We start from the raw sequence: 57,671 nt of genomic DNA on the forward strand, positions 1-57,671 counted from the left end.
ACTGGGCCTACCGGGAACACCGGACCTACTGGGGATACCGGACCTACTGGAAACACCGGGTCTACTGGAGACACTGGTTCTACTGGAAATACCGGACCTACGGCAACAGCCACTACAAATGCTATCCTTTTTGGTGGTACTAATTCAGGATTTCAACGTACAGCAGGATCACCCGGTGCAGATTCATTAACGCTTCCTTATGTAACAGCAGGGGCTGGTAGTATTGTCGGTTTTTCTGCTTCTTTTAATGTAAATAACTTAGCTACAGGTGTATATATACTACAAATATGTGCTAATGTACCTATTAATCTAACTTCACCTGGAGTTGGTCAAATCATATCGACAATTGCCCTTACCCTTACAGCAAATATTACTGGAACGATAGTATTTTCAATCAAACCTACTGATATTGGACCACAGCCTGTAATCGTATTCAATCCTAATCCAGTAGTTGCACCCGCAACTGTTACATGGACTAGTACAATACCTGGTAATCCAGTTACAAGAACCGATGCTATATCACTTTTTATTACACCAGGGATTACCCAAAGTGCTGTATATTCTGTATTTATATCTTCTACAATTTGAGGAACAATACTACACTCGTAGTATTGTTCTGTTCAAAAAACATCTAAAATTGAAGCATGCCTTACAGAGGCGAACCATGATTTAAACCTCCACATTCTCCAAAGTAAACTTTTTAATATTCTAATGCATTTTCTTTATTCTTTCTTGTATTCATTTCCTGAGAAAGCCCGGTACATTCATGAAAAGCGAAATGCTTACACCCTATACATTTTTTTACATTCAAATGTCTTAAAGCACAATCAATGGCTTCTCCTGTATGATCAAAGAAGTTTTCTTCCCCAATCTCAGCATACAATCCGTTCTTATCTAGAGCTACTTTTAGCTCTGATTGAATTCCTGAAATAAGAAGTACGCCACCTTGTTTTTGGAAATGCTGAACAATATTCCTAAAGTACGATTCTCCTGTCGTATCAATAAAAGGAACTTTTCCCATACGTAAAATTAAAACTTTAGGTTTATAATGAATAGTTGCTAAAATATTTTGTTCAAATGTTTGAGCAGCCCCAAAGAATAATGGCCCTTCTATTGTATAAATACTAATTTGTGGGCAGTCATGGGCTTTATTTACCACATGCGATAACAATTTTTCATTCTTCTTTGTATGATCAGGAAGCACTTTAGATATAACAAGCATATTACTCATACGTTTTGTAAACAAAATAACAGCTAAAATAAGACCGATCTCCACAGCTGTTGTTAAACTAGTAAATACAGTAAGTAAAAATGTTACTAGTAATACAAGGGAATCTCCTGTCTTCATTTTGAGTATGTGATAAAAATGTTTTTGTTCGCTCATATTCCAAGCTACCACCATTAAAATGGGAGCCATACTAGCAAGAGGAATATGTGAAGCATATGGTGCTAACAGTAGAAGTGTAAATAACACAAATCCCCCATGAATAATACCCGACATCGGAGATACAGCCCCACTCTTAATATTAGTCGCTGTACGAGCAATTGCTCCAGTCGCTGGAATCCCGCCAAATAACGGGGTAACAATATTGGCAATTCCCTGACCGACAAGCTCTTTGTTACTGTTATGTTTACTATTTGTCATACCATCTGCTACAACAGCCGATAAAAGAGATTCAATCCCGCCGAGCATCGCAATTACAAATGCAGGACCAATTAACTGTTCTATACGTTCTAGTGTGATTTCTGGTATATTAAACTGCGGAAGTGTATTTGGAATCGTACCGTATGCTGTACCGATAGTAGGTACATGGCCCGAGAAAAATACAGTTGCAATCATAGTTGAAACAACAACACCTACTAATGAACCTGGCACTTTCGGCAAAATCTTTGGTGTTGTGATTATAACGAAAAAACAAATCAAAGCAGTTATAACACTATAAAAATTGGTAGTATTAATATGAGTGAAGAGTTCCTTCAGATTCGCTAAAAATTCCTCATGCTTTTTTATACCTGTTAAACCTAAAAAACTAGCAATTTGTCCCGTAAATATAATAACAGCAATACCTGAAGTAAAACCAATTGTTACAGGGCGTGGAATAAACTTAATTAAAGAGCCTAGCTTGAAGATTCCCATAAGACATAAAATAATTCCAGCTAACAAACCCGCGAGTAGTAAATTTTCGTATCCATAGGTAATTACAACTCCTAAAAGAATCGGAACAAAAGCACCTGTAGGTCCTCCAATTTGATACTTCGAACCACCAAACAGTGAAATGAGTATCCCGGCAATACAAGTTGTATAAATTCCATACTCCGGCTTAACGCCAGAAGCTATAGCAAAAGACATAGCAAGTGGAATCGCAACAACTCCAACAATCATTCCCGAAAGAAGATCCTTTTGAAAATGCCCTAATGAATATCCTTCAAACCTTCCCGTAAATAAACCTCTCATTACAAACCCTTCTTTTCTATTTTTAATCAATCTGGATTACAAATGCATTTCTCGTTCCTTACACATGAAATCTCCATTTTTATAAAAGCTTAATATTCACTATACGTTTTGCTTAAATGGCGCTCTAATTTACTTATATCGCCACCTTCTTGTACATAGGATTCCAATCTTCTCGCTAGCTGTTCTCCATCTCGGCTATCTAGCTTCTTCGTATCAATAAACGATGTAATCTTTACCGTATCTGGAGTAATATCTCTACGAAACATTTGTCCTGGAATTTCACTCCAAAAACGATTCCAATCATCTAGTAATCCTATTTGGTCAAATAAAAAACCTTGAATCCCACACAACCACGCTGTACAAGCTGTATTTCTTTGTTGACATCCAACTCCATCTTGTAAATGCTGGCATGAAAAGCAACAAGAATTCCCACTGTTAATACAAACTTTACAAACGTGATAGGCTCCTGATAAGCGAAATATTTCAATCCCATGTTGGATGATTTCCACTTTCTTTACTTCAATACTCAACCTATCCCTCCTTGCCTATCAGTTCACCTTCTGCTTCATCATCTAGCTCTTCTAACATTGAAATCGTATCGATTAAATGATTGTTAAAAATCTTTCGTGCAACAACCAATAAATCCACAATGATAGGATCTCGTAAAGAATATAAAACTCTTTTCCCATCTTTAGTACCAACAACAATATTTTTTGAGCGTAGTACACTTAATTGCTGAGAAACAGCTGATCCTTCCTTATTTAAAATAGCTTGAATTTCATTTACGCTTTTTTCACCTTCTGACAATAATTCTAAAATACCTATTCGCAAAGGATGTGCTAATGCTTTAAAGAAATCTGCTTTAAATTGTTGCATTTCGTTTCCCATTCAAATCCCTCCATAACTTACCCTCAATTTGAAAAAAGTATCATATACATCTTCAAATGTTTGAATATGTATATGATACTTTTAAAACTTCAGATTTTCAATATACATTTTGAAATATTAAATAAGGCCCAGATAGAGACATATGCTATTCAATTACCAAAGATAAAAGCGCCTACCATATTGGTCATACATAATATGGTAGGCGCTTAGTAATTTAATTTTTTTAGTTTTAGATCTTGATAATATTGAATGAGTAAACTTATTTATATAAATTTAATTCATTACAATAGTGAATTAGAATAATGACTTAATACTTGCTAAAACAGTAAGTACACCTACAATAATAACAAATACGTTGCTCATTTTCCCTTTGTATTTAGCTAGTACCGGTACTTTATTGATTGCATACATCGGTAATAAACATAAGATAGCAGCAACTAATGGACCGCTTAGAGAATCAATAAGTCCAAGAATACTTGGATTTGTATAAGCAACAAACCAGCATGATAATACAACAAAAGTAAGGACGATTGTCTTAATCGTTTTTTCTTCTATATCTTTTCCACGTGATTTTCCGAACTTAATAATCATGTCACGCATTACTTCAAATGCTCCGATATAATGACCAAGGAAAGACTTTGTAATAGCCACAAAAGCAATGATTGGAGCTGCAATAGTGATTACAGGTGAATTAAGCTCATTAGCAAGATATGAAAGAATTGATAAGTTTTGCTCTTTCGCCATTTTTAAATCCTCTGGAGTCAGACTCAGTGCACTACTCCAAACAAAGAACATAACTACAACGAATGTCATAATATAACAAACTTTTTGTATTTGCGCACATTTCGCATCAGTGGCTTCGATTCCATACGTAGCTCTCTGTTTCACAACAAATGATGAAATCATAGGTGAATGATTAAATGAGAATACGATGATTGGTAGAATCATCAATATTGTTCCAAAATATCCTGTTCCTGATGAAGCAGTAGAAACAGCTGAAAAACTAAGCATTGACGTATTCCACTGTGGAATTAAAGATATTGCGATAAAAAGTAGAGACACTATGAAAGGATACACTAGCATACTCATTACCTTTACAGTAATATCTTGACCAAAATTCAGTATAGCAATAAGACCAAGAACTAATACAAGTGATAAAATAGCTCTTGGAGGCTCTGGCATGTGCAATTGATGCACGATAAAACTACTTGCAGTATTTGTAAGCGCAACCGAATACATTAGTACGATTGTATAAATTGAACCGAAATATACGATGTTAAAAATGATACTTGCTTTATTTCCGAAATACTCTCTAATTGTACCTGTGATCCCCTCATCAGCAGAATTAGAAGCGTATATCATTTTAGCAAGTGCCCTATGTGAGTAGTACATAACTGGATATGCAAGTAATGTAATTAGTAGTAAAGATAATAAACCACCTGAACCTGCATTAATCGGTAAAAAGAGCACCCCTGCTCCAATTGCAGTTCCAAATAGACTGAGTGCCCATGTAGTATCCTGCTTATGCCACTTTTTCGGATCTGCATATTGCTCATTTTTTAGTGCGGTATTTTCAGCTTGAACTTCTATTTTCTTTGCAGTATTCCCGTTCATATAATAACTCCCCCTTGTATCTATTCCTGCATCTCTCTTTATAGCTAACGAATATTTTCCTTTTTTGGAAAATGAATTCCTTACAAGTTGCCCCACATTGTATGTCTTTCATCATAATGAATCCAAATTGAAACATTCGTTAGTTAGCGTCCTAATATAATTGTTAGCGTTCACAAAAAAGTTTACTCGTAATATCCGCTCTTTATATAAAGACCCCTTAAGAGAACAATATAGAATAGACTTCATAAATACGTTGCAACATTTCTAATAACAGTGTATTACTTTAATGGTTTCTCTTTTTTACTTTTAACAGTAATTTTAGCTAAACCGGCCTCTCTTAATTTACGAGGCATTTCTTTCTCAATTCTATACATTACTTTAATAACTTCGGCAGCACTGATGATATTGCTTACACAAGCCACTGAAGCACTTTACATACATTTCGCCTCTAATCACACACCTTTCTTACTAGTAATCGCATTTTTTATATTTTCTCTAGAGATAATAAAATTTCTCTCGACGCCCTCATTATAACGTGTATATTTATAAAATTAATATTTTTATATTTTCAGAAATATTAAAGAGGAATAATTTTATATGGATAATATTTTACAGTTAGCACGTAGCCATTGTTTTTATCGCTTAAAGCTGAATTGGTTCGTAAAAAATACAATAATACATTGTCTCTCTAGATGACTCATTATAAAGATACTTATATCCCCTTTTATTAAAAAATTTTATTTTAAACATAAAAGATATTCTAATAAATAATTAATGTAGGTAAACAGAAAAGATTCACAAAAAACAAAAACCAAATTTTAGGATATATATTACCGATATTGAATTCATATACAATTTTAAAAAACTACACGGAGCAAAAAACAAAAAGCTGCCCCATATGGACAGCTCATTTACATAATTATCGTTATTAGGGATTCACAAACGAATCACTTCAATGTCACCTTAATTGTAGTTTTTTCAACTCTTCTTCAGGAATCTCTCTATGTTTGTAATGAATCGTTTTTAGATCATTTCCTTTTATACGAAAAGTAATTGTGTCCTCTCCATAAGGCGGATTGTGCGCACCCTCAAAAGTTTGGATTTGAACAGTTACATAAAAAATATAGTTTGCTGTATCTTTTTTTATTTCAAGTATTTTTTCAGAACCCCGATACCAAAGTTTTGGTTCCTTATAATAGTTTTCAACCTCTTTGCTTATCGGCTCTAATAAGAGATCAATTACTACTTCTTTTAAAAGCTTTTTTGGTACAGGTATTCTGTTGATTTTTTTTCTTTTTACATCTATAATTCTCCAAAAATCACCGCTCTTTTCAACGATATAAAGAACATTCGTACCATCTGCTTTCAAAAGATGAAAGTAACCTTTATTTCCCTTAATATATAATCGTGGTTCATCAATCCACTCACCTTCTGTTTGAACTATACCTAAAAACAACTGAGTAAGTGGCGTTATCTTATAATCTAATTGATTAAAGTCGCCAAACGAATAAAGTTCATAATCGGTTAAATCTACGCCAAAGTTTTCGTTTATATCATTTGCCTTTTTTACAATTGCTTGAGCAGGAATACAGGGTAATAAAAAACTCAACAGACATATGATACTAACCATTGTTAGTCTTATTTTCATAACATCAATCCTCTCTTTTATTAAGATGCAACAAAAGAAAGGATATTATTGATTATGTCCTAAGTTAAAAAATTAAAATCCCTCATTAACTAGCTCTTTTATCGAATTTAATTTTGAAGACAGCTCGATAAACCATTCTTCATCCCCTGTTAATAATGCAAGATCTATAAGATAAAGGATTTGTTCTTTATTTATTGCCTTTGATTCAGGGAGTTTGTTAACGTGTTTACTAAAAAGTGAAATCGCTTCGTTTATTGTGTACTGGTTGTCACGTTTCACAATAATAACTGTAACTACATCTTCTACATCATCAAGTGATGCAATGTAACCAACTATTAATTCACCTTCATTTGATATTCCACGAACCCAATCTCCTACTTTTAAAACATGATTATTATTTGACATCATACTGTTTCACCTTCCTATAAATATTTTTTAGTGACGTTAAAAAAGATATAAAAACTAAATTAAACTGTAATCTTTTTTATTACATTTATGTGTTAAGAACTCACGGCTATATAACAATTACGCCGCTTAATGTTCTTGATTGATAAGGTCAACAACTTCTTTCATTGTATAGTTCTTTAAATATTCACCTAGATGTTCTTCAGCACCTAAGAAAATAGTGAAAAGGACTTTTTGCATATTCAAACCTACAATACACTGATCATTTGATTCCGGACACTTAGGTTGTAAAGCACCTTCTGAAGTTATTTGATAAATATGCCAAAGATTAACTTCACTTAAGTCACGAGCGAAAATAAATCCTCCACCAGTCCCCTCTTTTGATTGTATAAATTTATGTTTTTTTAACAAACTTAGCACTTTGCGAATGCGTACTGGGTGAACACCTGCACTTTCTGAAATAGCATTACTTGTTGACATCCGGTCTGGCTGTAAAGCTAAATAAGTTAAACTGTGAATGGCCAAGGTAAAGTCGCTGTTCATCGTTTTCCTCCTACGATCAGAAATATTGTTTCTCATATATTAACATACTGTAGCCATAAATGTTACAGATAGGTTAAAACGTTAAAATATATAGAATACTTCTTGCCATAAAAAATGTATTCCTTTATATTCTATCTGGTCTCACCTATATCCGATAACTTCATTTAGCTTTTTAAGTTGAAAATCAAGTTAAAGACTCCATTGTTTTTTGACTTGTTCTTCTGCCAGTTGTTTAATTTTTGTCCAAATCGTATCTTTACTCACAATAACATTTGTTTGATAATTTCTATCATTATAATTAACTGTAACACATACTTCTATCATCTTCTGCTTCCTCCTTTCAAGGAAATTTCTTATTTATTTTTGAATTTAGTTATAATCTCTAACCTATAACTTCATTTTTTTAATAATCAAATTTAAAAACTCCACTGTTTCTTCACTTGTTCTTCTGCTAGTTGTTTAATTTTTGTCCAAATCGTATCCTTGCTCACAATAACATTTGTTTGATAGTTTCTATTTTTATAATTAACTGTGACACATACTTCAATCATTACTTGTTTCCTCCTTTCAAAAAAATTTTCCGTAAGAAATATTATTTATTAATTAGCCAACTTTTGTAATTCAACGTTTAAAAATGTTCGTACGCTACGTGGTAAAAATTTGCGAATTTCTTCCTCATTAAAACCGATCTGTAATCTTTTTTCATCCAACATAATTGGGCGACGTAACATTAGTGGATGCTCAATTATTAATGTATAAAATTCATTAAGCGAGAGCTCCTCAATATTTATATTTAAGTCCTGAAAGGTTTTGGATCTAGTTGAAATAATTTCAGTAGCTCCCTCTTCAGTTAAACGAAGAATCGATTTAAGCTCATCAACTGTCATAGAATTTGATACGATGTTTTTTTCAATATAATCAATTTGATGCTCCTCTAGCCATGCTTTCGCTTTTCGGCATGAACCACAACTTGCTGTTGTATACAAAATTACCATATTTAGCTCACTCCTTTAATGTTCTTTATGAAACGTACATTTTAAATGTCGGTTATTGAAATGTATTAAAAAAAATTACAGTTTAGAATCAAATTCACGTAATATTATTTATTAGGGCAATGTTTCGTTCATCTCTACTAGTCACTTCTTTTTAAACTGCTTCTACTGGAACTACATTTTACAGCCGATAACAACTCACTTCAAAAATCATACTGTAATTTTAAACTTTACAGTTCTATTAATCAAATGTTAAGTCTTGGATTCATTCTATTAACATACAAATCGTTTTCTTTTGCGTGAATGTCCCGTATTGTTACGGCTAACCAATTCCAGATATACTTTAAAGTACATTATACTCATTTCTTGCTTACATGTGCTATTATGGAATATATTTAGCTTAATAAAAAGTACGCACTTTAAAGTATTATAGGCACTAAAAAGTAACATATGAATTTTCTAGTACAGTTCTATTTACTTCTCTCTTCCATCGGTTATTATGAACTATATGTAGCACAATAAAGTGAAACTTTAATCAGTGGGGTTTTTGTTTATCCCCCACTTATTATTAGTTGAACCAATCGGGCTTTTACGGGCAGTTGATCCCCTACCTAACTTCTTTGCTTTTACTGAATTTTGAGGTGAGGGTCTTACTGCCTGTTAATGCGGGATAAATAGTACGCACTTTAAAGTGTTATAGGCACTAAAAAGTAAAAATTTTAGTATGAAAACGTATGTAACCCCAAAACGGAAATCTAAACTCATCAAAGGAGGTTTTTTATGAAGACATACAATATTCCTGTAGAGGCGACTTTAGAAGTTATTGGCGGAAAGTGGAAAGTTGTTATCCTTTGTCATTTGAAAAAAGGAACAAAAAGAACGAGTGAATTAAAACGATTAATGTCTGGTATTACGCAAAAAATGTTAACACAACAATTACGGGAACTAGAAGAAGATGGTGTAATCCAAAGGAAAGTATATGATCAAGTACCACCGAAAGTAGAGTACTCTTTAACGGATTACGGTTCGTCTTTAGGAGCTATACTCGATTCCCTCTGTTCCTGGGGAGAAGTTCATCTTGAAAAAACCGGGAACACATCCATGCTTATTACAGCCGATGAATAATAACTGTACGTGTAAATTATATGGAAGACATAAAACAGGCTGAGACAATATTTGTCCCAACCTGTTTTTTTATGTCTCTTTATAAATTTTTTGCCGTAATGACTGTTTCAAATTCAAAGGTTTCTGGCAGATGATCGGCATAAGAGTATTCGAAGGTCCGTCCATCCGTTAAGTAGGCTACTTGTTCGACTCTCATTAAGAAATCCTGATTTGTTAAATTCATAAATTGCTTTTCCCTATCATCTGGACGAATTCCTTTGACCCTGACAACCGATGTCCCTACCTCAAGACCAAGTTTATTTTGAATATGTGAGTATATCGACTCCTCTAAAACAGAAGCCTCAACACCTGGGATAACCGAAATCGGCATCCATGTATGCTCCATAATCGTCGGAATGCTGTGAATGATGCGGAGGCGAATGATTTTATAGACAAAATCACCGATTGAAACTCCCAATTTCTCAGCAACTATTTCATCAGCGCCAACAATTGCAAACTCGATAATTTTACTTTCTACCTCACTGCCGTAAACAGCTTTCGTTCCCGTTAAAGTTTGAATCATTCGTGCCTTTTCCTGCTGACGCCAATCTTGCACTACTGTTCCGCTTCCGCGCCGGCGAATGATGTAGCCGTCTCTTACTAACAGATCCAGCGCTTTTTTAATAGTAAGCGCTGAAACATCGAATTCTTCAGCAAGGACGGGACTACTTGGAATTTTTTCGTTGATTTTATATTCACCGTCTAAAATTTGTTGTTTAATTTTTTGATAAATGCCGAGGTATTTTACTTGTGTTGATCCGCTTGCCATTTCCATACCTCCTTTACACTGTATATCCTCTTCTATTCATTCAAATTTAAAGCCTCAAGTTTGTAAACTGAAGGTGATGGGGTAGCAAATCCGTTTTCCAAGATTTCAATATTCGTTACCGCTTCTTCGTCTTTCACAAGTTTTGGTGCACCATTTACAATTGTTTCATACGCTGCATCATAGAAACGACCGTAATCGCCAAGAGGCGTTTTAATTTGTTTTTCAATCCAGTCACCATTTGCATTACGATATTTAGCAACTCCATAATACATCGGTGAATCTTCACCAAATCCTGCACTCTCAGGCATAATACCCGCTTTCAAATCATTTTCCTGCTGATCTTCACCATATTTAATAAATGAACCATTTGTTCCATGAACGATAAAACGTGGATAATCTTTCGCTACAATATGGTTGGTTTTCAGTTTAATTTTCAACTGATTTCCGTAATGTAGACCAACATCGAAATAGTTATCAACCGCACCTTCCACTTCATTATTACGAATATCGTATGTCACCGTATCTGGTCGACCAAATAGTGCAATCATGCGGTCCATCGTATGAATACCTAAACTGTAAAATGAGCCTTCTTCTTTTGGACCTTCGTGAGTGATTGAACCTGGACGGAAGTAATCAATATGTGATTCAACCTCAACAATATTACCAAGGAACCCTTGCTCAACAACTTGCTTAACTGCTAAGAAATCACCATCAAAACGACGATTTTGATAAGGCATAACTACTACACCTTTCTCTCGTCCTAAAGCTAATAATTCTTTAGCATGCTCAACTGTATCGCAAAATGGTTTCTCAACAATAACTGATTTCCCAGCAAGGATAACTTTTTTCGCCAATTCGTAATGCGTATGTGCTGGCGTACAGATCGTCACTACTTGAATTTCTTTGTCATTCAACAATTCGTCCAACTCAGTAGTGAAGTAAACACCTTTTTCCTCATATGGAGCCGTTAATTTTTCATCAAATTTCCTTGCAAAAATTGTTTTTACTTTTATATTTTCACGTGTGTTTACATAAGGTAAGTGATAGCGGTTAGCTGATTTTCCAAATCCGATAAAGCCCATTGTTAATGTCATGTTCTTCAACTTCCTTGCTCATAAATTTTCGTTTCTACATTTATTATATATATTTAAAACAAAAAGTATATAGTTTTATATTTAAAATTATATATCAAATAAAAAACCGAGATAGAAATCATTTTCGATTTTCATCCCGGCTTTTTACTTTACGTTATAGACCTGTTAATTTATATATTAATTTTGCACGATTAGATTGTTTGATCTTATTCATACATATATGAACGTGTCATAGGAATTGTATCATTTACGCCTTTTGTAAATACAAATTGATGTAAATCAATATTACCTGTAAAGAATGAAGCCGCACATGCATTTAAATATAAGCGCCACATACGAATGAATCGCTCGTCTTTCGTTTTGCGAACTTCCTCTAGTACATTTTCAAAATTTCGAGCCCAATGTTGTAATGTTTTTCCGTAATGTCTACGTAAGCTTTCCACATCAACAATGAAAAATTGTTCGTTCGTCATGTTCGTGATTAATTCGTTAACAGCAGGAACATATCCACCAGGGAATATATATTTTTCAATCCAACCATTCGTAGCACCACCATTGGCCGGAGAAGTAATGCAATGAAGCAGAGAAATCCCGCCATCATTTAGTAGTCTATTCACTGTCTCAAAGTATTGCGTAATGTTATCTTTCCCTACATGTTCAATCATACCTACACTAACAATTTTATCGAATTTACGATTCTTAATATCACGGTAATCGAGTAAGGATACTTCAACTAAGTCTGTAAGCCCCTCTTGCTTAATTCGCTCAGAAGTCTTTGCATATTGTTCCTCGCTTAACGTTACTCCCATTGCTTTCACACCATATTGCTTAGCTGCAGCTGTAATTAGCTCACCCCACCCGCAACCAATATCTAAAAGCGTATCACCTTTTTGAAGGTTCAACTTTTTCAAAATATGATCCACTTTATTATGTTGAGCTGTCGTTAAAGAATCTTGCTCGCTTTGGAAATACGCACAAGAATATGTCATTGTCTCATCAAGCCACAATTTATAGAAATCGTTCCCAATATCATAATGGTGAGCAATATCGTCTTTATTTTTTTGTTTTGAGAAATTCCATTTACTTTTGAAATATTGCAACTTGCTATCACCTAAAAAGCTATCCTGCCTTTTATAAATAGATTGAATAGCTTTTTCAAGGTTACCCTCTATTTCAAGATCCCCATTCATATATGCTTCACCGAATGCGATAGAAGGCTCCTTAGCAAGCTCCTTCTTTGAAAGCGGCTTATGGAATGTTACATGAAATTGAGGTTCCCCTTCGCCATATTGTATCGTCTCTCCATTCCAAAGTGTAATTTGAACTGGGTCTGAAAAAAGATTTTTGAGTATTTTTTTATAAAAAAGTTCTTCAACCATATAAACATCTCCTACTAAAAAAATTCAACAAAAAAACTAGATTAATTAACAAGTCTTTTTGAAAATAGCTTGAAACCATTATGACTTCTTGCTACGAGTGTCATTATAAAACGGTTATATTATGAAGCATAGTACGTACTTTAAAGTGATGAAGGCACTTTTAAGTACCTATGACTGAAACAGACCCTCAAAAAAATCACTTTTCATCATAACAACTTTCTAAAGTTTTAAAACGAAAAACACCACCTCGTCATTAGGTGGTGTTTTCAATATAACGTATAGAGATTTCACTTAACTTCAGTGTTTTTTCTATCTATGCATCGTTCTCCCCATGCGGTTAATTGATTTAATACATTTTGTAAAGACCACCCATAATCGGTTAGGGAGTATTCTACTCGAGGGGGAATTTGTTTGTATATTTTACGTGTAATCACACCGTCTTCTTCCAGCTCACGTAGTTGCTGCGTCAACATTCTCACAGAAATTTCAGGAATTAGACGTTGCAACTCACTCGTTCGCTTCGTCCCTTTCGTTAAGTGACATAAAATGACGACCTTCCACTTTCCCCCGATAATTTCTAAGGTTGCTTCTATAGGTATATTATATTGTTTCACGCGATCTCCTCTCCTTTTTTATAAATTCCTTCTCTATTGTTACGTAAAAATAAATAATTTTCCATACGGCACATTTTAGTTCCTACAGCACAAAAAAGTACCTATATTACTAAAAAGTAATTATGTCGCTAAAAAATTTTCCTATATATACATGACAAAACAAAAAGAAAGAAACGAACGTATTTCCGTTCGTTTCTTTCTTTTTGTTATTCGGCTACTGTTAGGAGCATAGACGTGTTCCCATTCTTTTCGAGATGATTTTCTCCCCAGTTACAAAGAGAGTCTAGTATAGAATCTAAAGAATGACCGTAATCAGTTAAAGAATATTCTACTTTTGGTGGCACTTGGTTATACACTTTTCTTTCGATTACACCATCTTCTTCTAGTTCACGTAATTGTTGCGTTAACATTTTTTGTGTAATACCAGACATTAATTGTTTTAATTCGCACGTTCTCTTTTTGTCTTTCTTTAAATGACAAAGGATAACTACTTTCCACTTCCCACCGATAACCTCTAAAGTCGCCTCTACAGGAATATTGTATGTTTTCATATAAAAATCTCCTTTAATAATTTTATAAGGCAATTAAGCTAAAGATTTAAATATTACTTTTAAGTATCTATAGCACCTTAAAGTACGTACTTTTTATTGTGTTAAACATGTTTCATAATAGCATACGTAAACAGTAGATGAGTAGTACGGCACTTAAAAGTACCTGTATTACTTTTAAGTATCTATATCACTTTAAAGTACGTACTTTTCATTATGTAAAATACATTTCATAATAGCATTTGTAAGAGTTGAGTGAGTCATGCAGTATTAGAAATTACTTTTTATTACCCGTACTTTAAAGTGTGTATTTTTTAGCTGTTTCAATACTTTTTATCATACATTTTGTCAGGCGATGAAATGGCATGTTTTAATTTTCACATCCATTCACAATGATTAAATAATTTTCAAATATATTTTAGGAGGATATCTATAATGAGTAAATTACTAAAAGAAAAAATCGGTTTTGGTACAGCACCACTAGGGAATATGTATCGTAATATCCCAGAGGAAGAAGCAATCGCTACAGTGGATGCTGCTTGGGAGAATGGCGTTCGTTACTTTGATACAGCTCCACTTTATGGATCTGGATTAGCGGAAATTCGTCTTGGTGAAGCACTGTCAAAAAGAAATCGTGATGATTACTTTTTAAGTACGAAAGTAGGTCGAACTATTTCGGATGAACTAGAAGATCCATCTGCACGTGATTTAGGTGAAAAAGGCGGACTTTTCGAATTTGGTCGCAAAAATAAAATGATCAATGATTATAGCGCAGATGCAACACTTCGTTCTATCGAGCAAAGTTTGAAACGTTTAAAAACAGATCGTCTAGACTTTGTTTTCATTCATGATTTAGCACAAGACTTTTATGGTGATGAGTGGATTTCACAATTTGAAACAGCTCGAACAGGAGCATTCCGTGCGCTAACACGTTTACGTGAAGAAGGAGTTATTAAAGGCTGGGGGCTTGGAGTAAACAAAGTAGAATCAATTGAACTTATGCTTGATTTAGAAGAAGCGAAACCAAATATATCCTTATTAGCTGGTCGCTATTCATTATTAGACCACGAACGTGCATTGCAACGAGTAATGCCTGCAGCTGTAAAGCATAATATGGATATTGTTGTTGGTGGCCCATATAGCTCAGGTATTCTTGCTGGAGGCGCTCACTTCGAATATCAAAAAGCATCTCCAGAAATTATTGCAAAAGTTGAGAAAATGAAAGCTCTTGCAGATCGTCACGACATCAGCATCAAAGCTGCTGCACTACAATTTTCACTAGCTAATCCAGCAGTTGCTGCTGTTGTTCCTGGTGCAAGTAAACCGGAACGAATTGTAGAAGACCAAAATGCATTAAACACAGTAATTCCAGCAGCATTCTGGGAAGAAATGCGCGAACAAAAACTAGTAGCACCTAATGCACCACTACCAATCAACGTAAAATAAAGTGAAACTTTAATCAGTGGGGCGGTTTATTCCCTACTGATTATTAGTTGAACCAATCGGGCATTTACGGACAGTTGATCTCCCACCTAACTTCTTTGCCTCAGCCGAATTTTTGAGGTGGGCGTTTTACTGCCCGTTAATGCGGGATGAAAAGGAGCGTAATAAATATGGCACATACTACTACATCTATGACAGTTTTTGCTTCACCTGAACAAGTATGGCAATTAATCGGAGGTTTCAACTCCCTTCCAGACTGGTTACCTTATATACCTAGCAGTAAATTAACTGAAGGCGGTCGTGTACGTCATCTAGCTAATCCAGATGGTGATACAATTATAGAACGCTTAGAAGTATTCAATGATAAAGAGCGCTACTACACGTATTCAATTATGAATGCACCATTCCCAGTCACTAATTATCAATCCACAATCCAGGTTAAAGAAGGTACTGAAAGTAAAACATCATTAGTAGAATGGTCTGGTACTTTCACTCCTGTAGAGGTTAGTGATGAAGAGGCAATCAATTTGTTTCACGGCATATACAGCGATGGGCTAAAAGCATTGCAGCAAGCATTTCTAGATTGATTAATGTAGTTGCTTTAGACGAAAAGGTTAATAAACAGTCAAATATTCGATTCTGTGGTTAAATTCATTATGAAAAATAAACAAATACAAATTTCATGCACGATTATTAATTACAAGAAATAAAAAATACTACCTCCAAATTGAAGGTAGTATTTTTTATTAATCTGGAAAAACAATTAATCCCTCTTCTTTTTCTTCCTGTTTTAAATCTTCTTCTGGGAATGTTACAGTTGAATGTTTATCCCCTGTTCTTTTTGTTTCTTCACCTGGAAATACGAAAGTTGAGTTTTCTTTTCCTTCATTTTTTTCTACGTTATCTGGAAATACCATAGAATCTTGGGTAGTCAAATCACTATTAAATCCAAGATTAGACAAAATCGCTTTTAAATCTGGTAAAACCCCTATTTTATCAGATGATGGGTTATTAGACTTTGTGCCTGTATTTGGGTTACTTAAAATTGCTCTCAATTCTTTTGGTGTGTATGCCTTACCTAAATGTTCTTTAGCAATCCCTTGAATCGATACAGCGGCCCCAGCAATTATAGGCGAAGCACTAGAAGTACCACGGAAATTAGAAGTATAACGATTAATTATGTTCTGATCTGTAACCTTTTGTCCTTTACTATTTTGATATGTATCTAATGTATCAACATACTCTCCCCAACCATATACATCAATTCTACTACCATAGTTAGAGAAAGCTAAACGTTTATGAGGAACTCTTGCAGTAGATGCTCCAACTATAATAGCTCCTGAATCTTTAAAGTCTTGACTGTTTCGATTTAAAATCTGTTTACCATTACGGTCTTTAAATTCATCTAAATCAATCCCGCCATTACCAGCTGCTTCTACAATAATAATGCCTTTATCTGTACCTTTGCGAATTGCGTTAAATATACTCGGGTACACTTCTACTGGTAAAGGATTATCTCCATATCCATCATATTTAAAGGATTCTTCTATTAATAAAACATCTCCAGCCTGTAAAGAATCTACGGCACTTAAAATAGCATCTCTTACATCAATTCTCCCATTGTCTCGGATCACTGAAATTACTTTTGCCTTTGCTTTTGGTGCAATTCCAATATTCCCAATCCCATTGTCAGCTGCAGAAACAACACCTAGAACTGAAGTACCATGAGAAAGATCATTACTCATTTTTCCAGACATAAATTCAATATTTTGACCGACTAAATCTTCATGATTTAATAACCAGCCTTCTTCCAAATCTACAAAAGTTGCTCCTTGACCATCTCCCCCTCTAATCCCCCAAGCATAAGGGGCATTAATTCCTAAAGGTGCCTCTTCAAGATATCCCTGTCTTGAAAATCTAGGTTCATCATAAGGATTGACTGATAATACAGGCAATCTCGAGCCAGTTGTTGTGTTTATATTCTTATTAGAACGAACTTGTATTTTACTAGAATCGTCATTAGCAGCATGTACTGTATTTGTTACAAATGTTGTACCTACCCCAGCAAAAGTTGTAATTGCAAGTGATGATATCAACATACCTTTAAAATTTTTCATTTTTCCACCTCTAGTTTTCTATTAGAAATAACATATTTAATAATGTGTATGACTCGGAAAATATTTTATCTTATTATAAAAATTAATAGATTTTATACCTTTTTTGGTTTACATAAAAACTCCCTTCATTCTTGTAATTCAATGTGTATATTTCAAAATAACAAACTCACTGTAACTATTATAGTTACACCTTTACAGATTTTCAACTACGAAATATAAATTTTAAAAAATAAATTTATATTACTTTAAAACAGAACTCGCCTTTTGCGCATATAAAAAAGCAAAATGTCTGTCCAAATTGCAACGGTAAATAACTTTATAGACTACAAAAGAAACAAGAAAAAGCAAAGCACTGAGTGCTTTGCCTCTTATAAAATTCTTCTTAACTTTTCACCAATTAACTTCGCTACATACTCATAACCTTCTGGACCAAAGTGTAACCCATCTTTTTCATCATTTTCTACAAACCTTTTATAATCCCGTTCTTGAATCATTTCAGCATATACATTTAGAAAATAACTTCCTGTTTCTTTCGCCACTTCCTCTACTACGTCTGTATACTGACCGAGCACTTTATTGGTTCTATTGTACTGTCTTTCTTCATCAACTGGTGCTGGACTAATAAGTAGTATTTTATCTGAGGAAACTTGGTTCACAATCTTCTCTAAGTTTTCTTTATATGCTTGCAATGACACTTGAGAAAAAGAGACTGCATCATTCGTACCAAGAAAAACTGTTACGAAATCCGGCTTATATGATAATACATCTTCTTTAATCCTATTTAACGCATCGAATGTATTATCACCTGGAACACCTGCATTCGCTACTTTCCAATTCGGAAACATTGCTTGTAACCTTGGCGTTAATCTCGGTGTTCCATCAAAAAACGTCTCATCAGCTGTAATGCTATCGCCAAAACATACTAACGTTTTCATTAGGCTTGCTCTCCTTTTTACGTATGAAATAATTTACCTTCTAATGCTCCAATATATCTTTCAGCAGAACGTTCTACTGCTTCATTTGCATTTTCTTTTACTACTCGATGAAAGGCGTTGTATAAACGATTAAACTGTAACGGCTTCACTCGATTCGCCATTTCTTCAACTTTTCTGGCTGGTAATGGAATTAAGTTTGGATAGCTGTACATGAAGCTTACCCACCGCTCATCCGCTACAACTTGAATAATATCACCCGTTAATAATATTCCTTTTCCGCCATTACCTTCTTCCCAATGTAAGACCGATCCACCTTTAAAATGTCCCCCTAAACGATGAATGACTAATCCATCAGCCAAGTGTAAAGACTCACCAGACCAATAAATAATACGACTATTCGGGCGCATCACCCACTCTTTATCATCTTCGTGTATATAAATCGGTACATCAAATGTCTCTGCCCATTCTACTTGCGTCGAATAATAATGCGGGTGTGATAATGCAATTGCATCTAATCCACCAAGCTCTTTTATTTTCGCAATTGTCGTTTCATCTAAATACGTAATACAGTCCCACAGTAAACGGTATGACTCTGTTTTCACTACAAATGCCGTTTGACCGATCGCAAATCCTGGTTTTGTCGTAATACTATAAAGCCCATTTTCCTCTTCGATTATTTCATTTTTATATGTATCACCCGTTTGTAAGCTTTCTAGTGTCGTCCAAGATTGCCCTTTTGGATTAATATATTGCCTCTCTTCATCACAAATATGACAGCTCACCGGTTCTTCTACGCTCGCTGCATACTGCACGCCACACGTTGTACAAACAAAATTTTTCATAATAAATTCCCCCATCCCTAAATTTTTATTAAGCTGATTTTTGTTGATAATGATTTGCTTTTTTATTTTCAATTAATAAACTTATAAAAGTAAGTAAATAGACAGCGGTAACCGACAATGGAATTACAGTAAATCCTTTTTCTGCAAAAAGAATCCCACAAACTGACGTTACGAATACAGTCCCTACTGACAATAAACCATAACTTTTACTTTCATAAATCCATACGTACGGGATAAAATGAACACCTATTAACATCGCTACTACAAAAGGTAACCATTCTGGAAATTGAAAATAGGCAAGTAATACAAGCGGAATATTCAATACATTTATCCCACCAATTAATCCAGCTAAAATCCCTAACGGATTTCCTTTCGCAAACATATCAATTTTCAATATTGCAGCTATCATTAAGCCGAAAGGAAACACACATCCCATACCAATTAAATATACCCACACCACTTGTTTTTCAGAAAGAACAAATCCCGTTATACTTACTACTATCCAAAATAAAATGCCAGCTAATATAACTGGTAGTCCTCTCTTCGTTTTTATTGCTAAATCTTTTTTGGCTTCTGAAACATTCATCTCACTATCTCCCCAAAAAATATTTGTGCTATAAAGCCATCTCAACCTCGCCCATCCAATAACGCCAAGCCACTAAGTAATCTTCTAAATCTTTCGGGTGGTGTCTTAAACACGTATCTATACGTAAATATAAGCCTATGACTATTTCTTCATATAAATCACAATTTTTTTTATGAAATACACATTGTCTCATCGCATAGTCGATTGTTTCTTTCATTAAATCTTCCGGAGTTGAACAAAACGCGTAAATTAAATCGTATATAGGATCTCCTAACACTGGTAAAGGATCAATTACACCATGTAGCTCATTTCCTTGAAATATAAAATTATGGAACCCAAGATCACCATGCAATAAAAATGGCTGATTTATTCCAGTCCCCCTACTTGGACTATTTACTAACTTAAGAACCATTCTATACTCTTCCTCACTTATGTAACGTCTTACATTTTCATAAGCTTCTATCACATTTGTCGTTAAAAATTCATTCCAAGATTGAACCGGAATTTCTTTCCATCCCCAGCCATCGACCTCTGTAACTATTTCATACTTATTGATAACTTCCTTTACAAGTTTACAAAGAACACTCCGTTTATGGCTTAGTTTGCAAGAAGTTGTGCCCTCAAGGAATGAGTAAACAATATAGCGATTTAAAGGTTCCTTATACAAAAGCTTTGAAAATAAAATATTCCCCTCATAAAAAGAAAGAAAATTAGCTTCTTCACGTATGACATCCGATTCATTAAGTTTTACAACATATTGTTCATCTAACAAATATACAGTACTTGTCGTTCCCCCGTTTAACGCTTTTAAGCTATTTGGATAATGTGAAATAACTTTTTCCTTAACTAGTTGTGCAGCGATTATTGAAATTTCCATTCTCCCACCCTTTAACTCCAAATATTCCCTCAATTCAGAAGATAACTTTACTATTATTTGACAAACACAAGGGAATCCCTTCCAAAATCTTAATATAACAGAAATTCATTTTCATTTACTTTTATATTTCAAAAATAAGGAAATACTAAATAACAACGTTACATACATATAGGAGGAAAAATATGAAACCTGAATTTTTAAAAGCTGTACATGATGCCATCGGAAATGTTGAACATATTCATATAGAAGAAAGTGGTGCAGACAGTTTAATTATTCATCATGATGATGCCCAGCAATTACAACAAGTTGCTGAAACGTTAGAAAATAATAATTTCCGCTCCGCTTTAAGAACAACTGGAGATGCTTCGTATATCGAAGTGTTGAACAGATAAAGAGAAGCCTTGGCGAGATGCCAGGCTTCATTCTTTATATTGAAATTTCTAACTCTTCTACATACACTGCAGTTCCAGCAATATCTATTTGTAACTTCTCGGTTTCTATCTCTTTCGTTATATACACAATTACACGACCATCTTTGTTTATTTCCTGTCCTTGCTCAACGATTAAGTCCAATTCATATTCAAAATCTTTCTCTAAATACTCCGCATAATACGCTCCCATTACACCTGAAGCTGTTCCTGTCACTGGATCTTCAATCGTTCCAGCATAAGCTGATGAAAAATGACGCCCATGCATTTGTGCCCGTTCATCATAAGTTTCTAAACAAACTGGATGAATAGAAGCGTTAGGAATTTCTTTTAATACCGCTGGAAATGCATCATTATTAGGTTCCATTCTCTCACATGCATCTAGATTTTTAATCGGTACAATTACAGTCCAATTCCCCGTACTTCCATATACAATTGGTAAACTTACATCTAAATCACTTACGTTCAAACCAATACTATTGGCTAATTCTTCTTTTGAACCTGTAAATTCTTTAAACTGAGGTGCTGCCTGTCTCATTTTAATAAAGGTTTCTCCATTTTCATTTATATCTATTTGTATTGGTAAAATCCCAGCCTTCGTTTCAATCGTAATGTTTGTTTTCTCTTCTAATAAACCTCTTTCACGCAAAGCGTATATAGTCCCAACTGTCCCATGGCCACATAAATCCATTTCATAACCAGGTGTAAAATAGCGCATTCTTATATGTGCTACTTCTGAAGAAAGAACAAAAGTTGTTTCGTTAAACCCAACTTTTTCAGCAATACGTTGCATTTCCTCTTCCGTTAATCCATCTGCATCTAATACAATACCTGCTGGATTACCCATATTCGGCTTATTCGTAAATGCGTCGTAATGAAGTACGTTTATGTTTTTCATTTACCTAACTCCTAACCCTCATTAAATATTTTATAATAAAGCTCTATCTCCGTTTTCAATGAACAATTATTTCTCCAAAATACCCTCTGCATCTTTTCATTTGATGTATGCGTGCTCCCAATATAATGAGTAGCTCCCATTTCCTTTAACATATGTAAAGATTGAAGGTGAATTTGTGAACTCATTCCTCTCCCGCGATAATAGGGCATTACTCCAAAGTAAAATAACCGTCCTTCACTTTCTGTTCCAGTTTCTATATGCGGTATGGACATCCCAATCGGCTCATTTTTATCATAAAAAACAATGCATGACTTTTCCCATCCTTTACCTAACTCTGTTTGCACTGAATAAAAATGCTCATCGGTAGTTAAAATTGAAGTTTGATTCCCTGAATCCGCCATACATTGTTCCCAAATATATTTAAATTCTTTTTCTGATAACGTTCCTGCCTCTATTGATCGATATGTATATTGTTTTTCAACCATCTCTACATTATTTAACTCCCTACACACTTCTATCTTTGCTGCATGCGAAGAAAAATCCGCATCAAGTAACACTTTTGTACTTGAGTTATAACTACTAAACCTTTTGTTTAATACAATACTTGCTCTATTTAACTCCCATTTAAGGCAAACCTCTTCGAATTTACTTATCCTCTCTTTATAAGTTTGTACGCTATAAAAGACATCTTCTTCTATTTCTTCAATCGTTACTGCATTTGGTAAACCATTTAATATTTTTTTCGAAGGACCAAATAGATTCTGAATGATTGCAAGATCGTATATCACCACTTTATTTCACCTACACCTGGCTCAATAAACTTCCCTGAAACACCCTCGTTTGACTCTATTACCCAATCATATATATTTTGTGCTCCTTCAGCCGGAGTCATATTCGCATCAAAAGCGCCAATATCAGTCTTTAATTTTCCAGGGTGAATTGCCGTCACACGAATTCCTTTATTCTCAAACTCTTGTTGTAAGCAGAGTGTTAACATATTTTGTGCAGCTTTAGCAATTCGATATGAATATGAAAACTCCCCTTGTGGAAACTCTTTATTCGCCATTTTATGCAATGAACCTAATCGAGAGGATACATTTATTATTCTCGGATAATTCGATTTAGCTAAAACCGCATATGTTCCTTTTACAGCTCGAATTACACCTAAGCAATGAATATTAAATAAGTCCGTTAACTCTTCTGAATTCGTATGTAAAATCTCAGTCTCCTTCCCAGTAATTCCTGCGTTATTTATAACTAGATCCATATACTCTGTATATTCTGCAAGCTGGTTTTTAATTTGCACCGTACTCTCATCAAGCGATAAGTCTGCCAATATAGGAAAACATCTACAACTAAACATTTGCTTCAATTGCGTTACCGCAACCCTGGTTCTAACTAACGGATAAACAATATGCCCATTTTCATGAAATACTTTCACTAACTGCATACCCAATCCCCGATTTCCACCTGTAATTAGAACTCTCATATATTCATCTCCTTATTTTTAAAATAAATAAGAAAATCCACCCACTTACCCTTCTCCAAAGAAAACGCCTCTCTCTTGCATTCAAATGAAAAACCTGCTCTTTCCGCAAGACGAACCGATGGCTCATTATCAACGCGTATATGTAATTCAATTCTATGGAACTTCAGGCTATTAAAAAATAACTGTAACGCAGCTTTTACACTTTCTAATCCGTATCCATTTTTCCAATATTGATTATGTATTGAATATCCCATCATTGCCCATTGATAGTCCATACGTAAAATTTTAATCAGCTCTAGCTTTCCAATATTAGCCCCGTCTTCTTTACGGAAAATACCTAATACATACATCTCATCTCGATGCGCTGCTTCATCAAAACCTCTTATCCATTCCGTGAACCATTCTTTTGTTGATGATGCCATAACTTGATAGCCATCGTCGTATTTATACTGAGATGCCAGCCTCTTGTTAAATCCATCTAACCAACTTTCATAATCAGCTTTTTGAAATGGACGGATAATGAGTCTATCCGTCTCTACTTCTAATAACGGTAGCTTCATTTAATTTCATCCCTCGAATCATTAATTGAATATTCTTTATTATCTTACACAAAATACAAAATCTAGTAAATTATTATGTTTTTGATACATAAAAACCCAGTCATGCCTTATACATAACTGGGTTCTTCCTCATTTAAGAATTTTCTATTTTACAAGAACTACATCCCTTAATTCCCTCTTCAACACTTTCCCTAAAGCATTTTTCGGTAACTCTTCTATAAATACCACTTCTGGTATTTTATAACTTGCTAATTTCTCCTTACAATGCTGAACAATACTTTCTTCTGTTAATGATATTTCGGTATCCTTCACAAGATAAGCTCTTGGAACTTCTCCCCAAAAGTCATCCGGAACTCCAACTACTGCAACTTCTAAAACACCATGTATTTCATGAATGACATCTTCTACTTGATCTGGATATACGTTGTCACCACCGCGTATGATAACATCTTTATATCTTCCCATAATATACAAGAATCCATCGTCATCTATCATGCCAGCATCGCCCATGTTAAACCAATTATCCTTTACTACTTTCTTTGTCGCCTTTTCATTATTCCAATATCCTTTAAACATGTATGGACTTCTTACATGAATCTCTCCAACTTCATTTGTTGTTAGTTCATCCCCGGTTTCTGGATGAACAATTTTCAACTCTACATGTTTAAGCGTTTTTCCTACAGAAGACATCTTTTCTTTTCCCATCATTGGATGCCATGAGGTTACAACCCAACCTTCTGTACTACCATACCCTTGCACCATGTATATTCCTTTTTCCATATATTTTTGAATGAGTGTTTCTGGTACTTTTGTACCACCGCTTTGTGCTACTTTAAAAGTTGAAACGTTACGTTCTTTTTTATTTAGTTCATCAAGCATGTAGCTATAAACGGCTGGGAACGCAAGCATCGTCGTAATTTTCTCTTCTTCAATCTTATCCCAAATAAGAGTAGGATTTGAATCAGCTAAGAAGATCATCGTAACGCCATGATAAATACAATTTAAAATAGATAGCACACCACTCATATGAAACAATGGATGCACCGATAAAAAGCGTTCACCTGCCGGGATTTCTCTTTGTCCCGCAATCTCAGTGAAATAATGATGTAAATTTTCATGTCCAATTACACATGCTTTTGCCTGTCCGGTCGTTCCTGAAGTAAATAAGTAAATAGCATCATCATCTTCATGAACTTCTACGTTCGGTTCTGTAATTGGTTGTTCTTGTAATGTTAATTCAAATGAACCAAAGTCTTCTTTTGTCGTTTTAATTACATAAGGAATTTCTTTAACAGCATCAATCTTTAATAACACTTCACTAAATTCTTCATCAATAACTAACACTTTTAATTTCGCTTCTTTTACAATCGTTTCTAATTCATAAATAGTAAGCTGATGATTTAGCGGAATAAATACCGCTCCAATTTTTAAACTTGCCATCATAACGCTTGGAAACGGGTGATTATTTTTGCATAGTATTCCTATACGGTCCCCTCTTTGCACACCATTATGTAAAAAATAATGTGCAAGCTGATTTACTCGTTCATTATATTGCAGAAACGAATATCTTTTCTTTCCCCCTACAAGCGCTTCCAAATTTGGTGATTGCATTGCTCTCTTTTGTAATAATTGTCGCATCGTTCTCAAGTAAAACTCCCCTTTATATATGTTAGGGTTTTTATTTTATCAGATTAACTATTAATTTACTAAAGATTACACTTAGTGAATATAAAAAGAATATAAAATAGCCATTTACTTCACAAGTAAATGGCTATTTCTCCTTATATATTAGAATACTTCTTGTTCATTACATATTGCACATACTCAGGTGCACTTTTATTAATCTCTTCATTACTTAGTTTATACTCTGCACCATATAAATAAAAGGAAGGTATAAATTCCATGCCTGTATATAAGCATGTAGCTTGGAACGGTTTCGTCAACTCATCCATTGTAATTCCACTATTTTCATAGTCTTTTTCTAATCCACCTATAGAAATAGCTACACCAAACTCTTTCCCCTTTACTTTATCCCCTTTTGATCCGTACGCAAATCCATATGTTAATACATCATCGAACCATTTTTTTAATAATGGCGGTGTGCTGTACCAGTAAAGCGGAAATTGAAATATATATCTGTCATGTTCTACTAATAACTTTTGCTCTTCTTCAATATTAAACTCCCAATTCGGTGCCACTTTATACAATTCATGCACTGTAATTTCATCTGAATGTTTCTCAAGTTCTTCTATCCATCTTTTATTAATTTTTGATTTTTCAATATCAGGGTGTGCTACAATTACAAGTGTTCTCATCATTTTCCAGCCCCTTTATAAATTAATCAATCCTTTACGTATTAGTATGTATGAGTTACATATAATTGAAAAGTACGTACTTTCAGGTAATATAGGAACCTTGAAGTACCTGTGGAGGTGTTATATGAATCAAAATGATGACTGCCCAATTGCAACAACACTCGATGTAATCGGTGGAAAATGGAAAGTTCATATTTTATGTATTTTGGCGGATGGAAAAATGCGAACAAATGAAATTAAACGAGAAATTCCAAACATTACACAAAAAGTTCTTACACAACAACTTCGGCAACTTGAATCTGACGGGATTATCCATCGTACCGTATATCAAGAAGTACCACCGAAGGTTGAGTACACAATAAGTGAATACGGTAAATCTTTAATGCAAATTATGGATGAACTATTTGAATGGGGAAAAGATCATCAGATAAAAAAATTACATGACTAAAAAAATACTATCAACTTTGTTATATCTTCTATGGCAAGATTTTTTCCAAAGATTTTATTATAGGGGTATCATCATATCACTATTAAACTTGTAAAAAATACCCCTACACTGAAAAAATGTTACCTTTCAAAAGGAATGAATTATAGTGAAAGAAAATTATATATTCTTATAAATATACCTCTTGTATAAGAGTCTTAAAAAATTTATGGCTACTTACTTTTGAACTCAAAAAAGTCCGCATTTACGCCAAAGTGAATAATATCGCTTTTGTACGATCGTCCGTTACTTCATAATAAATTTCTAATCCTTTCCGAGTACCTGTAACCATTTTCATAGCCTTTAGTTTAGATAAGTGTTGACTAATTGTACTTTGAGGCATTTGCAAATCTCCATACATTGTCGTTACATTAGTAGGACCTTTTGCAATCATTATTTTTACTAAAGATAAACGAACAGGATGCGCCAATGCCTTTAATACTTCAGAGATTTCTTCATACTTTTTCATTTCTTCTTTCATAGTTCTCTCTCCCTTTTATATAAACATTAATGATATCCATATATATAATTCGAAAGGATATACGATTTTGTGTCCGTCATTTTAAAAAATGTTAAAAAAATCCTTCAGCTGAAACGAATACTCCTGTTCCATATTCTATAAAGTGAAACTTTAATCAGCCCAGCTCCCACCTAACTTCTTTGCTCCAGCCGAATTTTAAAGTGGGCGTCTTACTGCCAATTCTTCTTTCCATTTCCTTGATGTTGTGTGATAGGAACGTTTTTCCCTCATTTTTAGATTTGTTATTATCGTTTATATTACTGCTATTTTCTTACTGAGAACCTGTTCCGTTGTTCCCTTGTCCATCCCCATTATTCCCTTGCTGTGATCCTCTTCCGTTGTTTCCTTGTTCATTCCCATTATGCTCTTGCTGAGAACCCCTTCCGTTATTTCCTTGTTGATTTCCATTATTCCCTTGCTGTGATTCTCTTCCATTGTTTCCTTGTGAGTTTCCATTATTCCCTTGCTGTGATCCTCTTCCGTTGTTTCCTTGTTCATTCCCATTATTCCCTTGCTGTGATCCTTTTCCCTTGTTCCCTTGTTCATTCCCATTATTCCCTTGCTGTGATCCTCTTCCGTTGTTTCCTTGTTCATTCCCATCATTCCCTTGCTGTGATCCTTTTCCCTTGTTCCCTTGTTCATTCCCATTATTCCCTTGCTGTGATCCTTTTCCCTTGTTCCCTTGTGAGTTTCCATTATTGCTCTGATGGGATCCTCTATCAGTGTTTTCTTGTTCATTTCCTCTATTTTCTTTTATTTGCTTCGCTGGCTGTTCTTCGGCTTTCTTTTGTTCTTTATATTCTTGCTTCTCGTATATTTTTTCTTTTGCAGGAGACAAATCCGATGATGCATCAGGAGATAATTTTGGTTGCGAGTGTATCTCTTCCTGGTTTTCTACTTGATTAGACGGTGATGCAGGAGTAAGCATTTTTTTCTTCTCATTCTCTTGCTTTATATAGACACCTGTGCCAACTCCTTCTTCCCTAGCATTCTCTCGCACTTGCATCGTACTGCTTTGATATTCGACTGTAATATGTTTTAGCTCATATTCTTTCTTTAATTTTTTCATTACCTTTTCCAACTGCGGTTCTAGCGACTTATCTTTTGTAACAGCAGTTAACATAACTTGCTTATCATCCGTTAAGTACTTGTCCTCTTGACTCTGCCTTATAATAGTACGTATTACGTCTTGCAAATATTTATTTTCCCATTGCTTCAATTCTTTTAAAATACGCCTTCCATCATCATTACAAGCTCGTAAATCTATAACACGAAGATCTTTCGTTACGCTCGCCTCTAGACTTGGATTTATATCAACTGAGACATAAGCAAATACTTTTTCTTCCGGCTGATTGTAGAAAAACAGCAACGCACATAGAAAACAAGCAACAAGTAATGATGCCGGCTTTAAGAAAGGAAACATGGAAAAACGCGGTACTCTTTGCTCTTGTTTGTTAAACGGGATTTCCTCTCCAATCATGTAAGAATGCGCTTTTCTTTTAAACGTAATAAACTCTCCATTTGGAGTTAAAACAACTACGTTATGTTTCTTTATATCCATCACAATCCCTTTATTCATCATGTTTCTCCCCTCTTATGTAATCCAGAATATATGTATAGTTGTTTGCAAAAATAATACACATTGCAATAATGTATTTTCTATGTCGTTCCAACGTTTTACGACTTACCCTAACACGTGGTTCAATATGTTTAAGTGGTAACTTTTTCTTTCGGAACAGCTCTTCCATCATTTCCTCTTCTTTTATAATCATTTTCACAATTTCTATTAAGTGCTCACGCGTATCACGATGCTTAGGTGACTCTTTAGCCAGCTCTGAAAATGTGATTTTAAACTCAGCTAGTACACTTTGAAAATGTAGAATTTCCTCCTTACGGTTACTATTTTCTATCTCTTTCATATACTCCGTAAGCGATACTTGCATTTCTAATATTTCCTCTTGCTTATCTTCTTTTAAAAAGACAAGTTTATGTTTAGACTCCTTGCGTATATAGTCAATTACATCTCTTTTTATAAGAAGATCAGCAAACGCTAGAAAAGATTTTCCTTTTTTATATGAATACTGTCCAATTGCTTCATTAAACGCAAACAGTCCAATACTATATTCATCATCCTGTTCTGTAATATGTCGGCGGCAGACAGACGATATTGATTTTCTAATAAAAGGCTGATACTGTACGATAAACGCTTCCCTATCTCCTTCATTCTTTTGTATGTTATATACGATATCTTCTATTTTCGGTTTTCTTAAGATCTTCATTACTAAACTCAACACTAGTAATCTCCCAGCCTCCTTCAAATAGCAAAATGGCCACTAAACAAGTGACCACTTCACCACATTTTTTTAGTACTTTTCTTTGGGCTTGTCTTCTTGCTATTTCTTATATTTTTCGCGACCGACTTTTTTCACCATTTTCTTGATGATTATTCTTTTCTGTTCGCGCTAAAATTACGTCTGTCTTTTAATCTACTCTATTATTTTCTTCCGCTTGTTTTGCTTACTCTTTTTCTATTTTAGCTACAATCTTTGAATAACTCTTCTTTATATTATTGGTAATTTCATCCTCTTATTTCGGATTCCCAATTTAACCTAGCATTTTTATTTATTCTTCAATTTTTGATATGTACTTTACTTTCCTTACTATATATATTCGAAGGAGCAAATCATTTTATGGGGGTCAAAAAATATTTTTTACAAAATAAAAACGCTATTCTTTCTAAACAAGCTAAATCATTAGAAAGAATAACGTTTTTTATTAAGAGGATGGGTATGGGCTAGCGTCAGGAAAATGCGGATCTACACCGTTAAGGAAATCCCAATATTAAAAAGCCTAACTTCTCAATTTAATGTGAAGAAATTAGGCTTTTTCATTTAGTGATGAAACCCATTATCACATTTCGTATCATGTGGCATAGGCCCATCCAGGGAATCCAGAAAGGCAACGGCCTGTTTGAGGTTCCTCAAAAATAAATGCGCGAGATCCATGGAAAATCCGTTTCGAACCACAACGCGCATAATCGTCACCGCTTCCATATCTGGCGGCAATGGATAGGCGGGTACTTGCCAGCCGAATACACGCAATTGTCGAGATAAATCATAAAGATTCCAGTTTAATGTGTAATCCTTTTTCAGTTGCCAAGCGAAAACCGGAATATCCGAACCATCGGACAAAAGTTCGAACGGTTCCATCTCCTGAATCGCCTTGCTAAGAAAAAGAGCGACTTTCTGAGAAGCCCTTTGGACATCATAGTACCCACTTTTCCCCAAACGCAGGTAATTGTAATATTGTAGGAGTACTTGTGCGCCAGGACGTGAAAAATTCAGGGCAAAAGTCGGCATGTTACCGCCTAAATAGGAGACGCGGAAGATTAGATCCTCAGGAAGATCATCAGCTTCCCGCCAAATTATCCAACCCAACCCAGGGTAGACTAATCCATATTTATGTCCGGATACATTGATAGACTTCACCCTCGGCAATTGAAAATCCCAAACTAAATCTGGTTGAAGAAACGGTGCTATAAATCCGCCCGAAGCCGCATCTACATGCATAGGAATGTCGAGGCCCGTCCTCTCCTGTAAATCGTCCAACGCTTTCGCAATGGCGGCAACCGGTTCGTAAAGTCCAGTATAAGTCTCACCGAGAATCGGTACCACACCAATCGTATTTTCATCCACGGCTGCGAGGACCCCCTGAGGATCCAATCGAGGATGCTCTGAGCTAACCTTCACATAACGTGGTTCAACCTCCCAATAGTTCGCGAATTTTTCCCAAACGACTTGAACAGCAGAACTAAACACAATATTGGGCCGATCCACCGGCTTCCCCTCGTTTTTGCGTGCGTTTTGCCAGCGTCTCTTTAACGCAAGCCCCCCGAGCATACATGCTTCCGACGATCCAGTTGTTGAAACGCCCATAGTCGTAAGGGGGCTGGGCGAATGCCAGAGGTTGGCTAAAATACGGACACATCGATCCTCAATTTCGGCTGTCTGTGGATATTCATCCTTGTCAATCATGTTCTTGTCGAATGATTTAGCATATAAGTGCTCTGCGGTAGGCTCCATCCATGTACTAACGAATGTTGCAAGATTCAAGCGGGCATTGCCATCAAGAGTAATTTCATCATGGACGATTTGATACGCTGTTTCTGGTAACATGCCTTCATCGGGCATGTTAAAGCGCGGAACAACTGATTCTCCTTTGCGGGCAAACAGAGGATTTATAGAAAATTCGGGAGGCAACTCCATTTGCACGTGACGCGGTGGATATGGTGGAGTATCTGACATAATCTCTTTTCCTTCGTATGCATCGTTTTGAACTTCTACTTTTCGATCCTGTGGCATACAAGTCCCCCTTAATTAATTGTTTAACAAACATATTATTTACAAAAAATCATTTGCTAAACCAAGGGACAATTCTAATAAAAGGTGCTGCCACCATTCAAAATAAAGGAGTATAGTTTGTGATTATAAAATAGAAATCAATTTATATTTTAATGAAAATATTGAATGTTTGTAATATAATTATTGAGTTATGTATTTATAGAAACTTAAGGGGTATGATTATGGAGTTTATTACTTTTAAAGTAATTTGTATCTTTTTATTTTTAATGCTCATGACTTCTATAGAAGTTTTAGGATATGGAGTTCGACTTGTTGGGGCGAAATTAGCTTTAGTTGCATCGGCTTTTGCTATATACAATATTATGTCTTTAATTGCTCGATTTTCTAATATGTTTCAACAACCATTTACTGCTTCTTTGGTTGATAATGCAGCAAAAAATGGTGGATTAGAATTATTAATTAAACAATTTAGATTTTTGTTATTAGGTTCTACTATGGGGGTAATACTTGGAGGATTATTAGTACCCTTTTTTATGAAAGTTTTTTCTAAAGCGCTAGTACCTTTATCAAAAGATGGTTCGTTTTTAAACATGTTCAAATTAATAAATAGTACTAATTTGAAAAGAATAAAAAACTATTTTGTATTAATAAATAAAAATAATCTAGAAGGGGTACATTTTAAAAATATATCAGTTAAATTATTTGTTATTAATACAATTGTTTCTGCCGTATTTACAGTAGGTGTTATGTCTGCATTGTATGCAACCCTATTAATTCCTGATTATGGTAAAGCAGCGATGTCTTCATCTAATATTATTACTGGAGTAGCTACGATTCTATTAACACTACTTATTGACCCTAAATTGTCTTTTTTAACTGATAAAGTTGTACAAGACAATCGTAGTTATTGGGAACTTAAGAATTTCACATTTATGATATTAATTTCGAGATTATTAGGTACTTTAGTTGCTCAGATTATATTAGTTCCAGGTGCATATTATATAGCATGGTTTGCTAAATTTATTTCTTGAAAGGTTTATATGAGAATAAAGTGAAACTTTAATCAGTGGGGGTTTTGTTCATCCCCTACTGATTATCAGCTCTCACCAATCGGGATTTTACGGGCAACCCGGCAAATAGCTGGATAAAAATGGGAGACGAATTGTTATTATGTCAGTGCCATTTAAAAGAGATGTACGTTCGTTAAAATATCGTATTTTGAAATTTGCTAGGGCCTAAAACAATCTGAAGGAAAAAAAGAGGTACAAATCATTAATGAAGTAGAAGAAATAGAAAAACTTACACCAAGTATTAAAATCACTATTAGTAAAGGTAAGTTTTTAACCAATTTGAATCCCCTCCCTTCAATATAATATCTTTATATTATTATATTACACACTTTGTTATATAATTAATATAGTAATATACGGGAATTCAACATGTTTTTTCGTTTTAGGGGTGACCTATTTTTTAGCTTGATAGCGATGTGGCGATACCCGTTTAGAACGATATATTTTCCCTAAAAAAAATCGAACCATAAATTTGCCGGCAAGCTTATGGTTCGATTTAAATTATTTACTTTTAGTAACTATTCAGCCCCTCTATGAAAAAAGCCAGAAAAGCATCTTTTTAAATGGGCGTGAGGAACTGGCCATGCATAGAAGCGGTCAGGGCCTTTTCCTGCCACGCGCAGAGCTTTAAAACAAAGAAAGGGTATAGGTCCATTTTTATCTTCATACCTGGAATTAGACTCCTTACCAAACTTCTAAATGAAATGTATAACTGAGTAGTTACCTTATTTTTCAAAAAGACATTCTGATTATTTCTTTTTCACTTCTTCTACAAATTCCCATGTCTCTCCGTTATCTTTTGATTGATAAAGTGCACTACTATCGCCATTGTAGTCTCCATCTGCCCCTTGTCCAACTAACATATTAAAAACCCCATCTTTCTCATATGGCATACTAGGAGAATCAAAAGGACTTATTGTGGACTGTGTATAATCTAATTTCACTTCATGCGGCGGATATTCTACCTTTTTGAAAGATACCCCCCCATCATCTGTGCGATATAACTCTCCCTCATTACCAGAAGGTCTAACTGCTCCTAAAAACCCAAGTTTATCATTTATAAAAGTGATTCCTGATACACTACCAATCCCCCTATTAAATGGGTCTGGATTGATAACTTCCCATGTTTTCCCTTCATCACTAGTCTTGCTTAATGAATAAAAGGCGCTCCCTAATGCTTTATCTGTCATATTTAGTTTATAACCAACTTCTTTTGATAGGAAAAACTGTTCTTTTTCATTCTTTAAATCTTGTTGTTTCTTCTCTTTAAGCCTATCTTCATTTGGAGGCGTCTTTGATTTACTCCAACTTGCGTCACTTATTAAATTATATCTAGCAGGGACTAGCTCTTTTTCTTTTCCAGGGACAAATATAGATACGGTATATCCAATGATATCAGAAGCTGCTTCTTTAAGATTCTGCCCCTTACCATCCTCAGTAATATTAATAATTCCCTCTGTATTGGATCCCCAATTTCTTTTTCCATAATAAATCAACCCATACTTACTTTCATTCCATTTTTTGACCGTTTGCTTAACTGGAATCGCCTTAACCGTTTTAATTAAAGGTTCTACTAATTTATCATCATTATAATCAGGCTTTGCGTATCCGTCTCGTATTATAGTAATATTTTCTGATTTCTTCTCATTATAAGAGATTAAATAAGTTTCTTCTTTCCCATCAACATTTTTCCCATAAACAAATGTATCAAACGCTGTGATTGTTCCATCTGGATGAAATGTAAGATCAAAATCAGTTGCCATATACAATTTCTTTGGCAAAGGATATTTTTTATTTATATCTTCAAAAATACCTTCTACTCCAGATTTATATATATTATTATGTTTAAGTTTAACTGACCTTTCATGTTTTAACCTTTCTATAAACCATGCCAATTTGCCATTGTAATTTATTGCACTTTTATAAACCTGCATCCCATAAAATGATGTAATTGCAACAATAATGATAATAGAAATGGATCTCCATGCTATTGAGTTAGTTAATTTTTTAGATTCATATTCTCTATTTTTTATCACCCGCATTGTAGTAAATGTAGTTATGGATATAAAAAGCACAATACAGAATAACAAAATATAAATATTATAATTCATTCTTCCGTACTTACAGTATAAGGCTAACTCATAACAAAAAATCCCGTATACAATTATTAGTATTGGATTTGTTACTAATGACAGAAGTATCCTTTTTGTATTTTCTCTAAATATAGAAACCACCCCTAATTACATGAATTACTGATATTAAGTATACTTTATGAATATTCACCATTTTTATCATCGAATTTATACAGATTCAAATAATATTTTCCTTGTTTCGCTACGAATTTTCCCTTCATAGTATTTCCTTCATCTTTACCACAAGCTACGTAATTTTACATGTCTGATTCATGATAAAGTACCCATGTCATCCCAATATTTTGTTCATTTATCACAGACATATCTACTTCTTTCGGAACTGTAACATCAAACGTATAAACATCTGTCGGATCAGGAGTAATCAGATTCCCTTTTACAATCCTATTGGGAGTCCCTCTCCGCTTCGAGGGATCCACCTGTTTGCGGATCTTGTTTTACAGTAACTTTTGTTTGTTCTTTACTTTCTTTTCCTCTACTATCTTCCACTGTTAGTTCCACCATATATGTTCCTTTTTCTCCATATACGTGGGTAGGATTCGCTTCTGCACTTGTTGTACCATCACTATGCAATTTAATTTCTTCATAAAAAAAGATTTTCAAATTTTTTCAGATACTCTTACTGTCGACGTTCAAAAGCTAAACGTACCGCAAGACCTGTCAAGACACTTGCCATAAGCCAACGCTGCACTCGCAGCCACGTTGGACGTGTGCCAAACCATTTTGCAATTTTACTTGCTGTACATACAATTAGAAGGTTGACTATAAAACTAACAGTGATTTGCGTAAGGCCCAAAACTGCACCTTGAAAAAGCAACGAGCCTTTTTCAGGATCTTCAAATTGAGGCAAAAGTGATACATACAAAATAGCAATCTTTGGATTCAGAAGGTTGGTCATAAGTCCCATCAAAAATAATTTCCGTGGTGGCTCATTAGAAATTGTACGAGGTTCCATAATAGATGTAGCACCAGGTTTTATCGAATTCCAGGCAAGCCAGAGCAAGTAAGCGGCACCCGCCCACTTTACTGCTTCATAGACAGCGGGAACAGCAAGGAAAAGAACTGTAAGTCCAAACATTGTTGCGATTATATAAATTACAAATCCAAGCATGATACCCAATAAAGAAATAAATCCTGCCATACGTCCCTGCGTAATGGAACGGGAAATGAGATAAATCATATTAGGCCCAGGTGAACAAACCATACTAAGCGAAACAATTGCGAACGCTAACAAAGTACTCAAGCTGACCATAAACCTTCCCCCTTTATGTTACATAAAATTTCCTATTGTACATTTTAACATGATTGAGGAGAGAAAAGATTAACATAAACCGATGCAGCTAAGTAATATTATCGGATTGAATGTATTGTAATCATATACTTCTCATTCTCTTAAGTAAGGATTTAAAAGTACCCTATCCATAGAGCTACTAAAACCACTACTAATAAAGCAAAGCAAAATGTGATATTTCTAACCCACTTTTGTATATCACCAAAATACCGGTCTATAAATAAAGCATAAATATAAACCATAAGAAATAGAAAAATGTAAGTAAGAGCACCCAATTTATCGTTAAACTTCTCATTTGTAAATGTGCTTACATGAAGGAATAGAAAAACAAATGCTACTATGAATAGCTCAAATAGCCTTTTTTTATTCAACCCGCCACCACCTTACATTAATTTCCTTTCATTCCATTTTATCAGAACATACTGTGTAGCAGTATATGAATATTATATTCATTTCAAAAAGGCCAACAATCCAAGATCGTTAGCCTCTACTTTCCAGATTCACACCTTTTATCACTTTACTTCCTAACAACCGGAATCCACATTTCACCAAATACTAAGCCATTTCTCTGCCCCATCTCAACCGTTGTATTCGGTCCACCCACATAAGCAAAATCTTTTGCATCTCGTAAAGCTTGACCGAAGGCGATGCCAGTAAGCTTATTACTTAGCTCTTCAGCCGTTTTGTCTTCCCCTTTCACTACTAAGTATTCTCCCCTCGGAAACTGAATTACTCTAGATTCTTCTATTTGTGCTTCTGTCATGACACCCGCATAATACATCATTTTGTTATTCACCGCTTCGCTCACGGAAAAAATGTATTCATTTGTAGCTAAAGCTTTTAAAGTGTCCAGCCTTCCATCTTCTTTAACAGCCGACCAAAAGTCTTCCTTTTCTTTATTTATTCCAGCAAAGTCTGTGTATTCACTCTTGATTTCAGTTCCAATACCTAACACAATAAAGCTATCTTTTTCTTCTATAGTATAATTTTTCATATGCAAAACCTGCCTCTTGTTTTATTAATCAAACGATTTATCTTTTCATCTGATACGTTTATAATACCTTTAAACCATGTCAAAAAATGATACTGTTTAGGAGACCAAAATGAAAAAAGTTGAACGGATTAATACAATTATGCGGTATATCAACAACCGCTCCCACTTTACAATTTCTGAAATCATACGAGAATTTAACATATCACGGTCGACAGCTATTAGAGACATTAGAGAAATTGAAGCTATGGGAATGCCACTCGTCGCTGAAGTTGGGAGGACCGGGGGATATTTTGTTATGCATAATTCTATCCTGCCCGTTGTTCGCTTTACTGATAATGAAGTGAAAGCTCTTTTTATTGCCTTTATGGCTACGAGGAATCAACAACTTCCCTACCTAAAGAGTCGTCAATCTTTAGCCGAAAAACTACTAGGACTCATCTCAGAAACCCAGCAAGATGACCTTGTTCTTTTAAATCAACTCTTGCTGTTCCAAGGGACTAACCCTCATAATCCCGATTTACTTGAGCTTTCTGATCTCCCCCATCCTATGTTAGAAAAACTCATTCAAATCCTTCTTTTGGATAACCATTTATTGATTACCATCAAAGAAGAAGAAATCAGGTCTTATCCAATTTATCTATTACACCTTTATCAAGAAAAAAGCCATTGGATCATTGAAGGGTTTGACTTAAAAGAAGAAAAGAAGCTGATTTTTCCTGTCGATGACCTCACCAATATTGAACCGTACACGACGAAAAAAAGGTTAAGTAAGAAAAAGATTTTAGAAAAACTCAATAAAAAGGACGAAATAATCAATCTCGTACTTGAATTAGGACCGAAAGCGATTGCCCAGTTCAAAAAATATCACCCTTTCAAAATTTCAATATCTTACACAAGCCCTTACCAATCCACAGCCATTTTAAAGACATTTATCGATGTTCACAATTCCGATGAAGTGACAGAGATAGCAAATTGGCTGCTTTTCCTAGGGAAGGATATTACAATCAGAGAAATGCCTGAAGAAGTATTAAATGATTTACAAGAGCGACTATCCTTATATTGCCCTTGAGCGATAATTCGTTACCAATTGCCCATATTTTCTACCATGAGTATGCAACAAATAATAAAAGCACGGAAAATCTTCCGTGCTTTTTCAAAAACGTATATAATTTCGGATGACTACATTCACTTACCCTAACTGACGTTTAAATGCTTTACTAGCGAAAAAGTAAGAGATGATCATGATACCTACGCACCAAATGAGTGCAATCCATATATCGTTGCCAACAGTACCTTCATATAAAAGGGAACGAATCGCATTCACGATTGAAGTTACAGGCTGATTCTCTGCAAACGCACGAATAATTTTTGGCATCGTTTCGGTAGGTACGAAGGCTGAACTAATAAATGGAAGAAAAACGAGTGGGTACGAGTATGCTGTCGCCCCTTCCATAGACTTCGCTGTCAACCCTGGAATGATAGCTAGCCATGTTAGCGCTAACGTAAACATCCCCAGTATTCCAGCTACTGCAAGCCAATCTAGCATATTAGCACTAGAACGAAAGCCCATTAAGAGCGCAACAAGCATAACCACCACGATAGTAAGCATATTAGCAACAAGAGAGGTTAAAACGTGAGCCCATAATATCGATGAGCGCTTAATAGGCATCGTAATGAATCGTGCCATTAGCCCACTCTTTATATCTGTAAATAATCGTACAGAAGTGTAAGCCACACCGGATGCGATGGCCATTAGCAAAATTCCCGGCAATAAATAATTGACGTAGTTATCCGTTCCTGTCTTTATAGCTCCGCCAAATACGTAAACAAACAATAGCATCATCATAATCGGTGTAATCGCTACAGTAATAATTGTATCTGGACTACGCATAATGTTACGCATTAAGCGCCCTAGTAATACCCCTGTTTTGCTTTTCATTTACATCTCCTCCTTTTTACCGATAATCGCAAGGAAAATTTCTTCCAATGTCGGCTGCTTTTCGATATACTCCACTTTAGCTGGCGGGAACATCTCTTTCAGTTCAGTAAGGGTACCTGTCGTAATAATTTTTCCGTTATGCAAAATTGCGATACGATCTGCTAGTTGTTCGGCTTCCTCTAAGTACTGAGTCGTGAGCAAGATAGTTGTGCCGCTGCCAGCAAGTTCCTTAACTGTATTCCACACTTCGATCCGCGCTTCCGGATCAAGTCCAGTCGTTGGTTCGTCAAGAAAAATAACTGCTGGTGCCCCGATCAAACTCATCGCGATATCAAGTCGGCGCTTCATCCCGCCGGAATACTGATCTGCTCTTTGGTTGGCCGCATCTGTCAGGCTAAATCTTGCAAGTAGATTGTCAGCAACTTGGGCAGGACTAAAAACACCACGTAACTTGGCAATCATTATCAAGTTTTCCCTCCCAGTAAGCATGCCGTCTAAAGCTGCGAACTGCCCTGTCAAACTGATGCTTTGACGAACATGATCTGGTTGACGCTGAATATCAAACCCGCAAATACTTGCTTCACCATCATCTTGTTTCATTAGTGTCGAAAGGATATTGACCGTTGTCGTCTTTCCCGCTCCATTTGACCCTAGCAGCGCGAAAATTTCGCCACGTTGCACCTCAAAATCCACACCCTTTAAGACTTCTTTATCTTTAAAAGATTTTTTTAACCCTATTATAGAAATCGCTGCGTTGCTCATACTTTTTCCCCCTTATTAAAATAGGTTACCTATACCCCCTATTTAGTATCACTGATAATCTGTATTACTTAGTAGTGGTGTAAAAATATAACTGAATAGCGATGGCGGCAGTTCACGTTGGTAACCAGCTAATCAGTCGGTATGACTTATTCCACTTATTTTTTTCTCAATTTCTTCATAATGCTTTCATTCAAATCTTCACGATACTTGGAGACATACGTTTTAGCGTTTGCCACTAGCTCATCCGCAAAGGATGCTACGTCCTCTCCAGTAATATCAAGCACTTGTCTGCCTTCCGCTGCACCGGCTTCAAACAAATCGATTAATTCATACTGTATGTGCAGCATATCCATCCCGTTACCCGCTGAGAAATTCCACATGTAGTTTTGAATTTTCTTAAATACAAACTGGTAGTCCTCTGGCAGAGCCTCAACTCGTGCCATCATCATTTTGTACTCTTTTTTATCACCAATTAATTTTTTAAACATTTCTAACATCTTATTTTCCTCCTTTTTTATAAAGCCGAACAAGAAATTCCAAAAATATCGGCCGGAACGTTTTATCTTATGAACCTATTTTGACTTCAAGACGTTAATTTTTGATGATACAAAATCCCATTTTTCCCAAAACAATTCAAGCTCTTGGCGGCCTTCTTCATTTAATGAATAAAACTTACGAGGCGGTCCCATATCTGATGGTTTCTTTTCAATATTCACAAGCTTTTTCTTCTCTAATCGTACGAGGATAGTATACACCGTACCTTCCACAACTTCGGTAAACCCAAGATCATTCAGGTGGCGGGTAATCTCATAGCCATACGTTTCACGGCGACTAATGATTTCCAGTACACACCCTTCCAGTGAACCTTTCAGCATTTCAGTTAAATTTTCCATGTCCTGATCCTCCTTTACCCCCTATTCTGTCTGACTTATATTCAGTATCACAGAGTACTAAGGCGAATTTTTCACTGAATAGTTTTTGTGAATCTGAACTATTCAGTATCACTTATTACATCTACATTGTATGACTAAGTAGTTGTGAATGTCAACTTTATTTTCAAAAAAATTAAAAATCCGCTTTCCCCTAACCGAATACAACCTACTTTTTATGATGAACTATCCATATAGCTAGTAAACTGCAGAAAGATCTACAACAAAAACATGTACATTTTTTGTTGTAAGGGCCATCAAACTAGCAAAAAAGAGCTGATTCAAAGTATAATTTAAATCAGCTCTTTTTTATTGTTTTTATACCGATATATCTTGTTTTTTCACAATGCAAATTGTTTCTCACTACGATTTCCCATACATATAAAGCATAAAGGCAAGTGCGATTAGAGAAAACCCCCAGAGATTAGTCGTACATGATACGAGCCCTAAAAATACAATTCTGCTAGAAATTTTGCTCTATATTTTATTTTATTTGTGATAGTTGATTAACAACACTATCTAAAAATTTTTCTACCTTTTCTTTTGATGTATCCGGCGTATGATAACCAATCGTAAATGTAAGTCTTCCATTAAAAGAGCTTGCTCCCATTGAAAAGAATGGTGCATACATAATAGGTGATGTCATATACCCGTCCTCAGCTTGAATTTCACCAAACTGAATAGGTTCATCAGCGATCACTCCCAAATTTGTCAGTAATGGCAGCGCCATTCCCATCTGTACAGCCTGTTCATATTGCTGATTAAACATTTCCTTCACTGTAGATAGCTTCATTTCTGCCAGTAGCTCCATTCCTGCTGCTGAAGAAAGACCTGGATTTTGAGACTTTATTTTATCCATTGATTGTTTAACTCGAACAAGAGTCTGATTAAATGTTTCATCGTCTTCCATTTTAATCACTGGCATTTCCATACCGGATAGGTTGCAAATAGCACCAGGTGTAGAATTAGGCAGGTATCGACGTAAATCAATTGTCAAACCGATCATTTTTTCTGCGGTGCGAGGTTCTGCATACACAGTGAAATGTGATAAAGCTCGGAAGTATGCAGTCATGATTACATCATTCAAGGTAGCCTGTTGCGCTTTTGTCCATTGGGTTAAACGTAGAGTTTGATCATGGCTCAACCGCCGTACGGACATTTGTGGGAATTTATTTTTGTTAGGTTGAGATGGAAAAGACCATAACGATGCCTGTTGTTCTTGATTAGAACGATACGCTCTTTTTATGTCCGATACTCCAGCATATTTGAATACATGTGATTGATCTCGACAACTCTCATTTCCCTCACCAAATTCCTTTATAATTTGCTTCTTAGATCGCCCCAATGAAAGGTGAGTATATATTGTTCCAAGCAATTTAATATATTCCTTGACTCCTGCACCATCTGAACATAGATGAGATAATTTCACAACTAACATATCTGTTGTAGTGCCCCGTAATAACTTCGTTTGAACCATAGGCCCCTGAATACGATCACCAGATTCCTTAATAAAATCTATTGCCATTATTTCAAGTTCTTGATTATTTCCTTCTGCAAAAAAGCAAATAGATGAGTTAGTGTCAGATGAATGTTCCTCCCAGTAAGGAATATCATTTTCTACAAACCGGCTGTTCAAAACTGGCTGCAATTTTAACGTTATCCTTACTGTTTCTTCAAGTATTTCCTTTGATATACCTACAGGAAAATAAAGAACTGCATTAATTTGTTGATCTGCAGAATAAAGATCTAATACATAATTCATTCGATCTTGAGGTGTTACTGAATACTTTCTTTGCTCCATAATTCCGTCCCCCTTTAGGACTTTTGTATAACCCTATTTTCCATATGCTTGTAACTTTTCTAGCCATTTTTCTTCAAGAGCTAACAACGCTTATTTTTCGAATTTTTTAACGCAATCATCTTCTCCGTATTGGTTTCATTCTTTTTGCAGGTGATACATCCATTATTTCATTGTTATTACCATTGCCTAACCACTTCAATAAAACTAGACGAAAATAAATTCAGTTTACATATACATAAACATTTTATTATAACGTCTATGAATTATCAATACGGCAAATAAATCATTTTTATGTCTATCAATAAAAAACAATATATTCAAGGGCCACTTCATAATAAAAGGTTGATGGGCATGTATATGTACCCATATCGCTATCAAAATAAGAATGAGAATTTTTGCAACAAAAATATGCTGCAGATATTGATTTTATAGTAAAAAAAGCCCCTCCATTTTGAAAATGTGCAATCAAAATGAGTAGGGCTATTTCCGGTTTAAATTTTATAAAAGAATGATTATCATAAATAATATTTTATTTTTTAGTCTACCGTATTATTTTCAATCTATTTTCCTAATAAATAAATGATTGGATTTTATTCTTATAATTTGAGGTGGTATCGTTGGTTTTTAAAAATAGAAAGCTTATTTTCAAATCAAATGAAAAAGAGTTGAAATTATAGATATTCATGTAGAAATTTCATTTTGGGGATACTTAAAAATCTTAAGTTGATGGGCATGTGACGCTACCCCATAAGCTATATTTTTTAAATAAATTATCTTAAACTCAATGTTTTTTTCGCAAATTTATTGTTACAATATAAATTGTAACGGTTACATAAAGTTAAATAAGACTTGTGGTATTAAGTCAACTATATGATTGATAAAAACTAGAGAAGAATTTCTAAAAAAGAGCGCAGGAAACTAAACCTTAGGAATACACAGAACGTTAGTTCGTATTTTTAGGTGGGAAACATGAATGTTTGTTCATATCCCTAAAGCCGCCTTGAAAGGATATCAAAAGCAGTAGTTAGCTCTTGATTTACACGCTCCTTTATGGCATGTAGAGTTGGTGGTTGCGTAGTAGCACATCCACCAGACGCACTAGTTTTCTCGCTGTTAAGACAAGGGCTCTTTTATGTTTGTATTTCGGAACTTCATCATATTTCTTTAAATAATAAGCACGGTAAGTAGCTTCACGAAGTTGTACAGAGTTGGCAGCTTCAACCATGTAATAACGAAGATACTGGTTTCCCGTTCGTGTCATGGGTGTTCGTTCCGATTCAAAGTTTCCAGATTGCAATTTTTTCCAGTAAAGACCGGTGTATTTGGCCAATTGTGCTTCGTTCTCAAAGCGTTCAATTTGTCCAACTTCCGCAATGATTCCCGCGGCGTATACGACTCCAATGCCTGGAACACTTGTTAAATATCTCGCTGCTGGAATGGCTTCGAATAAAGCAGTAATGCTTTTTTCTATCTCTTATCAATCGTGCATAAGTGGCTAATACAACGTCCACAGAGTCTTGAACGACCTTACCTAGTCGGTAGGAGTCACGTATGGCTTTCTTGATGGTTTTCGCTAAATCTTCCGGGTCGCTAAAGCGTCCTTTCCCCTTTTTCTGAAGAAGAGTAGCGAGTGCTTCTAGATTCATTTCTGCGATTTCATCCAACGAAAGGGAATCTGAGAGTATTTCCATCATCGTCGCACCAAAAACAGAGGTATTTAACTCTTTCGATAACGTATTACATTTGTAGTAAAGGTTCTCCAGAAAGTGTTGCTTACATTCTGTTTGCTGGTGAACGAGTTGATATCTAGATCGTGTTAAACGTTGAAGGGCAACGTATTTTTCCTCCTTGATAAGAAACTTATTATACCGCCCGATTCATAAAAAATCGGCAATACGTAAAGCATCTATTTTATCGGTCTTATCTTCTTCAAAGAGTTTTTTATACCGATGGATGGCTTTTGGATTTTGTACGACCACTTCCACGTCTAAAGCCCTCAAATCCTTATCTTCCGTTAGGAACATGGAAGGATGGAAACTATAGACGGAAGTAGATTCCATGCCAATGACAATTTTTTCATAGTTGTACAACTGGTGAAAATGGAGAACATCCTCCTTAATGGCGTTGGCACCATTCACATCGCTTGAAAGACAAATTTCTTTCAAAACAGTGTCATGACTGTCAAGAAAACATACATCAAGTTTTTCAGAGCTTACATCAATAGCTACGAATAATCTCAAAGAAAGGACCTCCTTTCTTTGAATAGTATTTGGAATGAGCTTGGATACTGTGGGATCTCCCTAGAGTCCAAAACATAGCCACAACATCGCGTATGAGTATTCAATGATTGCCTTCACCTAAGCTACCCTCCCACCACTATGAGAGGTAAGTGAAGGAAACCGATACAGCTTGTGCGTATGCAGTGCATTTTGGTCTGGGTCACAGTCTTTTAACGTGGTCGAACTACAGGAGGAGTAAGCATATTCCCGATGGATCCATTTCCATACTTCCATTATCTGAAGAAATCCCCCAGTATCCAAGACTAAATTTTACCCATACATCATTTTTTTGATGTAGCTCTTGAAGATAAAAACTATTTAATTTTCAAGGAACAGTTATTAACTTAAAACTTATTATACGAGGAGGGTGTATCATGAAAAAAATATGCTTTGTATTAATTGTCGACGCTGGTATAAATTATGGTTCAATATTTTCTCTACCATTTTTAAGGAATCAGGATGATTTGAAGGAATATTTTTCTAAGTATTATGATGTTTCAATTAATTATATTAGGGATAAAAACTCAGTTGACTATTTGGTAGTTCCCAAACCGTGTCCAGCTTTTGATAATGAAAATAATCTTCCAATAATTGAAGTACCAGCAATCTTATTTATGGAAAAGAATTTTGAAAAAATAAAGACTTATATAGACAATTATTTTTCTAATAACTCATAAAGAAAATAAAAGTACAGTAAAAAGAAGTCCAATAAAAAACGAGTGGTGTAGAATATTTCTATTAATCATTCGTTTTTTATTATATTTACATATATTTTTTAAAAGAGGATTATAGACGTTCTGAAAAAATTAATTATAACAAGAACAGTGTTCGTGCTACTATCTACGGTTATTTTTTGGGTTCTGGTGCAAAGATAAAATAAAAGAGAATATAGCGCATATATTTCGAGTGGAATTGTATTTTATGCTGTTAGCCCAAACAATTGATGGATGAATTCTTTCTGATTTTGGACAGACTGGTCCCGTAAATCAATCTGTTCTTTTTTAATCATATGCATTGCTTCAACACCACTCAATATAGAAGTTGCAGTTTTAAATGACTTAAACCCCAACATAGGATGCACACGTTTCTTAATAAAACGATGATCTTGTTCCACTATATTATTGAAATATCTAACTTGTCTTAGCTTTATGCCTTCAGGCATATGTTTTTCTTCTTTCAACGCTTGAATTGCTACAGGATAGGCAGGGTTCTTATCTATTATTATCACGCGAGGTTTAGAAACGTACGAAAAAGTCAGGGCTTTCTTGAAAAAACACTTGGCGGCTTGTTTATATCTTCATTTACTTAGATAAAAATCAATGGTATTCCCTTCTGAATCAACGGCACGATATAAATACATCCATTGCCCTTTTACTTTAATATAGGTTTCATCGAATCTCCATGAATCATTTGTTGATTTTAGATGATGTCGTACTTTCTCTTCTAGTTGAGGTCCATATTGATGAACCCAGCGCATAATCGTTGTGTGAGCAATGGATAATCCTCTTTCCTCCATCATTTCCACCAGGTTACGGAAGCTCAAATTGTACCTTAGGTACCACCTTACTGTTAATAAGATTAGTTCCGGCTGATAATGCTTCCATTTGAACAAATTTCTCTTTTCCATACCGATCACACACCTTTTTTAGAGTAATACTATCAGTATGTCCAAGTTTAGGAGATTACTGGCAAGAGCTTTAGAGTTTTTGCACCAGAACCTATTTTGGTTCTGGTGCAAAAACTAATGTCATTGTGTACACTGAAATTATGCATAAAAAGTACGTCACTCTTTCTCGTTAATATAAAAGAATAGTAACGTGCTTTTAACTTTAAAAATAGCCTAAATGCTTAAGTTGATGGCGATGTGGCGTTACCCTTTAAAAACTTTATAAGATCATAAAATTTATAGATATAGTAGATTCTCTTTATTAATAAAATAAATCATTTGTATGTACGTTTACTCACGCACATACAAATGATTTATAAAGCCACAATTAAATGAAAACATCTTTTCTGTTACGATAACATCATAGCCATGTCTTCTGCTGCATTTGTAATTAGTTTTAAACCGAATGTTTCTTGTAATACATCAAGTACGCCAGGTGAAATAAATTCAGGAGCCTTTGGACCGATGCGAATATCTTGAATTCCAAGACTAAATAGCCCGAGCAAAATGGCAACTGCTTTTTGTTCAAACCATGATAGGACAATACTTACTGGCAATTCGTTCACTTCACATTGAAAAGCATCTGCTAAAGCAGCCGCTATTTTCAATGTAGAAATGGAGTTGTTACATTGTCCTAAGTCAATGTAACGCGGAATTTCCGTGCCAGGTACAACACCGTAATCCACATCATTAAAGCGGAATTTCCCGCAAGAAGTTGTTAAAATAACCGTTTCTGGCGGAAGTGACGTTGCTAATTCACGATAATATTCTCCGCCTTTTCCCGGTGCATCACAACCGGCGATAACAAAGAAACGCTTTATTTTCCCTTCTTTTACTGCATCAATAATTTCTGGAGCTAATGATAATACTGTATTATGATGAAACCCTGTAACTAACTGTTCATCCGACTCCATATGTACTTCTGGAAGTTCTAGCGATTTTTGAATTAATGGTGTAAAATCATCATTTTCAATTTTTTGTACACCTTCTAAACCTGCAATTTCATATGAAAAGAATCGATCAGAGTACGAGCCTTTAATTGGCATAACACAGTTCGTTGTAGCTAATATGGCACCAGTAAATTTTTCAAAAAGGCGTCTTTGATCATACCATGCCTTACCGATGTTTCCTTTTAAATGTTTATATTTTTTCAGCTGCGGGTATCCGTGTGCTGGTAGCATTTCAGAATGCGTATAAATATTAATGTCTTTTCCTTCTGTTTGCTTTAATAGTTCTTCTAATGCAAATAAATTATGACCCGTAACTACAATTGCTTTACCTTCTACACGATTTTGTGTAATTTGTACAGGCTCTGGCACACCAAAATGATTCGTATGTGCCTCATCCAATAACTCCATCACCCGTAAAGCTGATTTCCCAACTTTCATAGCCATATCAATATGCTCTTGTTCGTTAAAATTAGAATTTGTTAATGTCATATATAAAGCTTCTTGTGTTGTAGCATCTACAAATGCATCCGTATATCCTAGCTGAGCAGCATGAGTACGATAAGCCGCAATTCCTTTTAGCCCAAACACAATCGTGTCTTGTAAACTAGCAATCGTTTCATTCTTTCCACAAACACCCATTACTTTACATCCGCCTGTTGGCGTTTGTTCACATTGATAACAAAACATATCATCCCACCCTCTCCCAATCATTCATTACACCTTAAGCATAATACCCATTGAAAAAAAGTGATGTGATATCAATCACAATAATATATAAAGATTTGTGACAGTTCATATTGTTGACATAATATTTTTATTGACACTAAAAAATATACACTAGTGTGTGCACATCTTTCGATACTTTTAAATAGCTAAATAATTAATTTGGAGAAATATATACAACGAAAAAAATTTTTGAATCCCTTGTACAAATAGTTGCAATTCATCACATATGAAAATAGACATGCAAAAACGCCATCCTTTTCTATCATTCAATAGAAAGAATAGCGTATTTTTTATTTTGGCTCTGTTAAATTTAAATGTTGATTTTTAAATAATAATTAGGTGAACCTTCATTTGTTGAGGTTCACCGTCTTCTTGAACTAACTCACCCTTTAGCTTAACAAGTAATACTCAATATCTTTCGATTATTTTGTTCTCTGTTCCATTTAGAATTCTCTTTATATTTTGTCGATGAAGAATGATTATTGATACGCTTATTAGTAGGGAAAGTGCTATGATAACTTTATCTTCAAATATTAGACTGTAAAAGAATAATGCTATACCAGCCAACATTGAACTTAGTGACACATACTTAGTAAATAACAAAGTTAACACGAATACTACAAAACCAACAAAAACACCTAAAGGCGTCAAAAATAAAAAAACTCCAGTTGCTGTCGCAACAGCTTTTCCCCCTTTAAAACCGGCAAATACAGAAAATATGTGTCCCAATATGGCTAATAAACCACATACAATAGGGTTAACCGTAGAACTAAGTATTAGTGGAAGTAAACAAGCAAGTGTACCTTTTAATATATCAACGATTGCAACAATTACTCCTGCTTTTATGCCTAAAACTCTATAAGCATTAGTTGCACCAAGATTACCACTACCGTAATCACGAATATCTTTCTTATAAAACATTTTACCGATTACTAAAGCAAATGAGATTGAGCCTATTAAATAACTTAAAATCAGAGTTAAAATATTCAAAGTATTATTATCTCCTCACTTAGTTTGTTACTTTAAGTAATTCTATTTGTTGTATATTTTTTCCTGTAATCCTTATTGCGTTAAACTGCTTCGATAGTTTAATAAGCAATAAATAGTAAATTTCTATAAACGTAAACTGTGATACGTTTCAGTCACTTCAAAAACAAATGAAGTCAATAGAAACTCTTTGATGTTATGCTTTGTGCTTTCGTTACTAAGTCTCTTCAATTTCAACATTATCATTTAACAGAGCCTTTATTGTAAACCTTTTTATTTACAATACATTTACACTATCTTAACATTATTTACATTATTTATATGATATATTTAAATAGAACCTACTTAAGAAATTTCATGTATATTGTATCTTTGTGATCTCTTATCTGATTGATAAAAAGATCATGTTATATTTTTATAGCAGGGGTGAATTAGGATGACTGAAACTTTAAAAACACTTATAATGCTTGATGCTACTTACGTTGTTATTGCAATTATGACGGTACTAGTATTTGTATACTTGGAATTAAAATCTCAGTAATATATGCTGGCATAATCGACAAATTCAGCATTTAAATATAGTTAGAAGAAAGAGAGGAGAAAATTATTTCTCCTCTCTTTTGTATTCTCACAATGTCTTATTTTAGTAAATCCAATGTATGTAAAAGTAACCCTTTGTCCCCTACATCACCATGACCAGGTACGACAGAATTCATATTTTTATATCGTTTCAATACATTTTCAATCGATACAGACCATTCATTTACGTACGCATCCGCCACATTTCCTAAATCTTTTGCTTCCGCAGATTTCACTAAACAGCCCCCAGCTAAAATTTTATATTGAGGTAACCAGACGACAATATTATCTTCTGTATGTCCTTTCCCTGGATAGAACGTTTCTACTTTCATATTTCCAAACTTCAAATTCGTAATTTTTTGTAAATCTCCAAGCGGCTCTTCATATCCACTTTTCTTTGCTAGTTCCGCAGTTAATGCTGTACTATGCGCTTTAATGCCTCTTTCTTTCAACGTTGTTATTCCGCCAATTCGATCAGCGTGCGCATGTGTAATAATGACATCCGTTACCCGCTTCTTAAATTTCTTTTCTACCATCTCGATTAATTCCTTCGTTAATTTGTCATCCCAAGAAGAATCAACAAGTACTAATCCTTTAGAAGTAGTAAGAACTAGACCGTTCGAAGGAACCGCTTCTCCATTAAAATAACCTAACTCCGTATGAACCCATACATTTTTGTTTAACTGAGATATTGAAATAGTTCCCGTCTCATTTTTTATTACTTTTTGCTCTAGCTTTTGTTCTGCTTTCACAGAAGAAATTGTACTAATAAATTGAGTTATTCCTAGTAAACTAACACATACCCCTAATTTTAATAATGTATTCTTTTTCATTTTCTCCATCCTTCCTTTCAAACTAAATAGTTATTACCTATATTAGACAATTCATCTCCAATCTTTGTTCCATCATGTCTTACATATTTTTTTAGAAATAATAAAAAAGCGTACAAAATGTTGTACGCTTTAAAACTTAACCTTTCACTCCATAATTCTCAAACTCTTCCTCATTCCCATAAAATACATTCAAATCAATATACTTTTCTTTTCCATTATAACCGCTTAATTTCCCACGGTTCGTGTATTGCCAGAACGTCCATTTTCTCTCATCAGATAAACTCGGTTTTGTAAGAACACTACGAATCCATATATCACATTGGAAATACGCATCCTTTATATACAAATCATACGCCTCTTGCGTTGCATACAATATTACTTTCTTACCATAATGTTTTTCTAGCATTTCAATCATGACCGACAACTCTTTCGCAACATCTTCACGCTTAGGCGGATTATCTTTTTTGTTAGCGTAAAACTCAACATCAATTACAGGTGGCAATGCTTGTTTATATTTTGGAACAGTTCGTATAAATTGCTCTGCTTGTGTTTCACCCTTACTATCAAAACTAAAAAAATGATACGCTCCGATGCGCATACCTGTCTTATTCGCATTCGTCCAATTTTTCGAAAAGTACTCATCCACAAACGAGCTTCCCTCAGTAGCCTTTATAAACGCAAACTTCATATTCTGCTTTTCCAACTCTCTCCAATCTATATCCCCTTGATAGGATGCGACATCTACACCTTTTATTCCATACTTATCCGCACTTATTTGATTCGGAATGAATATACCCTGAAAAACTAAGTAAACGACAACACTTATTACACTAATTAAGGTAAAGATTCCTCCTATAAAAAGCTTCCTTTTCACTCGTATTCCACTTACCATTCACGTTTTTTATTTATCCTCATTTTTTCTTCAAATGCCTTCTCCAAATCAATTTCTAACTTATTTGCTAAATCACATACATTCCAAATGACATCAAACATTTCTAAACCAATCTCTCTTTTCGCATCTTGTATTGTATCACGCTTTAATATGACTTCCGCTAATTCACCTAATTCCGCCATCGTATATATGGTGCGCTCTTCAATTGTTGTATCTTGAAATCCTTTTTCTTTACTGAAATTTGATACATACCTCTGAAACTCCACAATATTCATACTTAATCTCCCCTCATTACCAATACTCCATTTTTCTATTACACTTAAAACCAAAATTATATTTTGTTAAATTATAACATTCGGACTATAATTTATTTATAGCCCATTAACGGAGGTGTTTGCAATGACTCTCTTCGCTTCCCCATCATTATTCACAGTGGCAATTCTTTCATTTGCACTAGCTTATTTCATTGGAGTAAAACAATACACTTGGCTCTTATCAGGATTCAACGAGCGCCGCGTGCCTGATAAAGTGAAACTATCAAAAATAGTTGGTCTTTATAATTTAGTTGCTGGGGTCATTGCCACAATCGGTAGTGTCTTCACTACTCCTAATGTCACGATCGTTATTCCTATCATTATAATTGGACACTTTATTATCACCGCTTATGTAAATACACGCATGGTGCAGTAAAAAAGATCACCCAAATGGATGATCTTTTTTATAATTTATCAACATATTGCTTCGCTTCTAGTAAGGAAAAACCAAAAGCTTCTCTTACTCTCTTAACTGCTGTAACTTTTTTGCCTTCTTCTACTAGCTGGCGTAGTTCTTTATTAATTTCAGGTTCTCTTTCTACAATTCCCATTTCTTTCGTAATTAATTGTAATCTATCTTCAATTCTCTTTAAACGCGCATCATTTTTCTTTTCAATTGTAGCTAATTTTTCAGCGATATAAATGAAACCAAAGGCTACTATCGGTATAACCATCCAAAATTCCATAAATGTTCCCCCTTACTAACTTTCATTTGTTTTATTTCACTAACTTATGTAAATTTTACCACATCAAACATTTAATGTATAATACTACTATATCAAACTGTTAATAAAACCTATTATTTTAGGAGGACACTTTATGAAAAGATTTTTAAATACGTTACTTCAATTTGTAGTTCTTTCAATCGTGCTACATTTATTATTTGATATAGTTGGTTGGCTTGTTCTCAATGCAACAATTAAAAACAAACAAATCATCATTTCTTTAATAACAATCTCATGGGTTATGTACATGCACCGAGACAAATTTTTTCAAAAGTTCACTTCAAACTCACTAAAAAAGAAAACACTTCATTGGTGAATTACGAAGTGTTTTCTTTTTTTACTACTGTATAATAAAAATAATATTCTGTCTTTAAAGAAAGGAGTCACCATGAACTTAAAAATTAGCAATATATACGAGAAAATGAACCAATATTCCGTTGCAGGTTTAAGCCTCGCTGTTATACGTAATGGCAAACTAGATGAAGCGACTGCCTTTGGAACACTTGAAGCTGGAACAACTAGAGCTGTTACTACAAATTCTCTCTTTAATTCTTGCTCTATCAGCAAATTCATCACTACAATGCTCGTACTAACATTATCAGAGCAAGGTATCGTATATTTAGATGAAGACGTAAATGATAAACTCACATCTTGGAACATTCCTACCAATCTATTTACTTCACAAAAAAGTATCACTTTGAGAAACTTATTAAGCCATCAATCTGGACTCATTGATCCACCTAATAGTTTTGAACATTATACACCTGCAAAAGGATTACCTAATATGTCTGAACTCCTTTCCGGTAAAACACTATATTGCCCCGTATCTATAGAAGTAGCTTATAAACCAGAAAGTGAATTTCATTACTCGGACGCAAACTTTTGTATAATCGAGCTACTACTAGAAGATATTACAGGAAAATCATTTAATCAGTTATTAGAAGAACATATCTTCCAGCCACTACAAATGAAAAATAGTACACTTTTCTCTCCAAAAGACATAGATAAAACCGATGTTTTTGCTTGCGGACATAATAAAGATGGAACTGTAACAAATGAGAGATTTCCATTTTATCCATTCGCAGCTGCTTCAGGCATTTGGACAACACCAACTGACTTATCAGCTTTAGTCATTGAAATCATTCATTCCTTACAAGGAAAGGGCAAACTAAAACTTTCTCAAAAATTTGTACTAGACATGATTTCTCCTCAAGGTTGCTCAAAATGGACTGGATTAGGTGTTTTTCTAGATGATTCTAATGAAGAATTACAGATTTATTCACTCGGATGGGGCGTCGGATTTCAATGTATGATGGTTTGTTATCCATACTGTGGGAATGGTGCTGTTATTATGACCAATTCCGATTTAGGTGTTCATCAAATGGAAGGAATCATTGGTGAAGTTTTAAAAACATTATCCTTATAATATAAAGAAAGAAGCTGATTTCCCCAGCTTCTTTCTTTATATTACATTTTTCGCAACAATTTTTATGTGCTCCGGTGCGATAATCTCCGTAATACATTCTTGGAAATCTTCATGCAACAATTCTTCAATATGTTCTAACTGCACTTCAACGTGTGTGCATTCTAGAGTATGTATGTTCAATAGTGCATAATGATCTTTTTTCTTAATTACTAAATATTGATTTTCCTCTGTCACAAGTACAGAACCTAATCGGACTCCTAGTAGGCGTTGATCATCAAATTTCATAATTGCTTCCCCTTCCCTCACATAAACGTAATTTTCATTTAAATAATTACGTTTACAGAAATACATCTCTTGTAGACTATACCATAATCTACCAAAATATAAATATGATTTTTTCTTTTAATAAAGTGAAACTTTAATCAGCCCTCACCAATCGAACTTTTACGGGCAGTTGATCCCCCAAACTTCTTTTCTTTCGCTGAATTTTGAGGTGAAGGTCTTACTGCCCGTTAATGCGGATAAAAACTCTTATTTTTTCATATATTTCGATACAAAAAACTTTCTCAACATAAAATTAGAATTTTCAGTTTTTAATTATATGAAAATCTATTATAATAAAGTTAATAAATGTTTGACCTCTCCTAATTCATGTACATATGGATGATCAGTAGTTGCTGCTACTGATCTATTTTTTTGATTTCAGAAAGCACATACGCTGCATCCTTTCCTACACCACAGATAAGCGCAGAACCTCTTTGAGATTGCCACGGCAATCCGATATAATACAATTCTTTTACTGGACTGATTCCCTTTATATGATTAGGAAATCCTTTCTCATTCACTGCCTGTTCAATTTCAATCCAATTATAATTTTGAACAAAACCAGTTGACCATATAACGCTTTCTGCACTATAAGTATCACCATTCTGAAACATAATGTTATTTCCTGATGCACTTACTACTTTTTCTTGCAGTTTGATTGCTCCATTACGAATAAGTTTCTTACCTTCAAAACCGAAAATAGGGTCCTTTCTCTTCTGAAACCATCTTCCCCTCTTTGTATTTATTTCAGCGTACAATAAACCCACTTTTTCTAGCTGATTAAAAATACTTTTCCCAAAAAATTGTAACGGTAAAAACGTTAAAGGATGGCTAATAGACATCGTAACTTCATGAGTTTTTGCAAGTTCTACTGCGATTTGCATTCCTGAATTTCCGCCACCTACTACAAGTACCTTTCCCTGTGGAATTTGCGATGATGATCTATATTGTGATGAATGTATTTGAAAAATATGTGATGATAGATTTGCTGAAACTGAGGGAATAAATGGTTGCTGAAAACCACCTGATGCGATAATAACTTTTTTCGTTTGTAAAATTTCTGTAGGAGTATGTAATTCAAATATTTCTTTTTCTTTCTTTATTTTTAGAACTTCCGTTTGTAATTGTACCGGTAATTGAAAATATCTTGCATATTCTTCTAAATAAGTTGCAATTTCATCTTTATATGGAAATTCATTTTTTTCACCTATTAACTCCATACCCGGCAAGCTACTGTAAGACCTTGGGGTAAAAAGCTGCAAAGAATCATATCGATTTCTCCATGAATCACCAACTCGTTTTCCTGCCTCAAGTAATAAAAAATTATACCCTTCTTGCTTCAAGTAATATCCCATTGTTAATCCAGCTTGACCCGCTCCAATAATAATTAGGTCTTTCACTCTAATCCCTCCTTCCACCAAACATATGAATATTTGTTCATATATTCATACGTTTCCATAATCATAACATTTTATTTTTATATAATTCAATATCTGCTCAAAATAAAAAAAAGCAGTTTACCATAAAGTAAACGCCCCTTCATTCTACCTTCCCAGTCTTTAGCGCCTGTGCCCAATCATATCTTTCTTGTTGAACAGCCAATCCAGCAGCTTCTTCCCAATTATAAGGAACTGAAATTTGTTCAATTGTCCATTCTCCCATAACCTTTTCTATCACTACATATTTTGCATGCGGAGTTCCTGATTCCATTTTATGCATAACAGGTAACTCATCTTTGTATGCTGGAAGTCCTACACTTCCTGGATTTATAATAATCTTTCCGTTCGCTAAATAAACAACTCTAGGAATATGTGTATGACCACATACTATTATTTTTTGTTCTATATTTTGGAGTTGATCCATTATATTTTTTCATTCTTTAATATTGCACCATTCTCGTCCATCTCTTCTAATAAATACACCTCATCCGAAGTCGGCGTACCGTGACAACATAACATATCGTCTACAATAAATTGTGAAGGATGTTGTTGTAACCAATCTATATGATAATTTGTTAATTGATTTCGAACAAAAGTTAGTGTAGTAGATTGCTCTTGTATAGGTTCCCAAAGCATGCGATCACAATTGCCTTTAATATGTATCATCTCGCTACTCATTAATATTTCAATTGTCCCTAAAGGATCTAATGGCCCATACACACTATCACCTAAATTTATTATCATTTCGACCTTGCGACGTGTAATATCTTTTAATACCGATTTTAAAGCGTGACTATTTCCGGGAATATCTGAAATTATAGCTATTTTCATCTTAATCCCCACTTTACTATATTATTTATAAACATCTGCCGCCAATTCCCTCAAGACATCAACATTCACTACTTCAAAGCAACCATTGTTCTTTTTTATAATCTCTTTATCACAAAAAATATTTAATGTACGTAATAGGTGTCGATAACTCGTTCCTAACAATTCCGCTATTTCCGTTAAATTCCCACTAAACACAATTTTATTTTCATGCTGAACTGCTCGTTCTCCTGCCGCTAACATGTAACTCGCCAGTCGATTTTCAAGTGGATACAATAAATTAATTGTACTGTTTTTTGAAAGTCGATTTAATTTATGTGCTAACGATCCGCAAATACATCGTAAAAATTTCGCATCATGAAATAGTTGATTTCTCACTTTCCCTAAAGGCAAACCAACACAATATGAATCTGCCATTACTTGTACGTTTGAAGCAGTATTTTGAGAATGAATTAACTCCACATCTCCTAACAGCTGCAAGCTATCATAAAAGCATAATAATACAGATTTCCCGTTACTTAATGTATTAAACGCTTTCGCTTTTCCTTCAACGAAAAAAAATAAATAGTCTATCTCTTCATTCTCTCTACAAATAAACTCATTCTTTTTAAAAAATATGAGTTCCATATATGGTTTCATATCATTACTAAAAAAGGAGTCAATATTATTTTGTTTCATATACTCTGCTAATTTAATAGGATTACATACTTTCTTCATAGTCTCCCACCTTTACAATTCATCCCCATTGTAATCAAAATTTTCTTCTTCCACTATGACATATGTCATAGTAATACACAAT

General features: G+C 34.6%; 59 protein-coding genes and 5 pseudogenes. 12 read left to right on the forward strand and 52 right to left on the reverse strand.

Annotation, left to right across the window (positions count from 1 at the left end; translation table 11 throughout):
• Positions 1 to 588, forward strand: a pseudogene (locus COK05_RS26215) (collagen-like protein); the annotation flags it as partial.
• 112 nt (positions 589 to 700) lie between these two features.
• Here the strand turns inward: COK05_RS26215 and COK05_RS26220 are convergent.
• From COK05_RS26220 to spxA, 10 genes are all read right to left on the reverse strand, one after another.
• Positions 701 to 2,455, reverse strand: a complete 1,755-nt coding sequence (locus tag COK05_RS26220) for a SulP family inorganic anion transporter (protein WP_098614876.1) — start codon at positions 2,453 to 2,455, stop codon at positions 701 to 703.
• A gap of 89 nt (positions 2,456 to 2,544) precedes the next feature.
• Positions 2,545 to 2,985: a DNA mismatch repair protein gene (locus tag COK05_RS26225; protein WP_098614877.1), complete on the reverse strand. Its 441-nt coding sequence runs from the start codon at positions 2,983 to 2,985 to the stop codon at positions 2,545 to 2,547.
• A 1-nt stretch (position 2,986) separates the two neighbouring features.
• The gene (locus COK05_RS26230) at positions 2,987 to 3,343 is read right to left on the reverse strand and encodes an ArsR/SmtB family transcription factor (RefSeq protein WP_098614878.1); all 357 of its coding nucleotides are present in this window, start codon (positions 3,341 to 3,343) and stop codon (positions 2,987 to 2,989) included.
• 294 nt (positions 3,344 to 3,637) lie between these two features.
• Positions 3,638 to 4,957 (reverse strand): aromatic amino acid transport family protein, encoded by a 1,320-nt coding sequence (locus tag COK05_RS26235; RefSeq protein WP_098614879.1) that lies wholly within the window; start codon positions 4,955 to 4,957, stop codon positions 3,638 to 3,640.
• Between the two features lie 958 nt (positions 4,958 to 5,915).
• A complete protein-coding gene (locus COK05_RS26240; RefSeq protein WP_098614880.1) occupies positions 5,916 to 6,605 on the reverse strand; it encodes a DUF3888 domain-containing protein in 690 nt (229 codons plus the stop codon).
• 72 nt (positions 6,606 to 6,677) lie between these two features.
• A complete protein-coding gene (locus COK05_RS26245) occupies positions 6,678 to 7,013 on the reverse strand; it encodes an IDEAL domain-containing protein (RefSeq protein ID WP_098614881.1) in 336 nt (111 codons plus the stop codon).
• A gap of 126 nt (positions 7,014 to 7,139) precedes the next feature.
• Entirely contained in the window at positions 7,140 to 7,553 is a 414-nt protein-coding gene (gene saiR / locus COK05_RS26250; RefSeq protein WP_098614882.1) for an Rrf2-family transcriptional regulator SaiR, read from the reverse strand.
• A gap of 189 nt (positions 7,554 to 7,742) precedes the next feature.
• Entirely contained in the window at positions 7,743 to 7,877 is a 135-nt protein-coding gene (locus COK05_RS26255; protein WP_000573531.1) for a BA3454 family stress response protein, read from the reverse strand.
• A 92-nt stretch (positions 7,878 to 7,969) separates the two neighbouring features.
• Complete coding sequence (locus COK05_RS26260; protein ID WP_098614884.1) at positions 7,970 to 8,104, reverse strand: BA3454 family stress response protein; 135 nt, start codon at positions 8,102 to 8,104, stop codon at positions 7,970 to 7,972.
• A 48-nt stretch (positions 8,105 to 8,152) separates the two neighbouring features.
• Positions 8,153 to 8,548, reverse strand: coding sequence for a transcriptional regulator SpxA (gene spxA / locus COK05_RS26265; RefSeq protein ID WP_098614885.1), 396 nt, complete (start codon positions 8,546 to 8,548; stop codon positions 8,153 to 8,155).
• A gap of 777 nt (positions 8,549 to 9,325) precedes the next feature.
• Here spxA and COK05_RS26280 point away from each other — a divergent pair.
• Positions 9,326 to 9,670 carry a winged helix-turn-helix transcriptional regulator gene (locus COK05_RS26280; RefSeq protein WP_098614886.1) on the forward strand — a complete coding sequence of 115 codons (345 nt, stop codon included), beginning with the start codon at positions 9,326 to 9,328 and terminating at the stop codon, positions 9,668 to 9,670.
• A gap of 79 nt (positions 9,671 to 9,749) precedes the next feature.
• On the opposite strand, the gene COK05_RS26285 is transcribed toward COK05_RS26280, so the two are convergent.
• From COK05_RS26285 to COK05_RS26305, 5 genes are all read right to left on the reverse strand, one after another.
• Positions 9,750 to 10,478: a GntR family transcriptional regulator gene (locus COK05_RS26285; RefSeq protein WP_098614887.1), complete on the reverse strand. Its 729-nt coding sequence runs from the start codon at positions 10,476 to 10,478 to the stop codon at positions 9,750 to 9,752.
• A 32-nt stretch (positions 10,479 to 10,510) separates the two neighbouring features.
• On the reverse strand, positions 10,511 to 11,572 hold the full coding sequence (locus COK05_RS26290) for an oxidoreductase (RefSeq protein WP_098614888.1): 1,062 nt from the start codon (positions 11,570 to 11,572) through the stop codon (positions 10,511 to 10,513).
• A gap of 206 nt (positions 11,573 to 11,778) precedes the next feature.
• Positions 11,779 to 12,951, reverse strand: a complete 1,173-nt coding sequence (locus COK05_RS26295) for a cyclopropane-fatty-acyl-phospholipid synthase (protein ID WP_098614889.1) — start codon at positions 12,949 to 12,951, stop codon at positions 11,779 to 11,781.
• Between the two features lie 287 nt (positions 12,952 to 13,238).
• On the reverse strand, positions 13,239 to 13,565 hold the full coding sequence (locus tag COK05_RS26300; RefSeq protein ID WP_098614890.1) for a winged helix-turn-helix transcriptional regulator: 327 nt from the start codon (positions 13,563 to 13,565) through the stop codon (positions 13,239 to 13,241).
• Between the two features lie 206 nt (positions 13,566 to 13,771).
• Entirely contained in the window at positions 13,772 to 14,116 is a 345-nt protein-coding gene (locus COK05_RS26305; protein ID WP_098614891.1) for a winged helix-turn-helix transcriptional regulator, read from the reverse strand.
• Positions 14,117 to 14,548: 432 nt separating this feature from the next.
• Between COK05_RS26305 and COK05_RS26310 the strand changes: the two genes are divergently transcribed.
• Positions 14,549 to 15,559 (forward strand): aldo/keto reductase, encoded by a 1,011-nt coding sequence (locus COK05_RS26310; RefSeq protein WP_098614892.1) that lies wholly within the window; start codon positions 14,549 to 14,551, stop codon positions 15,557 to 15,559.
• 167 nt (positions 15,560 to 15,726) lie between these two features.
• Positions 15,727 to 16,143 (forward strand): SRPBCC family protein, encoded by a 417-nt coding sequence (locus COK05_RS26320; RefSeq protein ID WP_098614893.1) that lies wholly within the window; start codon positions 15,727 to 15,729, stop codon positions 16,141 to 16,143.
• A 159-nt stretch (positions 16,144 to 16,302) separates the two neighbouring features.
• Here the strand turns inward: COK05_RS26320 and COK05_RS26325 are convergent, their stop codons facing one another.
• The 5 genes from COK05_RS26325 to COK05_RS26345 form a co-directional block, all read right to left on the reverse strand.
• The gene (locus COK05_RS26325) at positions 16,303 to 17,673 is read right to left on the reverse strand and encodes a S8 family peptidase (RefSeq protein ID WP_098614894.1); all 1,371 of its coding nucleotides are present in this window, start codon (positions 17,671 to 17,673) and stop codon (positions 16,303 to 16,305) included.
• 368 nt (positions 17,674 to 18,041) lie between these two features.
• Positions 18,042 to 18,608 carry an SGNH/GDSL hydrolase family protein gene (locus tag COK05_RS26330; protein WP_098614895.1) on the reverse strand — a complete coding sequence of 189 codons (567 nt, stop codon included), beginning with the start codon at positions 18,606 to 18,608 and terminating at the stop codon, positions 18,042 to 18,044.
• 17 nt (positions 18,609 to 18,625) lie between these two features.
• Positions 18,626 to 19,450 (reverse strand): MBL fold metallo-hydrolase, encoded by an 825-nt coding sequence (locus COK05_RS26335; RefSeq protein ID WP_098614896.1) that lies wholly within the window; start codon positions 19,448 to 19,450, stop codon positions 18,626 to 18,628.
• A 28-nt stretch (positions 19,451 to 19,478) separates the two neighbouring features.
• Positions 19,479 to 20,036, reverse strand: a complete 558-nt coding sequence (locus tag COK05_RS26340) for a DUF7010 family protein (RefSeq protein WP_098614897.1) — start codon at positions 20,034 to 20,036, stop codon at positions 19,479 to 19,481.
• Between the two features lie 28 nt (positions 20,037 to 20,064).
• Positions 20,065 to 20,913: an aminoglycoside phosphotransferase family protein gene (locus COK05_RS26345; RefSeq protein ID WP_098614898.1), complete on the reverse strand. Its 849-nt coding sequence runs from the start codon at positions 20,911 to 20,913 to the stop codon at positions 20,065 to 20,067.
• 182 nt (positions 20,914 to 21,095) lie between these two features.
• On the opposite strand from COK05_RS26345, the gene COK05_RS26350 reads away from it, so the two are divergent.
• A complete protein-coding gene (locus COK05_RS26350; RefSeq protein WP_098614899.1) occupies positions 21,096 to 21,305 on the forward strand; it encodes a hypothetical protein in 210 nt (69 codons plus the stop codon).
• A gap of 34 nt (positions 21,306 to 21,339) precedes the next feature.
• Here the strand turns inward: COK05_RS26350 and COK05_RS26355 are convergent, their stop codons facing one another.
• The 6 genes from COK05_RS26355 to COK05_RS26380 form a co-directional block, all read right to left on the reverse strand.
• Positions 21,340 to 22,239: a PhzF family phenazine biosynthesis isomerase gene (locus COK05_RS26355; protein WP_098614900.1), complete on the reverse strand. Its 900-nt coding sequence runs from the start codon at positions 22,237 to 22,239 to the stop codon at positions 21,340 to 21,342.
• A gap of 11 nt (positions 22,240 to 22,250) precedes the next feature.
• The gene (locus COK05_RS26360) at positions 22,251 to 23,027 is read right to left on the reverse strand and encodes a GNAT family N-acetyltransferase (protein WP_141539268.1); all 777 of its coding nucleotides are present in this window, start codon (positions 23,025 to 23,027) and stop codon (positions 22,251 to 22,253) included.
• Positions 23,024 to 23,728 (reverse strand): SDR family NAD(P)-dependent oxidoreductase, encoded by a 705-nt coding sequence (locus tag COK05_RS26365; RefSeq protein WP_098614902.1) that lies wholly within the window; start codon positions 23,726 to 23,728, stop codon positions 23,024 to 23,026. Before COK05_RS26365 ends, COK05_RS26360 begins: the two co-directional genes overlap by 4 nt.
• Positions 23,725 to 24,288 (reverse strand): GNAT family N-acetyltransferase, encoded by a 564-nt coding sequence (locus COK05_RS26370; RefSeq protein WP_098614903.1) that lies wholly within the window; start codon positions 24,286 to 24,288, stop codon positions 23,725 to 23,727. The genes COK05_RS26365 and COK05_RS26370 overlap by 4 nt, the downstream gene beginning before the upstream one ends.
• A 144-nt stretch (positions 24,289 to 24,432) precedes the next feature.
• Positions 24,433 to 25,935: a class I adenylate-forming enzyme family protein gene (locus COK05_RS26375; protein WP_141539264.1), complete on the reverse strand. Its 1,503-nt coding sequence runs from the start codon at positions 25,933 to 25,935 to the stop codon at positions 24,433 to 24,435.
• Between the two features lie 134 nt (positions 25,936 to 26,069).
• Positions 26,070 to 26,603, reverse strand: a complete 534-nt coding sequence (locus tag COK05_RS26380) for an NAD(P)H-dependent oxidoreductase (RefSeq protein WP_141539269.1) — start codon at positions 26,601 to 26,603, stop codon at positions 26,070 to 26,072.
• Between the two features lie 124 nt (positions 26,604 to 26,727).
• Here COK05_RS26380 and COK05_RS26385 point away from each other — a divergent pair, with 124 nt between their 5' ends.
• The gene (locus COK05_RS26385) at positions 26,728 to 27,051 is read left to right on the forward strand and encodes a winged helix-turn-helix transcriptional regulator (RefSeq protein ID WP_098614905.1); all 324 of its coding nucleotides are present in this window, start codon (positions 26,728 to 26,730) and stop codon (positions 27,049 to 27,051) included.
• A 241-nt stretch (positions 27,052 to 27,292) separates the two neighbouring features.
• Here the strand turns inward: COK05_RS26385 and COK05_RS26390 are convergent, their stop codons facing one another.
• The 4 genes from COK05_RS26390 to COK05_RS26405 form a co-directional block, all read right to left on the reverse strand.
• Entirely contained in the window at positions 27,293 to 27,568 is a 276-nt protein-coding gene (locus COK05_RS26390) for an ArsR/SmtB family transcription factor (protein ID WP_098614906.1), read from the reverse strand.
• A gap of 310 nt (positions 27,569 to 27,878) precedes the next feature.
• The gene (locus COK05_RS26395) at positions 27,879 to 29,189 is read right to left on the reverse strand and encodes an anti-sigma factor domain-containing protein (protein WP_098614907.1); all 1,311 of its coding nucleotides are present in this window, start codon (positions 29,187 to 29,189) and stop codon (positions 27,879 to 27,881) included.
• A complete protein-coding gene (sigI, locus tag COK05_RS26400; RefSeq protein ID WP_098614908.1) occupies positions 29,179 to 29,901 on the reverse strand; it encodes an RNA polymerase sigma factor SigI in 723 nt (240 codons plus the stop codon). The genes COK05_RS26395 and sigI overlap by 11 nt, the downstream gene beginning before the upstream one ends.
• Before the next feature lie 597 nt (positions 29,902 to 30,498).
• Entirely contained in the window at positions 30,499 to 31,968 is a 1,470-nt protein-coding gene (locus COK05_RS26405) for a glutamate decarboxylase (RefSeq protein ID WP_098614909.1), read from the reverse strand.
• Between the two features lie 221 nt (positions 31,969 to 32,189).
• On the opposite strand from COK05_RS26405, the gene COK05_RS26410 reads away from it, so the two are divergent.
• The gene (locus tag COK05_RS26410) at positions 32,190 to 32,999 is read left to right on the forward strand and encodes a lipid II flippase family protein (protein ID WP_098614910.1); all 810 of its coding nucleotides are present in this window, start codon (positions 32,190 to 32,192) and stop codon (positions 32,997 to 32,999) included.
• Between the two features lie 788 nt (positions 33,000 to 33,787).
• Here the strand turns inward: COK05_RS26410 and COK05_RS26415 are convergent.
• The 5 genes and pseudogenes from COK05_RS26415 to COK05_RS26435 form a co-directional block, all read right to left on the reverse strand.
• The gene (locus tag COK05_RS26415; protein WP_098614911.1) at positions 33,788 to 35,272 is read right to left on the reverse strand and encodes a WD40/YVTN/BNR-like repeat-containing protein; all 1,485 of its coding nucleotides are present in this window, start codon (positions 35,270 to 35,272) and stop codon (positions 33,788 to 33,790) included.
• Between the two features lie 35 nt (positions 35,273 to 35,307).
• A pseudogene (locus COK05_RS32110) lies at positions 35,308 to 35,752 on the reverse strand (pre-peptidase C-terminal domain-containing protein); the annotation flags it as partial.
• A gap of 55 nt (positions 35,753 to 35,807) precedes the next feature.
• Positions 35,808 to 36,440: a LysE family translocator gene (locus tag COK05_RS26425; RefSeq protein ID WP_063548136.1), complete on the reverse strand. Its 633-nt coding sequence runs from the start codon at positions 36,438 to 36,440 to the stop codon at positions 35,808 to 35,810.
• A 152-nt stretch (positions 36,441 to 36,592) separates the two neighbouring features.
• A complete protein-coding gene (locus COK05_RS26430) occupies positions 36,593 to 36,850 on the reverse strand; it encodes a DUF3963 domain-containing protein (RefSeq protein WP_098614912.1) in 258 nt (85 codons plus the stop codon).
• A 146-nt stretch (positions 36,851 to 36,996) separates the two neighbouring features.
• Complete coding sequence (locus COK05_RS26435) at positions 36,997 to 37,473, reverse strand: GyrI-like domain-containing protein (RefSeq protein WP_098614913.1); 477 nt, start codon at positions 37,471 to 37,473, stop codon at positions 36,997 to 36,999.
• Between the two features lie 109 nt (positions 37,474 to 37,582).
• Here COK05_RS26435 and COK05_RS26440 point away from each other — a divergent pair, with 109 nt between their 5' ends.
• Positions 37,583 to 38,542, forward strand: a complete 960-nt coding sequence (locus COK05_RS26440; RefSeq protein ID WP_098614914.1) for a helix-turn-helix transcriptional regulator — start codon at positions 37,583 to 37,585, stop codon at positions 38,540 to 38,542.
• Between the two features lie 120 nt (positions 38,543 to 38,662).
• Here COK05_RS26440 and COK05_RS26445 read toward each other — a convergent pair whose 3' ends face one another.
• The 6 genes and pseudogenes from COK05_RS26445 to COK05_RS26470 all read right to left on the reverse strand — a co-directional run bounded on the left by COK05_RS26445 (position 38,663) and on the right by COK05_RS26470 (position 45,144).
• Positions 38,663 to 39,412, reverse strand: a complete 750-nt coding sequence (locus tag COK05_RS26445; protein ID WP_098614915.1) for an ABC transporter permease — start codon at positions 39,410 to 39,412, stop codon at positions 38,663 to 38,665.
• Entirely contained in the window at positions 39,413 to 40,174 is a 762-nt protein-coding gene (locus COK05_RS26450; protein ID WP_098614916.1) for an ABC transporter ATP-binding protein, read from the reverse strand.
• 155 nt (positions 40,175 to 40,329) lie between these two features.
• Positions 40,330 to 40,671 carry a DUF1048 domain-containing protein gene (locus COK05_RS26455; RefSeq protein ID WP_001969217.1) on the reverse strand — a complete coding sequence of 114 codons (342 nt, stop codon included), beginning with the start codon at positions 40,669 to 40,671 and terminating at the stop codon, positions 40,330 to 40,332.
• Positions 40,672 to 40,746: 75 nt separating this feature from the next.
• Positions 40,747 to 41,067: a PadR family transcriptional regulator gene (locus COK05_RS26460; protein WP_000429487.1), complete on the reverse strand. Its 321-nt coding sequence runs from the start codon at positions 41,065 to 41,067 to the stop codon at positions 40,747 to 40,749.
• 520 nt (positions 41,068 to 41,587) lie between these two features.
• A complete protein-coding gene (locus COK05_RS26465) occupies positions 41,588 to 42,904 on the reverse strand; it encodes a condensation domain-containing protein (protein ID WP_098614917.1) in 1,317 nt (438 codons plus the stop codon).
• Positions 42,905 to 43,952: 1,048 nt separating this feature from the next.
• Positions 43,953 to 45,144: pseudogene (locus COK05_RS26470) on the reverse strand (IS110 family transposase).
• A 413-nt stretch (positions 45,145 to 45,557) separates the two neighbouring features.
• On the opposite strand from COK05_RS26470, the gene COK05_RS26475 reads away from it, so the two are divergent.
• A complete protein-coding gene (locus tag COK05_RS26475; protein WP_000717611.1) occupies positions 45,558 to 45,860 on the forward strand; it encodes a hypothetical protein in 303 nt (100 codons plus the stop codon).
• Between the two features lie 242 nt (positions 45,861 to 46,102).
• On the opposite strand, the pseudogene COK05_RS26480 reads toward COK05_RS26475, so the two are convergent.
• From COK05_RS26480 to COK05_RS26515, 6 genes and pseudogenes are all read right to left on the reverse strand, one after another.
• Positions 46,103 to 46,810, reverse strand: a pseudogene (locus tag COK05_RS26480) (IS6 family transposase).
• Between the two features lie 389 nt (positions 46,811 to 47,199).
• Positions 47,200 to 48,486, reverse strand: coding sequence for a hydroxylamine reductase (gene hcp / locus COK05_RS26490; protein WP_098614938.1), 1,287 nt, complete (start codon positions 48,484 to 48,486; stop codon positions 47,200 to 47,202).
• A gap of 447 nt (positions 48,487 to 48,933) precedes the next feature.
• Positions 48,934 to 49,515, reverse strand: a complete 582-nt coding sequence (gene plsY / locus COK05_RS26495; RefSeq protein WP_098614918.1) for a glycerol-3-phosphate 1-O-acyltransferase PlsY — start codon at positions 49,513 to 49,515, stop codon at positions 48,934 to 48,936.
• 635 nt (positions 49,516 to 50,150) lie between these two features.
• Positions 50,151 to 50,924 (reverse strand): BcII family subclass B1 metallo-beta-lactamase, encoded by a 774-nt coding sequence (gene bla2 / locus COK05_RS26505; RefSeq protein WP_098614919.1) that lies wholly within the window; start codon positions 50,922 to 50,924, stop codon positions 50,151 to 50,153.
• A gap of 136 nt (positions 50,925 to 51,060) precedes the next feature.
• Positions 51,061 to 51,798 (reverse strand): glycoside hydrolase family 25 protein, encoded by a 738-nt coding sequence (locus COK05_RS26510; RefSeq protein ID WP_098614920.1) that lies wholly within the window; start codon positions 51,796 to 51,798, stop codon positions 51,061 to 51,063.
• Between the two features lie 11 nt (positions 51,799 to 51,809).
• Entirely contained in the window at positions 51,810 to 52,091 is a 282-nt protein-coding gene (locus COK05_RS26515; protein ID WP_098389943.1) for a MazG nucleotide pyrophosphohydrolase domain-containing protein, read from the reverse strand.
• A 124-nt stretch (positions 52,092 to 52,215) separates the two neighbouring features.
• On the opposite strand from COK05_RS26515, the gene COK05_RS26520 reads away from it, so the two are divergent.
• Entirely contained in the window at positions 52,216 to 52,506 is a 291-nt protein-coding gene (locus tag COK05_RS26520; RefSeq protein WP_098614921.1) for a DUF3784 domain-containing protein, read from the forward strand.
• Positions 52,507 to 52,534: 28 nt separating this feature from the next.
• Here COK05_RS26520 and COK05_RS26525 read toward each other — a convergent pair whose 3' ends face one another.
• The gene (locus tag COK05_RS26525) at positions 52,535 to 52,816 is read right to left on the reverse strand and encodes a hypothetical protein (protein WP_097953810.1); all 282 of its coding nucleotides are present in this window, start codon (positions 52,814 to 52,816) and stop codon (positions 52,535 to 52,537) included.
• Between the two features lie 133 nt (positions 52,817 to 52,949).
• Here COK05_RS26525 and COK05_RS26530 point away from each other — a divergent pair, with 133 nt between their 5' ends.
• Both COK05_RS26530 and COK05_RS26535 read left to right on the forward strand, forming a co-directional pair.
• Complete coding sequence (locus tag COK05_RS26530) at positions 52,950 to 53,171, forward strand: hypothetical protein (RefSeq protein ID WP_098614922.1); 222 nt, start codon at positions 52,950 to 52,952, stop codon at positions 53,169 to 53,171.
• A 72-nt stretch (positions 53,172 to 53,243) separates the two neighbouring features.
• Positions 53,244 to 54,281 (forward strand): serine hydrolase domain-containing protein, encoded by a 1,038-nt coding sequence (locus COK05_RS26535; RefSeq protein WP_098614923.1) that lies wholly within the window; start codon positions 53,244 to 53,246, stop codon positions 54,279 to 54,281.
• Between the two features lie 36 nt (positions 54,282 to 54,317).
• Here the strand turns inward: COK05_RS26535 and COK05_RS26540 are convergent, their stop codons facing one another.
• The 4 genes and pseudogenes from COK05_RS26540 to yeiL all read right to left on the reverse strand — a co-directional run bounded on the left by COK05_RS26540 (position 54,318) and on the right by yeiL (position 57,589).
• Positions 54,318 to 54,566, reverse strand: a complete 249-nt coding sequence (locus tag COK05_RS26540) for a hypothetical protein (RefSeq protein WP_098614924.1) — start codon at positions 54,564 to 54,566, stop codon at positions 54,318 to 54,320.
• A gap of 395 nt (positions 54,567 to 54,961) precedes the next feature.
• On the reverse strand, positions 54,962 to 56,005 hold the full coding sequence (locus COK05_RS26545) for a flavin-containing monooxygenase (protein ID WP_098614925.1): 1,044 nt from the start codon (positions 56,003 to 56,005) through the stop codon (positions 54,962 to 54,964).
• Positions 56,006 to 56,144: 139 nt separating this feature from the next.
• Positions 56,145 to 56,875 (reverse strand): annotated as a pseudogene (locus COK05_RS26550) (metallophosphoesterase family protein).
• Positions 56,876 to 56,896: 21 nt separating this feature from the next.
• Complete coding sequence (yeiL, locus tag COK05_RS26555; protein WP_098614926.1) at positions 56,897 to 57,589, reverse strand: transcriptional regulator YeiL; 693 nt, start codon at positions 57,587 to 57,589, stop codon at positions 56,897 to 56,899.
• Positions 57,590 to 57,671 lie beyond the last annotated feature (82 nt).

The sequence above is a fragment of the Bacillus cereus genome (assembly GCF_002567495.1).
Lineage (GTDB): Bacteria > Bacillota > Bacilli > Bacillales > Bacillaceae_G > Bacillus_A > Bacillus_A cereus_AQ.

Bases quoted from the DNA above. Each gene is read 5' to 3' on its own strand.
- COK05_RS26220 (WP_098614876.1), bottom strand. From the start codon at position 2,455: ATGAGAGGTTTATTTACGGGAAGGTTTGAAGGATATTCATTAGGGCAT.
- COK05_RS26230 (WP_098614878.1), bottom strand. From the start codon at position 3,343: ATGGGAAACGAAATGCAACAATTTAAAGCAGATTTCTTTAAAGCATTA.
- COK05_RS26235 (WP_098614879.1), bottom strand. From the start codon at position 4,957: ATGAACGGGAATACTGCAAAGAAAATAGAAGTTCAAGCTGAAAATACC.
- COK05_RS26240 (WP_098614880.1), bottom strand. From the start codon at position 6,605: ATGAAAATAAGACTAACAATGGTTAGTATCATATGTCTGTTGAGTTTT.
- COK05_RS26245 (WP_098614881.1), bottom strand. From the start codon at position 7,013: ATGATGTCAAATAATAATCATGTTTTAAAAGTAGGAGATTGGGTTCGT.
- saiR (WP_098614882.1), bottom strand. From the start codon at position 7,553: ATGAACAGCGACTTTACCTTGGCCATTCACAGTTTAACTTATTTAGCT.
- COK05_RS26255 (WP_000573531.1), bottom strand. From the start codon at position 7,877: ATGATAGAAGTATGTGTTACAGTTAATTATAATGATAGAAATTATCAA.
- COK05_RS26260 (WP_098614884.1), bottom strand. From the start codon at position 8,104: ATGATTGAAGTATGTGTCACAGTTAATTATAAAAATAGAAACTATCAA.
- spxA (WP_098614885.1), bottom strand. From the start codon at position 8,548: ATGGTAATTTTGTATACAACAGCAAGTTGTGGTTCATGCCGAAAAGCG.
- COK05_RS26280 (WP_098614886.1), top strand. From the start codon at position 9,326: ATGAAGACATACAATATTCCTGTAGAGGCGACTTTAGAAGTTATTGGC.
- COK05_RS26285 (WP_098614887.1), bottom strand. From the start codon at position 10,478: ATGGCAAGCGGATCAACACAAGTAAAATACCTCGGCATTTATCAAAAA.
- COK05_RS26290 (WP_098614888.1), bottom strand. From the start codon at position 11,572: ATGACATTAACAATGGGCTTTATCGGATTTGGAAAATCAGCTAACCGC.
- COK05_RS26295 (WP_098614889.1), bottom strand. From the start codon at position 12,951: ATGGTTGAAGAACTTTTTTATAAAAAAATACTCAAAAATCTTTTTTCA.
- COK05_RS26305 (WP_098614891.1), bottom strand. From the start codon at position 14,116: ATGAAAACATACAATATTCCTGTAGAGGCGACTTTAGAGGTTATCGGT.
- COK05_RS26310 (WP_098614892.1), top strand. From the start codon at position 14,549: ATGAGTAAATTACTAAAAGAAAAAATCGGTTTTGGTACAGCACCACTA.
- COK05_RS26320 (WP_098614893.1), top strand. From the start codon at position 15,727: ATGGCACATACTACTACATCTATGACAGTTTTTGCTTCACCTGAACAA.
- COK05_RS26325 (WP_098614894.1), bottom strand. From the start codon at position 17,673: ATGAAAAATTTTAAAGGTATGTTGATATCATCACTTGCAATTACAACT.
- COK05_RS26330 (WP_098614895.1), bottom strand. From the start codon at position 18,608: ATGAAAACGTTAGTATGTTTTGGCGATAGCATTACAGCTGATGAGACG.
- COK05_RS26335 (WP_098614896.1), bottom strand. From the start codon at position 19,450: ATGAAAAATTTTGTTTGTACAACGTGTGGCGTGCAGTATGCAGCGAGC.
- COK05_RS26340 (WP_098614897.1), bottom strand. From the start codon at position 20,036: ATGAATGTTTCAGAAGCCAAAAAAGATTTAGCAATAAAAACGAAGAGA.
- COK05_RS26345 (WP_098614898.1), bottom strand. From the start codon at position 20,913: ATGGAAATTTCAATAATCGCTGCACAACTAGTTAAGGAAAAAGTTATT.
- COK05_RS26350 (WP_098614899.1), top strand. From the start codon at position 21,096: ATGAAACCTGAATTTTTAAAAGCTGTACATGATGCCATCGGAAATGTT.
- COK05_RS26355 (WP_098614900.1), bottom strand. From the start codon at position 22,239: ATGAAAAACATAAACGTACTTCATTACGACGCATTTACGAATAAGCCG.
- COK05_RS26365 (WP_098614902.1), bottom strand. From the start codon at position 23,728: ATGAGAGTTCTAATTACAGGTGGAAATCGGGGATTGGGTATGCAGTTA.
- COK05_RS26370 (WP_098614903.1), bottom strand. From the start codon at position 24,288: ATGAAGCTACCGTTATTAGAAGTAGAGACGGATAGACTCATTATCCGT.
- COK05_RS26380 (WP_141539269.1), bottom strand. From the start codon at position 26,603: ATGAGAACACTTGTAATTGTAGCACACCCTGATATTGAAAAATCAAAA.
- COK05_RS26385 (WP_098614905.1), top strand. From the start codon at position 26,728: ATGAATCAAAATGATGACTGCCCAATTGCAACAACACTCGATGTAATC.
- COK05_RS26390 (WP_098614906.1), bottom strand. From the start codon at position 27,568: ATGAAAGAAGAAATGAAAAAGTATGAAGAAATCTCTGAAGTATTAAAG.
- COK05_RS26395 (WP_098614907.1), bottom strand. From the start codon at position 29,189: ATGATGAATAAAGGGATTGTGATGGATATAAAGAAACATAACGTAGTT.
- COK05_RS26405 (WP_098614909.1), bottom strand. From the start codon at position 31,968: ATGCCACAGGATCGAAAAGTAGAAGTTCAAAACGATGCATACGAAGGA.
- COK05_RS26410 (WP_098614910.1), top strand. From the start codon at position 32,190: ATGGAGTTTATTACTTTTAAAGTAATTTGTATCTTTTTATTTTTAATG.
- COK05_RS26425 (WP_063548136.1), bottom strand. From the start codon at position 36,440: ATGGTCAGCTTGAGTACTTTGTTAGCGTTCGCAATTGTTTCGCTTAGT.
- COK05_RS26435 (WP_098614913.1), bottom strand. From the start codon at position 37,473: ATGAAAAATTATACTATAGAAGAAAAAGATAGCTTTATTGTGTTAGGT.
- COK05_RS26440 (WP_098614914.1), top strand. From the start codon at position 37,583: ATGAAAAAAGTTGAACGGATTAATACAATTATGCGGTATATCAACAAC.
- COK05_RS26445 (WP_098614915.1), bottom strand. From the start codon at position 39,412: ATGAAAAGCAAAACAGGGGTATTACTAGGGCGCTTAATGCGTAACATT.
- COK05_RS26450 (WP_098614916.1), bottom strand. From the start codon at position 40,174: ATGAGCAACGCAGCGATTTCTATAATAGGGTTAAAAAAATCTTTTAAA.
- COK05_RS26455 (WP_001969217.1), bottom strand. From the start codon at position 40,671: ATGTTAGAAATGTTTAAAAAATTAATTGGTGATAAAAAAGAGTACAAA.
- COK05_RS26460 (WP_000429487.1), bottom strand. From the start codon at position 41,067: ATGGAAAATTTAACTGAAATGCTGAAAGGTTCACTGGAAGGGTGTGTA.
- COK05_RS26465 (WP_098614917.1), bottom strand. From the start codon at position 42,904: ATGGAGCAAAGAAAGTATTCAGTAACACCTCAAGATCGAATGAATTAT.
- COK05_RS26475 (WP_000717611.1), top strand. From the start codon at position 45,558: ATGAAAAAAATATGCTTTGTATTAATTGTCGACGCTGGTATAAATTAT.
- hcp (WP_098614938.1), bottom strand. From the start codon at position 48,486: ATGTTTTGTTATCAATGTGAACAAACGCCAACAGGCGGATGTAAAGTA.
- bla2 (WP_098614919.1), bottom strand. From the start codon at position 50,924: ATGAAAAAGAATACATTATTAAAATTAGGGGTATGTGTTAGTTTACTA.
- COK05_RS26515 (WP_098389943.1), bottom strand. From the start codon at position 52,091: ATGAATATTGTGGAGTTTCAGAGGTATGTATCAAATTTCAGTAAAGAA.
- COK05_RS26520 (WP_098614921.1), top strand. From the start codon at position 52,216: ATGACTCTCTTCGCTTCCCCATCATTATTCACAGTGGCAATTCTTTCA.
- COK05_RS26525 (WP_097953810.1), bottom strand. From the start codon at position 52,816: ATGGAATTTTGGATGGTTATACCGATAGTAGCCTTTGGTTTCATTTAT.
- COK05_RS26530 (WP_098614922.1), top strand. From the start codon at position 52,950: ATGAAAAGATTTTTAAATACGTTACTTCAATTTGTAGTTCTTTCAATC.
- COK05_RS26535 (WP_098614923.1), top strand. From the start codon at position 53,244: ATGAACTTAAAAATTAGCAATATATACGAGAAAATGAACCAATATTCC.
- COK05_RS26540 (WP_098614924.1), bottom strand. From the start codon at position 54,566: ATGAAATTTGATGATCAACGCCTACTAGGAGTCCGATTAGGTTCTGTA.
- yeiL (WP_098614926.1), bottom strand. From the start codon at position 57,589: ATGAAGAAAGTATGTAATCCTATTAAATTAGCAGAGTATATGAAACAA.